General features: G+C 67.3%; 60 protein-coding genes and 4 tRNA genes (2 of these 64 only partly in view). 23 read left to right on the top strand and 41 right to left on the bottom strand.

The features are described from left to right. From nusG to ACFWO8_RS03730, 8 genes are all read right to left on the bottom strand, one after another. A protein-coding gene (nusG, locus tag ACFWO8_RS03695) for a transcription termination/antitermination protein NusG (RefSeq protein WP_378943140.1) crosses the window boundary here: on the bottom strand, window positions 1-444 show its 5' portion. Its footprint begins 375 nt before the window's first position; the window shows 444 of its 819 coding nt (coding positions 1-444); it begins with the start codon at window positions 442-444; its stop codon lies beyond the left edge, outside the window. Between the two features lie 109 nt (window positions 445-553). After that, a complete protein-coding gene (gene secE, locus ACFWO8_RS03700; RefSeq protein WP_378941122.1) occupies window positions 554-928 on the bottom strand; it encodes a preprotein translocase subunit SecE in 375 nt (124 codons plus the stop codon). Between the two features lie 31 nt (window positions 929-959). Further along, window positions 960-1,032: transfer RNA gene (locus ACFWO8_RS03705), tRNA-Trp, on the bottom strand. A 194-nt stretch (window positions 1,033-1,226) separates the two neighbouring features. Next, complete coding sequence (locus ACFWO8_RS03710) at window positions 1,227-2,300, bottom strand: fused (3R)-hydroxyacyl-ACP dehydratase subunits HadA/HadB (RefSeq protein ID WP_378943146.1); 1,074 nt, start codon at window positions 2,298-2,300, stop codon at window positions 1,227-1,229. A 163-nt stretch (window positions 2,301-2,463) separates the two neighbouring features. Further along, window positions 2,464-2,634, bottom strand: a complete 171-nt coding sequence (rpmG, locus tag ACFWO8_RS03715; protein ID WP_056814348.1) for a 50S ribosomal protein L33 — start codon at window positions 2,632-2,634, stop codon at window positions 2,464-2,466. Window positions 2,635-2,670: 36 nt separating this feature from the next. Next, window positions 2,671-2,746: transfer RNA gene (locus tag ACFWO8_RS03720), tRNA-Met, on the bottom strand. Between the two features lie 59 nt (window positions 2,747-2,805). Beyond that, window positions 2,806-2,878: transfer RNA gene (locus ACFWO8_RS03725), tRNA-Thr, on the bottom strand. 243 nt (window positions 2,879-3,121) lie between these two features. Beyond that, window positions 3,122-3,204, bottom strand: a tRNA-Tyr gene (locus tag ACFWO8_RS03730). 177 nt (window positions 3,205-3,381) lie between these two features. Here ACFWO8_RS03730 and ACFWO8_RS03735 point away from each other — a divergent pair. Next, a complete protein-coding gene (locus ACFWO8_RS03735) occupies window positions 3,382-3,873 on the top strand; it encodes a YajQ family cyclic di-GMP-binding protein (protein WP_056814350.1) in 492 nt (163 codons plus the stop codon). A 78-nt stretch (window positions 3,874-3,951) separates the two neighbouring features. On the opposite strand, the gene htpX is transcribed toward ACFWO8_RS03735, so the two are convergent. Next, window positions 3,952-4,815: a zinc metalloprotease HtpX gene (gene htpX / locus ACFWO8_RS03740; protein ID WP_378941124.1), complete on the bottom strand. Its 864-nt coding sequence runs from the start codon at window positions 4,813-4,815 to the stop codon at window positions 3,952-3,954. 61 nt (window positions 4,816-4,876) lie between these two features. Then, on the bottom strand, window positions 4,877-5,899 hold the full coding sequence (locus ACFWO8_RS03745) for a polyprenyl synthetase family protein (protein WP_378941126.1): 1,023 nt from the start codon (window positions 5,897-5,899) through the stop codon (window positions 4,877-4,879). Between the two features lie 145 nt (window positions 5,900-6,044). On the opposite strand from ACFWO8_RS03745, the gene ACFWO8_RS03750 reads away from it, so the two are divergent. The 3 genes from ACFWO8_RS03750 to ACFWO8_RS03760 all read left to right on the top strand — a co-directional run bounded on the left by ACFWO8_RS03750 (window position 6,045) and on the right by ACFWO8_RS03760 (window position 8,343). Continuing rightward, complete coding sequence (locus ACFWO8_RS03750; RefSeq protein WP_378941128.1) at window positions 6,045-7,322, top strand: geranylgeranyl reductase family protein; 1,278 nt, start codon at window positions 6,045-6,047, stop codon at window positions 7,320-7,322. Window positions 7,323-7,455: 133 nt separating this feature from the next. Further along, a complete protein-coding gene (locus tag ACFWO8_RS03755) occupies window positions 7,456-7,917 on the top strand; it encodes a helix-turn-helix domain-containing protein (RefSeq protein WP_378941130.1) in 462 nt (153 codons plus the stop codon). A gap of 9 nt (window positions 7,918-7,926) precedes the next feature. Continuing rightward, entirely contained in the window at window positions 7,927-8,343 is a 417-nt protein-coding gene (locus tag ACFWO8_RS03760) for a VOC family protein (RefSeq protein WP_378941132.1), read from the top strand. 42 nt (window positions 8,344-8,385) lie between these two features. Here the strand turns inward: ACFWO8_RS03760 and ACFWO8_RS03765 are convergent, their stop codons facing one another. Continuing rightward, window positions 8,386-8,883 (bottom strand): DUF2505 domain-containing protein, encoded by a 498-nt coding sequence (locus tag ACFWO8_RS03765; RefSeq protein WP_378941134.1) that lies wholly within the window; start codon window positions 8,881-8,883, stop codon window positions 8,386-8,388. Window positions 8,884-8,976: 93 nt separating this feature from the next. Here ACFWO8_RS03765 and ACFWO8_RS03770 point away from each other — a divergent pair, with 93 nt between their 5' ends. The 4 genes from ACFWO8_RS03770 (at window position 8,977) to ACFWO8_RS03785 (ending at window position 15,876) form a co-directional block, all read left to right on the top strand. Then, window positions 8,977-9,417, top strand: a complete 441-nt coding sequence (locus tag ACFWO8_RS03770; protein ID WP_378941136.1) for a DUF3592 domain-containing protein — start codon at window positions 8,977-8,979, stop codon at window positions 9,415-9,417. A 72-nt stretch (window positions 9,418-9,489) separates the two neighbouring features. Then, window positions 9,490-10,632, top strand: coding sequence for a glycosyltransferase family 4 protein (locus tag ACFWO8_RS03775; RefSeq protein WP_378941138.1), 1,143 nt, complete (start codon window positions 9,490-9,492; stop codon window positions 10,630-10,632). 51 nt (window positions 10,633-10,683) lie between these two features. Further along, window positions 10,684-11,397 (top strand): demethylmenaquinone methyltransferase, encoded by a 714-nt coding sequence (locus ACFWO8_RS03780; protein ID WP_378941140.1) that lies wholly within the window; start codon window positions 10,684-10,686, stop codon window positions 11,395-11,397. A 198-nt stretch (window positions 11,398-11,595) separates the two neighbouring features. Then, window positions 11,596-15,876, top strand: a complete 4,281-nt coding sequence (locus tag ACFWO8_RS03785; protein WP_378941142.1) for a molybdopterin-dependent oxidoreductase — start codon at window positions 11,596-11,598, stop codon at window positions 15,874-15,876. Window positions 15,877-15,885: 9 nt separating this feature from the next. On the opposite strand, the gene ACFWO8_RS03790 is transcribed toward ACFWO8_RS03785, so the two are convergent. Further along, window positions 15,886-16,929 carry an aldo/keto reductase gene (locus ACFWO8_RS03790; RefSeq protein ID WP_378941144.1) on the bottom strand — a complete coding sequence of 348 codons (1,044 nt, stop codon included), beginning with the start codon at window positions 16,927-16,929 and terminating at the stop codon, window positions 15,886-15,888. An 82-nt stretch (window positions 16,930-17,011) separates the two neighbouring features. Here ACFWO8_RS03790 and ACFWO8_RS03795 point away from each other — a divergent pair, with 82 nt between their 5' ends. Then, window positions 17,012-17,653: a TetR/AcrR family transcriptional regulator C-terminal ligand-binding domain-containing protein gene (locus ACFWO8_RS03795; protein ID WP_378941146.1), complete on the top strand. Its 642-nt coding sequence runs from the start codon at window positions 17,012-17,014 to the stop codon at window positions 17,651-17,653. Window positions 17,654-17,708: 55 nt separating this feature from the next. Here ACFWO8_RS03795 and ACFWO8_RS03800 read toward each other — a convergent pair whose 3' ends face one another. Then, window positions 17,709-18,314 (bottom strand): TIGR03086 family metal-binding protein, encoded by a 606-nt coding sequence (locus tag ACFWO8_RS03800; RefSeq protein ID WP_378941148.1) that lies wholly within the window; start codon window positions 18,312-18,314, stop codon window positions 17,709-17,711. Window positions 18,315-18,496: 182 nt separating this feature from the next. Here ACFWO8_RS03800 and ACFWO8_RS03805 point away from each other — a divergent pair, with 182 nt between their 5' ends. Then, window positions 18,497-18,745: a hypothetical protein gene (locus ACFWO8_RS03805; RefSeq protein WP_378941150.1), complete on the top strand. Its 249-nt coding sequence runs from the start codon at window positions 18,497-18,499 to the stop codon at window positions 18,743-18,745. A gap of 24 nt (window positions 18,746-18,769) precedes the next feature. On the opposite strand, the gene menD is transcribed toward ACFWO8_RS03805, so the two are convergent. From menD to ACFWO8_RS03820, 3 genes are all read right to left on the bottom strand, one after another. After that, complete coding sequence (gene menD, locus ACFWO8_RS03810) at window positions 18,770-20,401, bottom strand: 2-succinyl-5-enolpyruvyl-6-hydroxy-3-cyclohexene-1-carboxylic-acid synthase (RefSeq protein WP_378941152.1); 1,632 nt, start codon at window positions 20,399-20,401, stop codon at window positions 18,770-18,772. Window positions 20,402-20,669: 268 nt separating this feature from the next. Beyond that, complete coding sequence (locus ACFWO8_RS03815; RefSeq protein ID WP_378941154.1) at window positions 20,670-20,930, bottom strand: hypothetical protein; 261 nt, start codon at window positions 20,928-20,930, stop codon at window positions 20,670-20,672. Between the two features lie 365 nt (window positions 20,931-21,295). Then, complete coding sequence (locus ACFWO8_RS03820) at window positions 21,296-21,742, bottom strand: DUF6918 family protein (protein WP_378941156.1); 447 nt, start codon at window positions 21,740-21,742, stop codon at window positions 21,296-21,298. Between the two features lie 141 nt (window positions 21,743-21,883). Here ACFWO8_RS03820 and ACFWO8_RS03825 point away from each other — a divergent pair, with 141 nt between their 5' ends. From ACFWO8_RS03825 to ACFWO8_RS03845, 5 genes are all read left to right on the top strand, one after another. Further along, window positions 21,884-22,777, top strand: coding sequence for a 1,4-dihydroxy-2-naphthoyl-CoA synthase (locus ACFWO8_RS03825; RefSeq protein ID WP_056816187.1), 894 nt, complete (start codon window positions 21,884-21,886; stop codon window positions 22,775-22,777). A gap of 13 nt (window positions 22,778-22,790) precedes the next feature. Then, a complete protein-coding gene (locus tag ACFWO8_RS03830) occupies window positions 22,791-23,183 on the top strand; it encodes a VOC family protein (RefSeq protein WP_378941158.1) in 393 nt (130 codons plus the stop codon). A gap of 352 nt (window positions 23,184-23,535) precedes the next feature. Beyond that, entirely contained in the window at window positions 23,536-24,660 is a 1,125-nt protein-coding gene (gene menE / locus ACFWO8_RS03835) for an o-succinylbenzoate--CoA ligase (RefSeq protein ID WP_378943149.1), read from the top strand. Window positions 24,661-24,879: 219 nt separating this feature from the next. Then, on the top strand, window positions 24,880-25,866 hold the full coding sequence (locus ACFWO8_RS03840; protein ID WP_378941160.1) for an ATP-binding cassette domain-containing protein: 987 nt from the start codon (window positions 24,880-24,882) through the stop codon (window positions 25,864-25,866). After that, window positions 25,863-26,687 (top strand): ABC transporter permease, encoded by an 825-nt coding sequence (locus tag ACFWO8_RS03845; protein WP_378941162.1) that lies wholly within the window; start codon window positions 25,863-25,865, stop codon window positions 26,685-26,687. Before ACFWO8_RS03840 ends, ACFWO8_RS03845 begins: the two co-directional genes overlap by 4 nt. A gap of 54 nt (window positions 26,688-26,741) precedes the next feature. Here ACFWO8_RS03845 and ACFWO8_RS03850 read toward each other — a convergent pair whose 3' ends face one another. Beyond that, window positions 26,742-30,392: a BTAD domain-containing putative transcriptional regulator gene (locus ACFWO8_RS03850; protein ID WP_378941164.1), complete on the bottom strand. Its 3,651-nt coding sequence runs from the start codon at window positions 30,390-30,392 to the stop codon at window positions 26,742-26,744. 120 nt (window positions 30,393-30,512) lie between these two features. Between ACFWO8_RS03850 and ACFWO8_RS03855 the strand changes: the two genes are divergently transcribed. Together ACFWO8_RS03855 and ACFWO8_RS03860 are read left to right on the top strand one after the other, a co-directional pair. Next, window positions 30,513-30,977 carry an SRPBCC family protein gene (locus ACFWO8_RS03855; protein WP_378941166.1) on the top strand — a complete coding sequence of 155 codons (465 nt, stop codon included), beginning with the start codon at window positions 30,513-30,515 and terminating at the stop codon, window positions 30,975-30,977. Between the two features lie 89 nt (window positions 30,978-31,066). Beyond that, the gene (locus ACFWO8_RS03860; protein WP_378941168.1) at window positions 31,067-31,936 is read left to right on the top strand and encodes a 1,4-dihydroxy-2-naphthoate polyprenyltransferase; all 870 of its coding nucleotides are present in this window, start codon (window positions 31,067-31,069) and stop codon (window positions 31,934-31,936) included. Between the two features lie 43 nt (window positions 31,937-31,979). Here the strand turns inward: ACFWO8_RS03860 and ACFWO8_RS03865 are convergent, their stop codons facing one another. The 5 genes from ACFWO8_RS03865 to ACFWO8_RS03885 form a co-directional block, all read right to left on the bottom strand. Next, window positions 31,980-32,375 (bottom strand): phage holin family protein, encoded by a 396-nt coding sequence (locus ACFWO8_RS03865; RefSeq protein ID WP_378941170.1) that lies wholly within the window; start codon window positions 32,373-32,375, stop codon window positions 31,980-31,982. 63 nt (window positions 32,376-32,438) lie between these two features. After that, window positions 32,439-33,014: a Clp protease N-terminal domain-containing protein gene (locus ACFWO8_RS03870; protein WP_378941172.1), complete on the bottom strand. Its 576-nt coding sequence runs from the start codon at window positions 33,012-33,014 to the stop codon at window positions 32,439-32,441. Continuing rightward, window positions 33,014-33,235, bottom strand: coding sequence for a hypothetical protein (locus ACFWO8_RS03875; RefSeq protein WP_019049431.1), 222 nt, complete (start codon window positions 33,233-33,235; stop codon window positions 33,014-33,016). The genes ACFWO8_RS03870 and ACFWO8_RS03875 overlap by 1 nt, the downstream gene beginning before the upstream one ends. 90 nt (window positions 33,236-33,325) lie before the next feature. Continuing rightward, complete coding sequence (locus tag ACFWO8_RS03880; RefSeq protein WP_378941174.1) at window positions 33,326-34,411, bottom strand: PLP-dependent cysteine synthase family protein; 1,086 nt, start codon at window positions 34,409-34,411, stop codon at window positions 33,326-33,328. Beyond that, window positions 34,408-34,734 (bottom strand): DUF4229 domain-containing protein, encoded by a 327-nt coding sequence (locus ACFWO8_RS03885; protein ID WP_378941176.1) that lies wholly within the window; start codon window positions 34,732-34,734, stop codon window positions 34,408-34,410. Before ACFWO8_RS03885 ends, ACFWO8_RS03880 begins: the two co-directional genes overlap by 4 nt. A gap of 228 nt (window positions 34,735-34,962) precedes the next feature. Here ACFWO8_RS03885 and ACFWO8_RS03890 point away from each other — a divergent pair, with 228 nt between their 5' ends. The 3 genes from ACFWO8_RS03890 to ACFWO8_RS03900 all read left to right on the top strand — a co-directional run bounded on the left by ACFWO8_RS03890 (window position 34,963) and on the right by ACFWO8_RS03900 (window position 36,205). After that, the gene (locus ACFWO8_RS03890; protein WP_056814442.1) at window positions 34,963-35,172 is read left to right on the top strand and encodes a BldC family transcriptional regulator; all 210 of its coding nucleotides are present in this window, start codon (window positions 34,963-34,965) and stop codon (window positions 35,170-35,172) included. A 63-nt stretch (window positions 35,173-35,235) separates the two neighbouring features. Next, window positions 35,236-35,478 carry a hypothetical protein gene (locus ACFWO8_RS03895; protein ID WP_378941178.1) on the top strand — a complete coding sequence of 81 codons (243 nt, stop codon included), beginning with the start codon at window positions 35,236-35,238 and terminating at the stop codon, window positions 35,476-35,478. Between the two features lie 79 nt (window positions 35,479-35,557). Further along, window positions 35,558-36,205: a hypothetical protein gene (locus ACFWO8_RS03900; protein ID WP_378941180.1), complete on the top strand. Its 648-nt coding sequence runs from the start codon at window positions 35,558-35,560 to the stop codon at window positions 36,203-36,205. Window positions 36,206-36,302: 97 nt separating this feature from the next. Here ACFWO8_RS03900 and ccsB read toward each other — a convergent pair whose 3' ends face one another. From ccsB to hemL, 7 genes are all read right to left on the bottom strand, one after another. Further along, window positions 36,303-37,259 carry a c-type cytochrome biogenesis protein CcsB gene (gene ccsB, locus ACFWO8_RS03905; protein WP_378941182.1) on the bottom strand — a complete coding sequence of 319 codons (957 nt, stop codon included), beginning with the start codon at window positions 37,257-37,259 and terminating at the stop codon, window positions 36,303-36,305. A 31-nt stretch (window positions 37,260-37,290) separates the two neighbouring features. Next, window positions 37,291-38,919, bottom strand: coding sequence for a cytochrome c biogenesis protein ResB (locus tag ACFWO8_RS03910; protein WP_378941184.1), 1,629 nt, complete (start codon window positions 38,917-38,919; stop codon window positions 37,291-37,293). Further along, window positions 38,919-39,728, bottom strand: coding sequence for a cytochrome c biogenesis CcdA family protein (locus tag ACFWO8_RS03915; protein WP_378943156.1), 810 nt, complete (start codon window positions 39,726-39,728; stop codon window positions 38,919-38,921). The genes ACFWO8_RS03910 and ACFWO8_RS03915 overlap by 1 nt, the downstream gene beginning before the upstream one ends. Continuing rightward, entirely contained in the window at window positions 39,728-39,955 is a 228-nt protein-coding gene (locus ACFWO8_RS03920; RefSeq protein ID WP_378941193.1) for a hypothetical protein, read from the bottom strand. The genes ACFWO8_RS03915 and ACFWO8_RS03920 overlap by 1 nt, the downstream gene beginning before the upstream one ends. Further along, on the bottom strand, window positions 39,952-40,593 hold the full coding sequence (locus ACFWO8_RS03925) for a TlpA disulfide reductase family protein (RefSeq protein WP_378941204.1): 642 nt from the start codon (window positions 40,591-40,593) through the stop codon (window positions 39,952-39,954). Before ACFWO8_RS03925 ends, ACFWO8_RS03920 begins: the two co-directional genes overlap by 4 nt. Then, window positions 40,590-41,207, bottom strand: a complete 618-nt coding sequence (locus ACFWO8_RS03930; RefSeq protein WP_378943160.1) for a histidine phosphatase family protein — start codon at window positions 41,205-41,207, stop codon at window positions 40,590-40,592. The genes ACFWO8_RS03925 and ACFWO8_RS03930 overlap by 4 nt, the downstream gene beginning before the upstream one ends. Window positions 41,208-41,326: 119 nt before the next feature. After that, on the bottom strand, window positions 41,327-42,646 hold the full coding sequence (gene hemL, locus ACFWO8_RS03935; protein ID WP_378941223.1) for a glutamate-1-semialdehyde 2,1-aminomutase: 1,320 nt from the start codon (window positions 42,644-42,646) through the stop codon (window positions 41,327-41,329). A 207-nt stretch (window positions 42,647-42,853) separates the two neighbouring features. Between hemL and ACFWO8_RS03940 the strand changes: the two genes are divergently transcribed. Then, window positions 42,854-43,240 carry a hypothetical protein gene (locus tag ACFWO8_RS03940; protein ID WP_378941228.1) on the top strand — a complete coding sequence of 129 codons (387 nt, stop codon included), beginning with the start codon at window positions 42,854-42,856 and terminating at the stop codon, window positions 43,238-43,240. Between the two features lies 1 nt (window position 43,241). Here ACFWO8_RS03940 and ACFWO8_RS03945 read toward each other — a convergent pair whose 3' ends face one another. The 6 genes from ACFWO8_RS03945 to ACFWO8_RS03970 form a co-directional block, all read right to left on the bottom strand. Continuing rightward, complete coding sequence (locus tag ACFWO8_RS03945) at window positions 43,242-43,466, bottom strand: hypothetical protein (RefSeq protein WP_378941231.1); 225 nt, start codon at window positions 43,464-43,466, stop codon at window positions 43,242-43,244. A 76-nt stretch (window positions 43,467-43,542) separates the two neighbouring features. Beyond that, window positions 43,543-43,806 (bottom strand): hypothetical protein, encoded by a 264-nt coding sequence (locus tag ACFWO8_RS03950; protein WP_378941234.1) that lies wholly within the window; start codon window positions 43,804-43,806, stop codon window positions 43,543-43,545. Window positions 43,807-43,836: 30 nt separating this feature from the next. After that, a complete protein-coding gene (locus tag ACFWO8_RS03955) occupies window positions 43,837-43,959 on the bottom strand; it encodes a hypothetical protein (RefSeq protein WP_378941239.1) in 123 nt (40 codons plus the stop codon). A 59-nt stretch (window positions 43,960-44,018) separates the two neighbouring features. Further along, window positions 44,019-44,531 carry a hypothetical protein gene (locus ACFWO8_RS03960; protein ID WP_378941242.1) on the bottom strand — a complete coding sequence of 171 codons (513 nt, stop codon included), beginning with the start codon at window positions 44,529-44,531 and terminating at the stop codon, window positions 44,019-44,021. Then, complete coding sequence (gene hemB, locus ACFWO8_RS03965) at window positions 44,528-45,505, bottom strand: porphobilinogen synthase (RefSeq protein ID WP_378941246.1); 978 nt, start codon at window positions 45,503-45,505, stop codon at window positions 44,528-44,530. The genes ACFWO8_RS03960 and hemB overlap by 4 nt, the downstream gene beginning before the upstream one ends. 186 nt (window positions 45,506-45,691) lie before the next feature. After that, a complete protein-coding gene (locus ACFWO8_RS03970) occupies window positions 45,692-46,837 on the bottom strand; it encodes an RNA-guided endonuclease InsQ/TnpB family protein (RefSeq protein WP_378941252.1) in 1,146 nt (381 codons plus the stop codon). Between the two features lie 480 nt (window positions 46,838-47,317). On the opposite strand from ACFWO8_RS03970, the gene ACFWO8_RS03975 reads away from it, so the two are divergent. After that, window positions 47,318-47,596, top strand: a complete 279-nt coding sequence (locus ACFWO8_RS03975) for a hypothetical protein (RefSeq protein ID WP_062988789.1) — start codon at window positions 47,318-47,320, stop codon at window positions 47,594-47,596. 56 nt (window positions 47,597-47,652) lie between these two features. Here ACFWO8_RS03975 and ACFWO8_RS03980 read toward each other — a convergent pair whose 3' ends face one another. The 5 genes from ACFWO8_RS03980 to ACFWO8_RS04000 all read right to left on the bottom strand — a co-directional run bounded on the left by ACFWO8_RS03980 (window position 47,653) and on the right by ACFWO8_RS04000 (window position 53,147). After that, entirely contained in the window at window positions 47,653-49,227 is a 1,575-nt protein-coding gene (locus tag ACFWO8_RS03980) for a uroporphyrinogen-III synthase (RefSeq protein WP_378941256.1), read from the bottom strand. Beyond that, entirely contained in the window at window positions 49,224-50,255 is a 1,032-nt protein-coding gene (hemC, locus tag ACFWO8_RS03985) for a hydroxymethylbilane synthase (RefSeq protein ID WP_378941265.1), read from the bottom strand. The genes ACFWO8_RS03980 and hemC overlap by 4 nt, the downstream gene beginning before the upstream one ends. After that, entirely contained in the window at window positions 50,252-51,724 is a 1,473-nt protein-coding gene (locus ACFWO8_RS03990) for a glutamyl-tRNA reductase (protein ID WP_378941271.1), read from the bottom strand. Before ACFWO8_RS03990 ends, hemC begins: the two co-directional genes overlap by 4 nt. Window positions 51,725-51,800: 76 nt before the next feature. Continuing rightward, entirely contained in the window at window positions 51,801-52,658 is an 858-nt protein-coding gene (locus ACFWO8_RS03995; protein WP_378941275.1) for a redox-sensing transcriptional repressor Rex, read from the bottom strand. 207 nt (window positions 52,659-52,865) lie between these two features. Beyond that, complete coding sequence (locus ACFWO8_RS04000; RefSeq protein WP_378941280.1) at window positions 52,866-53,147, bottom strand: glutaredoxin family protein; 282 nt, start codon at window positions 53,145-53,147, stop codon at window positions 52,866-52,868. An 88-nt stretch (window positions 53,148-53,235) separates the two neighbouring features. Here ACFWO8_RS04000 and ACFWO8_RS04005 point away from each other — a divergent pair, with 88 nt between their 5' ends. Continuing rightward, entirely contained in the window at window positions 53,236-54,261 is a 1,026-nt protein-coding gene (locus ACFWO8_RS04005; RefSeq protein WP_378941283.1) for an HAD family hydrolase, read from the top strand. 320 nt (window positions 54,262-54,581) lie between these two features. On the opposite strand, the gene ACFWO8_RS04010 is transcribed toward ACFWO8_RS04005, so the two are convergent. Then, window positions 54,582-55,130, bottom strand: partial view of a lysophospholipid acyltransferase family protein gene (locus ACFWO8_RS04010; protein ID WP_378941286.1) — the 3' portion only. The gene runs 468 nt beyond the window's last position; 549 of the gene's 1,017 nt are visible here — the last part of the coding sequence; its start codon lies beyond the right edge, outside the window; the stop codon is at window positions 54,582-54,584.

Consider the following 55,130-nt stretch of genomic DNA (forward strand, 5'->3'; position numbering starts at 1 on the left):
CCACGACTCGTTGTTCAGTTCCATCCGGACCAGGATGTAGCCCGGCAGCACCTTGCGGTTGACGTTCTTCTTCTGGCCGTTCTTGATCTCGGTGACCTCTTCGGTCGGTACCTCGACCTGGAAGATGTAGTCCTCGAGGCCGAGGTTCTGCACGCGGGTCTCGAGGTTGGTCTTGACCTTGTTCTCGTAGCCCGCGTAGGAGTGCACGACGTACCAGTCGCCGGGCACGCGGCGCAGCTTGGTCTTCATCGACTCGATCGGGTCGGCCTCGGGGTCTTCCTCGGTGGCGACTTCTTCGATCACGGCTTCGTCGACGACAACCTCTTCGGCAGCGGCTTCGTCGCCATCGGCGAGCTCGGCCTCGACCTCGTCGGTGGCGGTTTCCGCCACGACGGTGTCGTCAACCGGGAACTCGTCGTTGGTGTCGTTCTCCGGGGTGCTCACTGAGGCACTCGCTTCCTGTGTCGTCACGTACATCCTCTGGGCCGGGTGGGCGCGCGGAACGCACTCCGCCGTTCCGCCCGGGATCGGCTACCGGCGTCGGTGTCGGCGATCAGCCGAACAGCCAGTCGACACCCTTGACGAACGCCACGTCGATCCCGGCGATGAACGCGACCATGAAGACCACGAACACCAGAACGACGGCCGTATAGGTGACCATCTGCTTCCGGTTGGGCCAGATCACCTTGCGCAGTTCCGCGATGACCTCTCGCAGGAACTTGAGCAGCCGCTTGAACGGGTTGCCCGTGGCCTTGCCGGCAGTCTTGTCTGCCTTGCGCGATGCCGACGGCCGATCGAGCGTGGCCACCGATCCGTTATCTGTCGGAGCATCCGACGCGCGCACACGACGAGCAGACCGCTTGCCACTCGGTCGAGTGGCAGCGGCGGTGTCCTCGCCGTCTTCGCGAGTGTCCCGCTCGTCGCTCACGTCGATCCTCTCTCGTCGCTGGCATTCAGGGCAGGGGCGACAGGACTTGAACCTGCAACCTGCGGTTTTGGAGACCGCTGCTCTGCCAATTGAGCTACGCCCCTTCGGTTGGACCAGCCTGAGCTGTAATCTCCAACCACATTCGATATTCAGTTATCCCCAGTGTCACACAACACGCGCGCCGCTTCCATGAGGAGGTAACCCCTCGGGAAGATCAGCGCGCAGCATCTCATGACCCCAGAGTCCCGACTATACGTCACCGCGCGCGGTTATCGCCAATCCGGGACACTCGACCAGGTCAGGACAGCGCAACGGTTGCCGTGGCGCGGCCGAAGATCTTTTTGCCCGCCGACTTCGCCGTGATGGCGACAACGGCGGTGCGCGTCTGCGGGTCGACCGATTTCACCTTGCCGGTGTATTCGACCTCGGCCGGGACGTCGGAACCGACGTAGACCGGGCTGGTGAAGCGGACGTTGTACTCCTTCACCGCGCCGGGATCGCCCAGCCACGAGGTAACGAAACCGCCGCCGAGACCCATCGTGAGCATGCCGTGCGCGACCACGTCGTCCAGGCCGACCAGCTTCACGACCTCGTCGCTCCAGTGGATCGGGTTCGCGTCGCCGGACACGCCCGCGTAGTTGACCAGATCGCCGCGGGTGAGTCGCGCCACGCGCGCGGGCAGCTCGTCGCCGACCGACACGCTGTCGAAGGACAGGGCATGCGCGCTGACGGTCGGTTCGGGCTGTTTGGTGATCGGGTCGGGGGCGATCCCGTCGGAGAGCTCCGACGGCGCGTGGTGGGCAGGCTCTTCCTCGCCGAGTCCGTGCATGAGCACGTTGCGCACTGCGTCCGACATGCGTGGATCGATGTCGCCGCCGCTGCGGCCGATCAGGGTGGTGTAGGTGGTGAGCACCAATTCATCGTCCTGGGCGGTGACGATGTTCTTGGTCACGATGATGTCGCCGCCGAAGGCCTGGCGGAAAGAATGCAGATACACATCACAGGTCAACTGGTCGCCGACCCGGATCGGGCGGTGGAATTCCAGGATCTGATCGGTCTGCATGATCTGACTCAGGTCGTACCCGGTCACGATCTGTTCGAACAGCTTGCGCTGGGCGAGGATGCCGACCAGGGAAATGAAGGTGAGTGGGGCGACCAGGCCCTGGTGACCGTACTCGCGAGCGATGTCTTCTTCCCAGTGCACCGGGTGGTAATCCTGCACCGCACGGGCGTATTCGCGCACCTTCTCGCGGCCGACCTCGTAGTAGTCGTCGACGCGGTAGTGGTGGCCGACCATCGATGCCGCATGGGCGGCGGGATCGAATGATTCGGCGGCTGCGGCAGGGACCGCTTCGTGAGTTCCGGTGTTCACTGTCACAACGTGGACCTTACTCACTCGTAAGGCAGCACTGAAGTCGGCCGGAGTAAAACGTGATGCGTCCGGGTACTGCAACGGCCCCGAACTTCGCATGAACTTCCTGGGAAAAGCACAAAGGCCGGACTCTCGTCCGGCCTTCGGCAGATGCTGTTGAAAACTAGCGCGACTCGCGGTGCGCCCGGTGAGTTCCGCAGTTCGGGCAGAACTTCTTCAGCTCGAGGCGATCCGGGTCGTTACGCCGGTTCTTCTTGGTGATGTAGTTGCGGTGCTTGCACTCGTCGCAGGCCAAGGTGATCTTTGGCCGGACATCGGTGGACTTCGCGGCCACGATTTGCCTTCTTTCCGGTCTGGGCTGAGTTGAAATTGGTAGCGATGGCCGGACTTGAACCGGCGACACAACGATTATGAGTCGTTTGCTCTACCAACTGAGCTACACCGCCACGGCGGACTAATATCCCGGTGGTGCCGCGGTAAGCCGCTCACCACCGGCAATCCGGCGAGCCCCCTAACGGAATCGAACCGTTGACCTTTTCCTTACCATGGAAACGCTCTACCGACTGAGCTAAGGGGGCATGACAACGTGGCACAGAGTCTGAACCGGCAAGCCGATCAGCGTGACCCCGTGCTCCGGCGTCCTGAACGAGATTACACACTCGCACCCGACACCACCAAATCGCCAGCTCAAGGCCCATTTTCACGGCACCGGAACTGGTCCGAAACGCATGGTTCCTGACGAGGCTACCTCGAATGCGAGCTGGGCAACCTCTCAAACCAAGGAACCCCCGCCGATCTTCATGATCGACGGGGGTTCGATGTGGCAGATGTAGGATTCGAACCTACGTAGGCATAAGCCGACGGATTTACAGTCCGCTCCCATTGGCCGCTCGGGCAATCTGCCGTGTGCGCCGTTTCCGGTGCGCTGAGCAGCTTACAACGTACCCACCCGGACTATCAAAACGCCTGCACAGACCCCCTGCGAGCACCGGTTGTCCACCCATGCGGGTACAACTGTCTCGGTGGCCGGTAGAAATCCCGGCCCGGAGTTCGCCGGACCTTCACAGGACAGGAGCGCAGTGTGGCTGATTCGTCATTCGACGTCGTGAGCAAGGTCGATCGTCAGGAGGTCGACAATGCTCTGCATCAGGCGGAGAAGGAGCTGAACTCGCGCTACGACTTCAAGGGCACCGACGCGTCCATCGCGTGGTCGGGCGAGGAAGCCATCGTGCTGACCGCCAACGCCGAGGAGCGGGTGCAGGCGGCGCTCGACGTTTTCAAGGAGAAGCTGATCCGTCGCGATATCTCGCTGAAGGCGTTCGATGCCGGCGAGGCGCAGCCCTCGGGCAAGGTGTTCAAGATCACCGGCACGCTGGTGCAGGGCATCGATACCGAGAAGGCGAAGAAGATCTCGAAGAAGATCCGCGACGAAGGCCCCAAGGGTGTGAAAGCCCAGATCCAAGGCGAGGAGCTGCGGGTCAGCAGCAAGAAGCGTGATGATCTGCAGGAAGTGATCTCGCTGCTCAAGGGCGAGGATTTCGGCATCGCCCTGCAGTTCGTCAACTACCGGTAGCTCGGGTGTGGCGGGGGCGGCGCTCAGTCAGTATTGAGGGTTGTCCCCGGGAATGATGCGAATGGCGGGGGGCCGCGCTCAGTACTGAGGGTTGTCCCCGGCCATTTCCTCTAGACGCTTGATTCGTTCGTCCATCGGGGGGTGGGTGGAGTACCAGCGGGCGACTCGGTCCCCCGCGCGGAACGGGTTGGCGATCATCAGGTGCGATTCGCTGGTGATCTTGGGGTCCGGCGGAAGTGGGGCCGCCTGGACACCGCGTTCGATCTTGCGCAGGGCCGAGGCCAGGGCCAGCGGGTCACCGGTGAGTTCGGCGCCGGACTGATCGGCCTGGTACTCCCGCGATCGGGAGACCGCCATTTTGATCAGGCCCGCCGCGATCGGGCCGAGCAACGAGACCAGCAGCACACCGATGATGTTCGGGCCGTTTCCGTCTCTGCTGCCGAACGAGCTCGCGAAGAACGCCATGTTCGCCAAGCCGGTGATGATCGAGGCCATCGCGCCCGCCACCGACGAGATCAGGATGTCGCGGTTGTAGACATGGGACAGCTCGTGGCCGAGCACCGCCCGCAGCTCCCGTTCATCGAGTAGTTGCAGGATGCCGCTGGTGCAGCAGACCGCGGCGTGACGCGGATTGCGGCCGGTCGCGAACGCGTTGGGGGCGCTGGTCGGACTGATGTAGAGCCGCGGCATCGGCTGACGCGCCGCCGTGGCGAGCTCGCGCACGATCCGGTACATGACCGGCGCTTCCAGTTCGCTCACCGGTTGCGCGTGCATCGCCTTCAACGCCAGCTTGTCGCTGTTGAAGTAGGCATAGGCATTCATGCCGACGGCCAGCACGATCGAGATGATGAGGATCGTCGGGCTGCGGAACATCGCCCCGATGGCGACGATCAGCGCCGACATGCCAACCATCAAACCGAAGGTTTTGATCCCATTGGGCATGAATGAGCAACGCCGATCGTGGATCGAAAGTTCCGACTGGTTGACGCTTCGATCTTCCGGCTCAGCCCACGCGTTCGATGGTGTAGCGGACCAGGCGGGTGAGGGCGTCGTTGGCCGGGCCTGCCGGGAGGGCAGCGAGTTCGGTGTCGGCGAGGTCGGCGTATTCGGCGAGCTTTTCCTTGGCCAGCGCCATGCCGGGTGAGCGGCGCAGCAGTTCCAGTGCCTCGTCGACCTCGGCGTCGGTTTCCAGCGGGCGGGCCAGCAGGGTGCGCAGGCGGTCGCCGTCGGCGCCGGTCTCGCGCAGGGCGTAGAGCACCGGCAGGGTGTGCACGCCTTCGCGCAGGTCGGTGCCGGGCGTCTTGCCGGACTGTTCGGCCGAGGACGAGATGTCGATGATGTCGTCGGAGATCTGGAAGGCCGTGCCGACGGCGTCGCCGAGGCGGGCCAGACGTTCGACGTGCTCCGGGCCCGCGCCGGAGAAGGTGCCGCCGAAGCGGCCCGCGGCGGCGATGAGCGAGCCGGTCTTCTCCCACACCACGCGCAGGTAGTGCTCGACGGGATCCTGGGTCTGCTTGGCGCCCATGGTTTCCCGCATCTGGCCGGTGACCAGTTCGGCGAAGGTCTCGGCGATGATGCGGACCGCGTCGGGTCCGAGGGTGGAGGTCAGGCGCGAGGCGTGGGCGAACAGGTAGTCGCCTGCCAGGATCGCGATGTTGTTGCCCCAGCGCGAGTTGACGCTCTCCGCACCGCGCCGCTGGGTCGCCTCGTCCATGACGTCGTCGTGATAGAGCGTCGCGAGGTGCACCAGTTCCACGACCGTGCCCGCGGTGACCAGCGCCGGATCGGTGGGGTTCGGTCCGAGCTGGCCGGTGAGCACGGTGAACAGCGGCCGGAACCGCTTGCCGCCGGCCCTGGCCAGGTGCAGGGCCGCCTCCTGGAGGAATTCCGCACCGTCGGAGAGTTCGTCGACGAGCAGTTTCTCGACCGCGACCAGCCCGTCGCGCACGGTGACGGCGAGTTCGGGATCGACGAGATCCACCCCGGCAACCACGGTGCTTTCGTCGCTCACAGCCGATGTGCTCATTATCTTCTCCCAGCGATGCGTCCGACCCCGACGGGTAGCAACCTAGCGTGTTCCGGCACGATGGCCGATGAACCCCGTCACACAGTGACAATTCCCGGTGTACCCGACACTCTCGCACAGCGGCCGACAGTGCCAGTATTGAGCCATGGGTTCACCGGATCTCACCCCCGCCGACCGTGCTCTGCTGCCTGCCTCCGTCGAGGTATTGGTGGTCGGGGCAGGGCCCGCCGGATCGGCGTCGGCGGCGTGGGCCGCGCGCGCCGGACGTGATGTGCTGCTGCTCGATTCGGCGGTTTTCCCGCGCGACAAGACCTGCGGTGACGGGCTCACGCCGCGCGCCACCGCCGAGCTGGAGCAGCTGGGTCTCGGCGAATGGTTGCGCGCGCACACGGTGAACCACGGCCTGCGGATGGCGGGCTTCGGCAAGGAGGCGCTGCTGCCCTGGCCGGGCGGGTCGTTCCCGACGTACGGAAGTGCGGTTCCACGAACCGAACTCGACGACAAGCTGCGTGAGACCGCGATCAAGTCCGGTGCGCGGATGGTCGACGGGGCGAAGGTCACCGAGGTGCTGCGCGAAGGCGAGCGGGTCACCGGGGTGGCGGTGCGCATCGGCGAGAACACCCACACGGTGCGCTGCCGGGTGCTGGTGGTGGCCGACGGCGTGCGCTCCCCCATCGGAAAACAGCTGGGCCGCACCTGGCATCGCCGCTACGCCTACGGCACCGCGGCCCGCGCCTACATCAAGTCCGGCCGGAGCGACGACCAATGGATCTCCTCGCACCTGGAACTGCGCAATGCCGCCGACGAGCTGGTCCCCGGCTACGGCTGGATCTTCCCGCTCGGCAACGGCGAGGTGAACATCGGCGTCGGCTCGCTGGCCACCGAGGCGCGGCCCTCGCACATCGCGCTCAAGCCGCTGCTCGAGCACTACACCCGGCAACGTCGCGAGGAATGGGAACTCGAGGGCGAACTGCGTGCGGTGGCCTCGGCGCTGCTGCCGATGGGCGGCGCGGTCTCGAACGTGGCGGGTCCGAACTGGGTGCTGGTCGGTGACGCCGCGGGCTGTGTGAACCCGTTGAACGGCGAAGGCATCGACTACGGGCTGGAAGGCGGGCACATGCTCGCTGACCTGCTCGACGAGCCGGATCTGAGCCGGGCGTGGCCGCAGCTGCTGCGTGACCACTACGGACGCACTTTCTCGGTGGCGCGCAGGCTCGCCGGACTGGCCACCCAGCCCAGGATGGTCCCGCTCGGTGGCCCGCCGGTGATGCGCTCGAAGTATCTGCAGCGCACGGCGGTTCGGGTGATGGGCAATCTGGTGACCGACGAGGATCTCGACCTCACCGCCCGGGCGTGGCGCGCGGCGGGACGAGCCTCGCTCCGCGCCGACGAACTCCCACCATTCTCTTCCGCCTCCCCGTGACTCATAGCCGGACTCAGGTTCGGGCCGGGTCGCGTCGGCGGCCTGCGGATAGTGCGCGGCTGAGTTTGCTGTGGCTGGGGAGTTACCCCTGTGCGAGCGGTGCTCGGGGAAACAGCCGCAGGAAGGGGTTGCTGTGAGTGCGACAGGGCGTCGTCCGGTGCTGGCCCTGCTGCCGCATCTGCGCAAGGCGCGCGACCTTGTCGATCGGCGTTACGCCGATCCGCTCGACTTGGACGAACTGGCACGTTCCGCCGGTGTGTCCAAATATCACTTCCTGCGCGCGTTCGCCGCCGTCTACGGGCGCACGCCGGCGGTGTATCTGGCCGAGCGGCGGATCGAGCGGGCGCAGGATCTGCTGCGGTCGACCAACCTGACCGTCACCGAGGTGTGCATGCTGGTCGGCTATTCGAGCCTCGGCTCGTTCAGCGCCAAGTTCCGACAACTCGTGGGGGTGACGCCGAGCGAGTATCAGTCGAAATTCGCCGACGGGGCACCGCGCATTCCGGGCTGCTATGTCTTCATGCACGGGCTCTCGGACCGCGTCCGCCGCGACACCGCAATTTCGGAGAAGCCGGATGACACCGCGCGGCCATAGCCTGCAACCATGACAACGATCACGAACGTTTCCCTGGTCACCGTGTACGTCACCGATCAGGATGCCGCCAAACAGTGGTACGTCGACAAGCTCGGTTTCGTCGAGACCGCGGATGTGAGCATGGGCGACAACGGGTTCCGCTGGGTCAGCATCGCTCACCCCGATCATCGCGAGCTAGAGGTGACGCTGATGGTCCCGGGACCGCCGCTCACCGACGACCTCGCCGACGCGATCCGGCGGGCATTGGCGGACGGCACCCACGGCGCACTCGGGCTGCGCACCGCCGACTGCCAGAAGACCTACGAGGAACTCACGGCGAAGGGGGTCGAGTTCATCCAGCCACCGTCCGAACGCCCGTACGGCACCGAGGCGATCATTCGCGACAACTCGGGCAACTGGCTGGTTCTGGTCGAGAATCGCGGCTGAGACGAGGGTGCCGCTCGGTGGAGCGGCACCCATCGCCGCGGCTCAGAGCTTGGCGAACCAGTTCTCGATGAACTTGCGTTCGCTGGTGAGAACGCGCTGAAGCAGCTGCTCGGCCAGTGGCTCGATGGCGCCGCCGACCAGGGGAACCTTCACCTTCACGGTGCCGACGACCTCGATTTCGCTGCCTTCGGCGGTGGGGCGCAGTTCGTAGGTGCCCGACATCTCGGTGGTGATGCCGCTGGTGTTGCCGGTGAAACCGCCCTTGGCGATCTCGCCCTGCAGTGGCTGCCAGTTGTCGCTGCGTGCCAGCACGAGATCGCTCTTGAGCACCTTGCGTACGAGGGCGGGAACCTTGTCTTTACCTGGGGTTTCAGTCATATGGATGGTAATCGAGCCGGGGCCGTCGGGATGGGAGAGTTCGATGGTCGCGGTCTCGGCTGCGGCGAAACGCGCCTGCCAGACGGCATCGTCGACAAGTGCCCGGTGAAGCTCTTCGACCGGGACGGTATAGGGCACGGTGAAGCTGAATTTGCGGGACATGCCGGGAATGCTAGGCGTATTCGCTCTGCCCGGCTGCGGCAGTCCGAGAACACGGCACCAGCCGCCGAGATAACAGCCGGTACTGTGTGGCGGGTGTCGGAAACCAGCCTGTCGGAGCGGCGGGACAAGCGCCTGCGACGAGTCCGGGCATGGGTGATCGGTACAGCGACCGTGATCAGCGTGCTGATGGTGTTGCTGGTACTCGCGGCCTGGCGCAACGATTTCGAGATCGAGCGGCATCGCGGTGTGACCTCCGGCGAAGTGCTTTCCGCGGGCCGGCTGCGTTCAGCGGTGATCTATGTGACGCCCGACAGCGTGACCCACAATCCGAAGGTCGGCATCCTGTATCCGACGAACCTGACCGCTGGTCAGCGGATCAACGTGGAGTACAGCACGCGCGATCCCGACCTGGTCCGGGTGGCAGGCCGCGACGCACGGGTGGCGATCATCCCGGCGGCGTCGGTGATCTTCGTGGCATGGGCCATTGCGCTACCGGCGCTGTGGATCGTGCGCCGCAAGCGGCGCGAGTCGTAACTTCGTTTGCTGTTCGTCCCGGCTTCATGTCGGCGTGGGGGTGTCGCGCGGTCTGGCGGTCACCCTGAGAGAGTGCGCGTAGCCATCGTCTCGGAGTCTTTCCTGCCGAACATGAACGGCGTCGTCAACTCCGTGCTGCGGGTGTTGGACCACCTGGACCAGCACGGACACGACGCGATGATCGTGGCGCCCGATTCCCTGCGTGGCGCCACACCCGCACCACGTTTTCACGGCCGCTTCCCGGTGCACCGGGTGCCCGCGATGATGGTGCCGAAGGTGAGTTCGCTGCCGGTGGGTCTGCCGCAACCGGGAATCACCGCCGCCATCGCCGATTTCGATCCCGATGTGGTGCATCTGGCCTCGCCGTTCCTGCTCGGCGCCGGCGGGCTCGCCGCGGCGACGCGGTTGGATCTGCCGACCGTCGCGGTGTACCAGACCGATGTGGCCGGGTTCGCCAAGAGCTACGGCCTCGGGTTGGCCGCACGGGCTGCGTGGGCATGGACGCGCCGGATCCACGAGGGCGCTACCCGCACGCTGGCGCCGTCGTCGGCGGCCGCGCACGACCTCGACGAGCACGGGATCCCGCGAGTGCATCGCTGGGGTCGTGGGGTGGATATCGCCCGGTTCAACCCGGCGGCACGCAGCGGCGAGTTGCGGGCGAGCTGGCTGGGGTCGGGTGACCGGCTCGTCGTCGGGTTCGTCGGCAGGCTCGCGCCGGAAAAGCACGTGGAGCGGCTGGCCGCGCTGGCCGGTGACCCGTCGATCCAGCTCGTCGTGGTCGGCGACGGACCGGAACGAGCCCGGCTGCGCAGATTGATGCCGGACGCGGTGTTCACCGGCGAGCTGGGTGGCACCGAGCTGGCAACGCACTACGCCAGCCTGGACGTGATGGTGCATCCCGGCGAGCACGAGACGTTCTGCCAGGGCGTGCAGGAAGCGCTGTCCTCGGGTGTGCCGGTGATCGGGCCCGATGCCGGCGGGCCGCGGGATCTGATCTCCCACTGCCGCAACGGGTACCTGCTGCCGGTCGACCGGTTCGCGGAATTGCTGCCGAGCGCCGTGTCGGCCCTGCGTGATGCGAGGCAGCGCGGGTTGTTCGCCGCGGCGGCGCGCAAGTCGGTGCTGCACCGCACCTGGCCCGCGGTCTGCACCGAGCTGATGGGCCACTACGCCGACGTCACCGGGATGCGCGCGCGATTGCCACGTACGGCCTGAGTGGTGAAACCCACTCGCGCTATCGCGGCGAAAAAACTCTAAGCTCGGTTCGTGGCGACAACAGAGCAGCGAGAACCGATTCGGGCTTCGCTGGACAAGCAACCCCACGAGGTCGCGTCGATGTTCGACGGTGTGGCGAAGCGCTACGACCTCACCAATACGGTCATCTCCGGTGGCCAGGATCGGTACTGGCGGTGGGCGACGCGACGTGCTCTCGGGCTGCGTCCCGGCGAGCGGGTCCTCGACCTCGCCGCGGGTACCGGCGTCTCGACCGTAGAGCTCGGCAAGTCCGGCGCTTGGTGCGTGGCCGCCGACTTCTCCCAGGGCATGCTCGCGGCGGGCCGGTTCCGGCAGGTGCCGATGGTGGCGGGCGATGCGATGGCACTGCCGTTCGCCGACGATTCGTTCGACGCGGTGACCATCTCGTTCGGGCTGCGCAATGTCGCCGATATCGATCTGGCACTGCGCGAGATGCTGCGGGTGACCAAACCGGGCGGACGGGTCGTGGTCTGCGAGTTCTCCACACCGGTGTTCGGACCGTTCCGCACCGTGTACATGGAGTACCTGATGAAGGCGCTGCCCCGGGTGGCGCGCGCCGTGAGCTCCAACCCGGACGCGTACGTGTACCTGGCCGAGTCGATCCGCGCCTGGCCTAACCAGCGCAGGCTGGCCCGCCGGATCGCGGACGCCGGCTGGGACTCGGTGCAGTGGCGTGACCTCACCGGCGGGGTGGTGGCACTGCACCGCGGCTACAAATTGGGCTGAAACGCTCTCGATAGCCAGGGTGAGTCCGGTCACCCCGGCCGTTGCGCGGTTGCGTGCCCGCGGCCCGGAATGCGCCCTGATCAGGGGTGATATTCGGGCCGTTTCCTCACCGTCGAAATTTTGACTTGTGAGGTCGATTGTCACCTGGACATAACGTTCGGTAAATCGCGCGCAACGACAAATGCGGATGATCGAGTCATGGCAGGGGAAGCGGACGGCCGCGACACGGACACTGTGCGTACGCAGTGCTCGTACTGTGGCGTCGGCTGCGGCATAAACGTCCAGACCAAGACTGATCAGTCTGGCGCCCGGTTGATCGCCAAGGTCAGCGGCGACAAACTGCACCCGGCGAACGCGGGCAGGCTGTGCACCAAGGGCGCCACCCACGCGGAGATGATGGCCGCACCCGGCCGGATGGACACCGCCTACCGACGCCCCGAACGCGGCCAGGTCCCGGTTCCGCTGCCGGTCGACGAGGCCGTGCACGAAACCGCCACCCGCCTGCGCGCGATCCTCGACGAGCACGGCCCCGACGCGATCGCCCTCTACGTCTCCGGACAGATGTCGCTGGAAGCCCAGTACCTGGCCACCAAGCTGGCCAAGGGCTATCTGCGGACACAGCACATCGAAGCCAACTCGCGCCTGTGCATGGCCAGCGCGGGCACCGGCTACAAGCAGTCGCTCGGCGCGGACGGGCCGCCCGGTTCCTACGACGACTTCGAACACGCCGACCTGTTCCTGGTCAGCGGCGCGAACATGGCCGACTGCCACCCGATCCTGTATCTGCGGATGGCCGACCGGCTCAAGGCGGGCGCCAAGCTGATCGTGGTCGACCCACGCCGCACCGATACCGCCGCCCGCGCCGACCTGTTCCTGCAGATCGCACCGGGCACCGACCTCGCCCTGCTCAATGGACTGCTGCACCTGCTGGTCGCCGACGGTGCGATCGACACCGCGTTCATCGCCGAGCACACCGAGGGCTGGGATGCGATGCCCGAGTTCCTCGCCGACTATCCGCCTGCCCGCGTCGCCGAGCTGACCGGCCTGGCCGAGGCCGATATCCGCACCGCGGCCACGATGATCGCCGAGGCGGGCGAGTGGATGTCGCTGTGGACGATGGGGCTCAACCAGTCCACGCACGGCACCTGGAACACCAATGCCCTGGTCAACCTGCACCTGGCGACCGGCACCATCTGCAGGCCGGGCAGCGGGCCCTTCTCGCTCACCGGCCAGCCCAACGCCATGGGTGGCCGCGAGATGGGCTACATGGGCCCCGGCCTGCCCGGCCAGCGCAGCCTGCTCTCCCCCGCCGATCGCACCTTCGTCGAAACCGCCTGGGATCTGCCGGACGGCACCCTGCGCACCGAGTCGGGCCCCGGCACTATCGACATGTTCCGCGGGCTGGCCGACGGCGAGATCAAGGCCGCGTGGATTATCTGCACCAATCCCGTCGCCACCGTCGCCAATCGCAAAACCGTGATCGCGGGTCTCGAAGCGGCCGAGCTGGTCGTGGTGCAGGATGCCTACGCCGAGACCGCGACCAACGCCTACGCCGATCTGCTGCTGCCCGCCGCGCTGTGGGCCGAAGCCGATGCGGTGATGGTGAATTCGGAGCGCAACGTCACCCTGCTCCAGCAGTCGGTCGACCCGATCGGCGACGCGCGACCGGACTGGCTGCTGATCGCCCAGGTCGCCACCGCCATGGGTTTCCCCGGCTTCGACTTCACCTCCAGCGCCGAGGTGTTCGCCGAGCTGCGGCAGTTCACCAACCCGGCCACCGGCTACGACCTGAGCGGCATGAGCTACGAGCGCTTGGCGGAAGGATCGATGCAGTGGCCGTGCAAGGACGCCGATACGCCGCGCAACCCGATCCGCTACGTCAACGACGGCACCCATCAGCCGCTGCACGTGGCGGCCGACGGCACCACTCCGCGGCTCGCCTTCGCCACCCCGAGCAGGCGTGCGGTGTTCTTCCCCCGTCCGCACATGCCCGCCGCCGAACTGCCCGATGACGACTACCCGTTCCTGCTCAATACCGGTCGGCTGCAACATCAGTGGCACACGATGACCAAGACCGGCAAGGTCGCCAAGTTGACCAAGCTGACCGGGGCACCGTTCGTCGAAGTGCATCCCACCGATGCCGAGCGACTCGATCTGAAGCCGGGCGATCAGCTCGAGATCGCGTCGCGCCGTGGCCGTGCTGTGCTGCCGGTGCGGATCAGCGACCGGGTGCGACCTGGTGATTGTTTTGCTCCTTTCCACTGGAATGACGAACAGGGCGAATATCTGACGATCAACGCGGTCACCAATGACGCGGTGGATCCGGCCTCGTTGCAGCCGGAGTTCAAGGCATGCGCGGTGGCACTGCGCCGGGTCGGCCCCGTCGCCACCCCCGCGCAGGCGCCTTCACAACCCGCGCAACCGGCCGCGCATCCACTGGCCGGGATACTCGGCCTCGACGCCGGTACCTCGCCCACGCTCAGCGAGACCGAGCGCATCTATCTCGGCGGCTACCTCGCCGCCCTGCAGTCGCTGCCGGTGACCGGCCAGCCGGTGCTGCCGGTGAGCGCACCGCTGTCGACGCAGTCACGCCTGTGGGTCGACGGCCTGCTGGCCGGCATGTACTCCCGCAACGCGGGCGCCACCGCCGAAGCCACCGACAGCCCTATCCCCCACCCCGTCACCGTGCTGTGGGCATCCCAGACCGGTAATGCCGAAGAACTGGCCGCCACCGTCGCGGCCCGTCTCTCGGAAGCGGGCTTCATGCCGTCGGTGCTCGATATGGATTCGTGCGAGCTGACCTCGATTGCCGGTGACGTCCTCATCGTCACCAGCACGTTCGGTGATGGTGGCCCGCCGGATAACGGTGCCGACTTCTGGACCAGGCTCGAAGACAGCATTATTCGCCTCAACGGTGTTCGCTACGCGGTGTTCGCGCTCGGTGACTCCTCCTACGACGATTTCTGCGGCCACGGCCGCAAGCTCGATACGCTGTTCGCCGAACGTGGCGCGAAACGGCTGCTGCCGCGGGTGGACAGCGAACCCGATTTCGCCGACACCGCCGATCAGTGGCTCGATGATGTCCTGGCCGTGATCACCAGCGGATCACCCGACGACGGCGGCTCGACAGGTGGCATCCCACCGGGTCGCGACGCCGCACCGGCCGGCACAGCGCGCGGCCGCACCGGTTCGCTCGCTGGCGCATCGAATGGACGCGACTCGCTGTTCACCAATGGCGTTGCCCTGCAAGCACATTTGCCCCGTGCGATGCCGTCACCGGCCGGTCGCGGTGGCGCAACCGTGCTCGACCGGCAACTCGCGTCGACTCCCTCCCGGGCGCCGCGCGCCACCGCCGCTCCGTTCACCCGCCAGTCTCCGGTCCGCGCCACCCTGATGCGCAACGAGATCCTGAGCGCGCCCGGATCGCCGAAAGAGGTGCGGCGCTTCGGTTTCGACCTGCACGATCTCGATGCCGGGTACGAAGTGGGCGATTCGCTGGGCGTGCTGCCCGCCAACTGTCCCGACCTGGTCGACGAATGGCTCGCCTGCACCGGCCTCGACGGTCGGCGCACGATCGAGGTCGACGACCGCGAACTCACGCTCACCGATGCCCTGCGCACGCACTACGACATCACCAAGGTGAGTCAGGATCTGCTCGGCTTCATCGGCGAGCGCAACCCACACCCGCAGCTGGCCAAGCTGCTGCGCCGCGACAACCGCAATGAGCTCGCCTCCTACCTCTGGGATCGCCAGGCCGTCGATGTGCTGCGCGACTTCCCGGTGCGCACCGATCTCGTCGACTGGCTGGGGGCACTGAAAAAGCTGCAACCCCGCCAGTATTCGATCTCTTCGAGCCCGTTGACCACTCCCGACGAGGTGCAACTGACAGTCGGTGTCGTCCGCTACGGCGACCCGGTGGGCACCTCGGCACGTCGTGGTGGGGTGTGCTCGACGTTCCTGGCCGACCGGGGTACTACCGAGGTGCCGATCTTTCTGCAGCGGGCACCGCATTTCCGTCCGCCGTTGGATCCGAATGCCCCGATGATCATGGTGGGGCCGGGTACCGGTATCGCTCCTTTCCGCGGTTTCCTGCACGAGCGACGGGCCATCGGCGCGACCGGCCGCAACTGGTTGTTCTTCGGCGACCAGCACGCCGCCCAGAACTTCTACTACCGCGCCGAGCTCGAGGACATGTTCCGCTCCGGTTTCCTCACCCGCCTCGACCTTGCCTTCTCGCGCGATCAGCGCGAGCGGGTGTATGTCCAGCACCGGATGATCGAGCACGGCGCCGAGCTCTGGTCGTGGTTGCGCGACGGCGGCCACTTCTACGTCTGCGGTGACGCCGCCCGAATGGCCAAGGATGTCGACGACACCCTGCTGCGGATCGCCCAGATCCACGGGAAGCTGGACGAGGCGGGCGCGCTGGCCTTCAAGAAGCAGCTCGTAGCCGAGAAGCGGTACGTGCGCGACGTGTACTGACCTGCTCGATCAGGCCGCGCGGATCGCCGGCGGGTTGAGCCGGGCGAAGTCGGGCAGCCGGTGGTATGGGTAGTAGGGGTACGGCGGTGTGGTCGCGCTCGCGGCATCGAGAGCGGCCACATGTTCGGGGTCGAGTTGCCAGCCGACGGCGCCCAGGTTCTGGCGTAACTGCTCCTCGTTGCGGGCGCCGATCAAGACGGTGGCAACAGTGGGCCGGGTGAGCAGCCAGTTCAGGGAGATCTGCGGGACGCTGCGGCCCGTGTCGGCGGCGATACGATCGAGCACATCGACAACGTCGTAGAGTCGTTCATCGTCGACGGGCGGGCCTGCCTGCGCCGTCTCGTGCAGTCGACTGCCCGCGGGAAGCGGTTGTCCGCGAAGGACTTTGCCGGTGAGCCTGCCCCAGCCGAGCGGGCTCCAGATGATGGAGCCGACACCCTGATCGGCACCGAGCGGCATCAGCTCCCATTCGTAGTCGCGACCGACCAGCGAGTAATAGACCTGGTGCGCCACCGGCTTTTCCAGGCCGAGCGCCTCGGCGGTGGCGAGCGTTTTCATCAACTCCCAGCCGGCGAAGTTGGAGACGCCGAGGTAGCGGATCTTGCCTGCCCGCACGAGATCGTTCAGGGCCGTGAGGGTTTCCGCCAGTGGGGTGCCCGCATCGAAGGCGTGTAGCTGGAACAGGTCGAGGTAGTCCGTGCCGAGACGGCGCAGCGAGGCGTCGACGGCACGGATCAGCCTGGCGCGGCTAGAGCCCGCCTCGTGCGGACCGGGGCCGGTGGGGAGCGCCGATTTCGTCGACAGCAGCACCTGCTCGCGCCTGCCCTTGATCGCCGCGCCGAGTACCTCCTCCGACGCGCCGTCGGAATAGACATCAGCCGTGTCGAACAGCGTGACACCGGCCTCCAGGCTGATGTCGATCAAGCGCCTGGCCTGCGCGGCATCGGTATCGCCCCATGCGCTGAACAGCGCACCACGGCCGCCGAAGGTACCTGCGCCGAAGCCGAGTGCCGGAACGAGAAGACCAGATGCGCCGAGCCGCCGGTATTCCATGAGAGCTCCTAAAGGGTCTATAGTTTCGTTAACATGGCCGACAGTACACCCGATCCGCGCTAAATGAAACAGGAGTTCCGTTATGGATCACGATATCGCTTGGCCTGGCTCTGTTCGCCCTGGTGGGCGCACCGCCCGGGTACGCGAGTCCGTTCTGGAAGTGGCCGGTGATCTGCTGGCGGACCGCGGATTCGCGCATCTCGATCTGACCGAGGTCGCCACCGGTGCCGGGGTCGGTAAAACCACCGTCTACCGCCGCTGGCGCACCCCAGCCGGCTTGGTCGCCGACCTGCTCGTCGACATGGCCGAACAGTCGCTGCCCCGCGCCGACACCGGCTCACTGCTCGACGACCTGACAGCCAACGCCCGCCTGGTCGCGAAGACTCTCGCCGACGGTCGCCAGAGCAACCTCTTCCGCGCCGTCATCGCCGCCGCCACCTGCGACGATGCCACCGCCGCAGCGCTGCATACCTTCTACGACACCCGCCTCAACGAATGGGCACCATGTGTGGAAGAGGCCGTCATCCGTGGCGAGGCGCCCGTCGGCACCGACCCGCGCGCCGTCCTCTCCGCCGTCTCCGCACCGCTCTACTACCGATTACTGGCCAGCGGCGATCCCATCGACGACGACATCGCCGACCGCTCGGCCAGAGCCGCCACCATCGCCACCGCCGCGGGAACGTTCGTCATCACACGCACCGACGTCAGCGGCGTGACCACCTGACGAGTTCGCCCGCACGGGGCCGCACCGGCTCAGCGCCCGGTATCGGAAGTCGGCGTCACGCCCGAGGGTTCGACGCGACCGCGGCGGAGCGCCAGGCGGGGTCGCGACCGGTGAGACCGAGCAGTCGATCCAATGCCGGTGCGTCAGCCGGGATCTCGACGACCGGGCCGAACAAGCCGGGTGTGCCCGCGGGGTCGGTTTCGCGCAGGAACTCGTGCAGGATCGCCAGGTCCGCGGGGGCGACGGTCAACTGCTGTCCCGTCGCGACGGCGAGATCCCACGCGTGGATGGTGATCTCGTCGAGCGCGACGATCGCCATGACCGCGGCGGGCAGTTCGACCCCACCGGCCTCGGTATCGCCGTCCCATGCCTCGGCCACCCGCCACACCGACGTCAACGTCTCGAGTTGCGCGGCGATGCGGGTGCGCCAGTCATCGGGCAGCGGGCTGTCGGAACCGGTCGGCGGCGGCGCGGATCGACCGACCGACTCCTTGGTCGCGGCCTGCCGGAAAGCCTCGGTCAGCCCGACCACGTGGGCGAGCAGATCGCGCACCGTGGACTCGGCACACGGCGTCGGGTCGGCGAGCTGATCGTCGGTGATGCCGTCGACGACCGCGGCAAGTGACCGAGCGGCGGGTTCGAAATCGAACTGCGGTTCCATGAGAGCTCCTCGTCGATGGCAGGTGGCTGCACTCATGCAGACGATCCCGTCGCCGGAAAGTCATCGGTGCTGGTTGCCGCGCGCACCGGATCGGCGCACGCTGGACAGCGCAGGACCCGATCAGCGTCCACATCACGTCTGAGGCTCAACCGATCGAGCAGGCCGACGAACGAGGAGCACCGATGATCGACAAAGAAATGGCTCGAACACGGGACGAGGTCCCCGAGGCCGATCGCGTAGAGCAGGAACAGTCCGCCTTCCGCGATGACGACCCCGACGATCCGGCCTACTTCGACGCCGTCGAGTACACCGACGAGATGGCGGCCAAGATCGCCCGAGACGCCGACACCGCGAATCCGGCGGACGTGATCGAACAGACCATCCCCGTGCCCTTCGACGAGGGCAGCGAGGGGTTCACCAACGCGGAGTAGGCCGGGGCGAAGGCGGAGGTACGCCTATCCGGCGATCTTCGCCCGCAGACCCGCGTGCAGTTCACGCAGGCTGGAACGCTCGGTCGCGACCTCGAGCACCCGCAGACCGTGCGCGTCGGCGACCAGTTCCACGGCCAATTCGTCGGGATCGACCTGACGGTGCGGGATCCGGTAGGCGGCACACAGCGCGGCCAGATCCATGCCGTGCGGTGTCCCGAACACCCGCTCGAACACGCCCGCGTACTGCGGATCGCCCTGTTCGAGCAGCTCGAAGATGCCACCGCCGTCGTCGTTGGCGACCACGATCGTGAGGTTGTCCGGACGTGGTTCGCCACGCCCGATCAGCAGGCCGGACGCGTCGTGCAGGAAGGTGAGGTCACCCATCATCGCCACGGTGCGGCCCGGATGCGCCAGGGCGGCACCCACGGCACCGGAGACGGTGCCGTCGATACCGGCGACACCGCGGTTGGACAGCACCCGGATGCCCGGCCGCGGATGCGACACCAGAGCGGCGTCACGCACCGGGTTAGACGCGCCGAGCAGCAGTTGATCGCCGTCACGCAACGCGTCCATGACCACGGCCGCCACGTGCAGACCGGTCGCCTTCGGATGCGCGGCCAGCTCGGCCCGCACCACCGATTCGGCCTGGTGGTTCAGTTCTGCGCAGCGCGCCAGCCAGGCGGGACCGGGTGCGCCGGTGGTCACCGCGCGAGTGCCGGTGCCGACGACATTGCCGGAGACATCGGGCCAGCGCGGACCGGTGGTGAGCGCGAACACGGTGACGTCCGGATCGGCCAGCACCCGCGAAACCTGCCGGTGCAGGGTCGGGCGGCCGGTGATGATCGCCTGGGTCGGCTTCAGCAGCGAGAGCGCGAGCGGATGCAGGGCGGGCCCGTGCATCGGTGCGGTCGGCTCGGCCACCGTCGGCAGCGCGGCGAGTTCGGGCAGCAGCCGCGCGCCGTGGCCGGAAATGACGACGGTGTCGGGCGTGAGGTCGATGTCGAGCGGCACGTCGAGAGTGGCGTACTGGGTTGCCGTCCACGGTCGTTCACCCTCGCGACCGACGGGCAGCGGATCGTCGGACAGCTCGGGGACCAGCGGTTCACGCAGCGGGATGTCGAACTGCACAGGACCCGCGTTGCCGGAACGGGTTCCGCGCGCGGCGGCGAGCACCCGGCATACCGACGAACGCCACACACTGTTCTGTCGCGGGTAGGCCGACTCTCCCGCCTCGGCTTCGGCCAGCCCGAGGCTGATCGTGGCGCGCACCTGAGAACCGAACAGCCCGAGCTGTTCGACCGTCTGATTGGCGCCGGTGCCGAGCATCTCGTAGGGCCGGTTCGCGCTGACGACGATCAGCGGCACCCGCGCGTAGTTGGCCTCCAGCACAGCCGGACCCAGATTCGCCACCGCGGTACCGGAGGTCATCACGACCGGGACCGGCCGCCCCGACGACACCGCGAGACCGATCGCCAGAAATCCCGCGGTGCGCTCGTCGACGCGCATATGCAGCCGAAGCTCCCCGGCCGCGTCCGCCGCCTGCAGCGCGAAGGCCAGTGGCGCGTTACGCGATCCGGGACACAGCACCACCTCGCGGACGCCGCCGCGGACGAGCTCGTCGACGACCACTCGTGCCTGCGCAGTAGACGGATTCACAATCACAGCCTGTCAGACCGGCACGCACCCGTCTGCCCCCGGCCCGCGTTGCCTACGTCACCGAGTGCGCGCAACGCACCGGAATTCGGCCATACGACCAATTACCGCAGAGCCGAGGACGAGATGAACAGCAATTCATAGACGGGGGCGGCCGATATTCATGAAATCGCAAAGAGAACAACAAAAGAAAGAAATCCGGCGACGAGCCGCTGGCTCGCCGCCGGAATTTCAACCGACCCGGCAAAGGCTGGTCGAACGAATATTCAGCTCACTCCGCGGGCGCGGTGAGATCCTTGATACCCGTGACAGACTCGATGATGTTGAGGACGGCGGAGGTAGCGCTGTCGACCGCGGCACTGCCCGACTCGAGCACACCCGAACCCGCGGACGAGCCGGTCAGCACGTCAGCCGAGCCCGTGGCGGCGTCGGCGGAGCCGGTGTCGGCGCCCGCGATGGCGACGGGACCGAAGAACATGACAGCGGCGGCAGCGGCAGCACCGGTGGCGGCGAGGGTCTTGCGAGACATCATGTGAGCAAACTTCCTTTCGACCTGTGCAATGCAGTCATTCAAAACAATTCGTATTCCGAATCGCTTGATCGGCAACGTAACCTATGAGGCAGGGCACTTGTCAATCGCACAGATTATTCGCGCGCTCTTGTCGAATTCGTGGCAACCCGCAATTATCCTGGAGTTCATCCGGGCGGTAATATTTCTCACACAGACCGTCGCGGAATATGCCGCCGACCGGGAATCGATGTGTCCGCCGCCACCGCATACCCCCGTTACGTGAGGGTGGTCACCCGTGAACGTGAAAAGGCCGGTGCGGTTCGGTTACCCGAACTCGCACCGGCCTCGATCACACGATCGCGGCGGGGGCTACCCCGCCATACCGCTCAGCCCGCGTGCTTCTGCACCAGATCGCCCACGCGCGGCAGTGCCTCGATGACGTGCTTCTTGGCAGAGCCACGCATCGACGAATACACCTTCTTCAGTGCCGGCCGGGTGGACGACTCGGCGCGGGCGTCGGTGACGGCCAGCAGCGACTCGGCGACCTGATCGGACTTCGCAGCCAGCAGATCGGCGAAGGTGCCGGTGCCGGAGGTGGTGAACTCCGCCCAGTACGGCTGGAGCTGATCGAGCAGTTTCGGCGCCAGCGACGTGAGGCCGTCGGGAACGATGGTCGGGCTGATCTTCTTGACCGCCGCGTAGCCACCCTTCACGGCCAGGCCGGACGCACCACCTTTGTCCGAGACCTCGGCGTCGAGCACCTCGACGGCGTCAGCAAGGAAAGCCGGACGCTTGGCGTCGTCGAGCAGGGATTCAGACAGTGCTGCAACCACTTTCAGGTTCCTCCGGATCGGTTCGATGTACGAGCAGGCGCAACTATACGCATCGGGTGCTCAGAGTATGCGGCGACCGCTCGAGCTGCGGTGTTACGACCTTGTACCGAGCTGCCGTCCAGTAGGGCAATAATCGTGTTCGTGACTTTCGATCCGAAGCTGTGGCAGCCCGTCCCCGGGTTCGAGGACCTGACCGACATCACCTATCACCGGCATATCGAGCAGGGCACGGTGCGGGTCGCGTTCGACCGGCCCGAGGTCCGCAACGCGTTCCGCCCGCACACCGTCGACGAGCTGTACCGCGCGCTCGATCACGCGCGGATGAGCCCCGATGTGGGCGCGGTACTGCTCACCGGCAACGGTCCGAGCGAGAAGGACGGTGGCTGGGCGTTCTGTTCCGGTGGTGATCAGCGCATTCGCGGCCGCAACGGCTACCAGTACGCCGATGGCGAGACCGCCGACACGGTCGACGCGGCGCGCGCGGGCCGACTGCACATCCTCGAGGTGCAGCGGCTGATCCGCTTCATGCCCAAGGTGGTGATCGCGCTGGTCAACGGCTGGGCGGCGGGTGGTGGGCACAGTCTGCACGTGGTCTGCGATCTGACGCTCGCCTCGCGCGAGCACGCGCGGTTCAAGCAGACCGATGCCGACGTCGGCTCGTTCGACGGCGGTTACGGCAGCGCGTATCTGGCGAAGATGGTGGGCCAGAAGTTCGCGCGCGAGATCTTCTTCCTCGGCAGGCCGTACACGGCCGAGGAGATGCACCAGATGGGTGCGGTGAACAAGGTCGTCGACCATGACGAGCTGGAGAACGTCGCGCTGGAGTGGACCGCCGACATCAACGGCAAATCGCCGCAGGCGCAGCGCATGCTGAAGTACGCGTTCAACCTGCTCGACGATGGTCTGGTCGGTCAGCAGCTGTTCGCGGGCGAGGCGACCCGCCTGGCGTACATGACCGACGAAGCGGTCGAGGGGCGAGACTCGTTCTTGGAGAAGCGCAAGCCCGATTGGACGCCCTACCCCTGGTACTTCTGAGAACGGACACCCCATGGAAATTCTCAACAGCCGGATTATCGTGCGTCCCAGCGACTACGGGCGCACGCTGGCGTTCTACCGCGACGGCCTCGGCTTGGCGATCGCACGGGAGTACCCGGGCGGCACGGTGTTCTTCGCCGGGCAGTCGCTGCTGGAGGTCGCCGCGCACGGTGGCAGCGGGCACTCCGGCAGCTTCGACGGCGCGATCTGGTTGCAGGTTCGCGATGTCGAGGACGCGGCGGCGGAGTTGTCGCTGAAGGGAATTGCGATCGAGCGCCAGCCCGTGCTCGAACCATGGGGTCTGTGGGAGATGTGGGTGCGCGACCCGGACGGGGTCGCGATCGTGCTGGTTCAGGTTCCCGCCGAACATCCGATCCGGCGGGATTCGCGCTGGTCGCCGGAGTGAGAGAGCAGTGCCCGCGGCCGAGCCGAGTTGCCGATGGCGGCTCGGCCGCGCACGATAGCTGCGAGCAAGCGCCCGACCGACGCCGTCCGGAACGCAGTACGAGTGTCCTTCTACTGAATCGCAGTCGCTATGTTTGGCTTTCCCGACCCGTTTCCCGGCAAACCGACCCGTTGGCTGGGTCTTGCCGGTCGCATGACACGATCGAAGCCGTGAGGGCGCGCGGCGAGCTGTTTGGCGGAGGTGGTGGCATGAGGGAGCGCAGCGAGCGAATCATGTGCCAGCGTGCGAGGCGCACGCCGCAGCTGAGCGCCAGCGAGGCCACGGCGTGAGTCGAACACTGCGGACGCTGCAGATGCCGACCGGTTCCGGGGTCAGCGAAGTGATGCCCCACCTGCGCCAAGCGCTCGATGGCAGCGGACCGGCGTGGTTACCGATCCCGACCACCGATCGGCGGGAGGCGCGCAGGCTTTCGGACGCGCTCAAGCCGGGTGATCCGATCGATGACGATGTCGCACTGGTCGTGACGACCTCGGGCACCACCGGTATCCCCAAGGGCGCGCTCCTCGGCGCCGAGGCTCTGCGCGCCAGCGGCAATGCCACCCACGACCGCCTCGGCGGGCCGGGTAGCTGGCTGCTGGCTCTGCCGACCCATCACATCGCCGGTATCCAGGTGTTGCTGCGCAGCATCCTCGCAGGTACCGAGCCGACCGTGCTCGACGTGTCGGGCGGGTTCCTGCCCGAGGCACTGGCCGGGGCCGTCGGCGCGATGCGTGGGCCGCGCCGCTACACCGCGCTGGTCCCGACGCAGCTGATCAAGTCGCTGGATTCGCCGGTGGCGGCCAAGGCACTGGCCGAACTCGACGGTGTGCTGGTCGGCGGTGCTGCCACGCCCGCGCCCGTCCTCGACCGGGCGCGTGACCTCGGTATCACCGTTGTGCGGACGTACGGGATGAGCGAGACCTGCGGTGGGTGCGTCTACGAGGGTGTGCCGCTCGATGGCACCGAGGTGCGGATCGAGGACGGTCGCGTCATCCTCGGCGGTGCGATGATCGCGCGCGGCTACCGCAATCTGCCCGACCATCCGGCCTTCGCCGAGCCCGGCTGGTTCCGGACCGAGGACGCCGGCTCCTTCGAAGACGGTGTGCTCTCGATTTCAGGGCGTCTCGACGAGGCGATCATGACCGGCGGGCTGCTGGTGATTCCGCAGGTGGTGGAGGCGGTGCTGGCCAACCACCCCGGTATCCGCGAATGCATCGTGCTCGGCCTGCCCGACGAACGGCTGGGTCAGCGGGTCGCGGTCGCGATCGTGCCGACCCCGGGCACGGCGCCCACGCTGGACGAACTGCGTGCCCACGTGGTGGCCGAACTCGACTCGATCGCCGCACCACGTGAGCTGGCCGTCCTGTCCGAAATCCCGCTCCGCGGCCCCGGCAAGCCCGACCGCACCGCCCTGCGCAAGCTCCTGCTGGCTGAGTAGTCGGCGCGCTGGCGCGCGCGTGTTCTCGGCCCTGAGGCCTCGATCTTCCCTCCCTGCGGGTGCTCCTTCGTCACACCCTCCGGTCAGTCCAGATCGAGGCGGCCGAGAACGGAAAAGACAGCCCGGTGCAAGGGGTGTCGCGGCCGCGTTCGCCGAGATCCCGAGCGCCGACAGCGCGGTGCAAGGGGCGTGCAAGTGGGGGTGGGCACGGTAGTGCTCATGACTTACACACCCACTTCATCCCTCGCCGTCGAGGCGGACGGGCTGGTCAAGGTGTTCGGGAAACAGCGGGCGGTCGATGGCGTGAGCCTGGCGGTGCCGCGCGGCGCTGTGTACGGCGTGCTCGGGCCGAACGGCGCGGGCAAGACCACGACCATCAAGATGCTGGCCACCCTGCTCCGTCCCGACGGCGGTAGCGCCCGGATCTTCGGCCGCGACGTAGTGGCCGAACCGAACGCGGTGCGCTCGCTGATCGGTGTCACCGGCCAGTACGCCTCGGTCGACGAGATGCTCAGTGCCACCGAGAACCTGATCATCTTCGCCCGGCTGCTCGGTCTGAGCCGCCCTGACGCCCGCCGCAAGGCCGTCGAACTGCTCGAGGAGTTCGACCTCACCGAGGCGGCGAACAAGCCGCTCAAGAATTTCTCCGGCGGCATGCGCAGGCGCCTGGACCTGGCCGCCAGCCTCATCTCCACCCCGCCACTGCTTTTCCTCGACGAACCGACCACGGGCCTGGATCCGCGCACCCGCGCGCAGATGTGGGAAACCATCCGCAGGCTGGTCCGCGACGGCGCGACGGTGCTGCTCACCACCCAGTACCTCGACGAGGCCGACCAGCTGGCCGACCGGATCGCGGTGATCGACCACGGCAAGGTGATCGCCGACGGCACCGCGGATCAGCTCAAAGCCTCCATCGGCGGCGCATCGGTCCACCTCACGCTGGTCGATCCCGAGCAGCTCGACGAGGCCCGCCGCATCGTCGGCGACTTCCTCGGTGTGAGCGCGCAGATCAGCCCCGAGGCGGGCAGGCTCACCGCGCCGCTGCCCGACCCGAATCTCACCGCCGAGCTGCTGATCCGGTTGCGCGACTGGGAGATCGGGGTCGAGGAGATCACGGTGAGCAAGCCGACGCTGGATGAAGTCTTCCTCACCATCACCGGCCACCCGGCCGACGAATCCGACGACACCGAACGGAGCGCGGCATGACCGCAGTACTCACCGCTCCCGAAACCATCGACGACATCCCCCAGGCCAGTGACCGAATCGGCCTGCGCGAGACGATTTCCACCTCGTTCACCATGGCCTATCGCGGCCTGCTCAAGATCAAACACAATCCCGAACAGCTCTTCGACGTGACAGTGCAGCCGATCCTGTTCACTGCCCTGTTCACCTACATCTTCGGTGGCGCGATCTCCGGTGGCGTATCCGATTATCTGCCGGTGATCATCCCGGGCATCCTCGTCCAAACCGTCGTGCTGACCTCGGTAGTAACCGGCACCCAGCTGCGCGAGGACATGGACAAAGGCGTGTTCGACCGCTTCAAATCGCTGCCCATCGCGCGGATCTCGGCGCTGGCCGGCGCGCTGCTCGCCGATATGGTGCGCTACGCCATCGCCTCGACGCTGACCGTGCTGGTCGGACTGTGCCTCGGCTACCGGCCGGGCGGCGGTCTGGTCGGCGTGGTCGCGGCCTGCCTGGTGGTCGTGGTGTGCTCGTTCGCGGTCAGCTGGATCTGGGCGCTGGTCGGTGTCACCGGTAAGAGCGCGGCGTCCGTGCAGGGCATCTCGATGATGGTGATGTTCCCGCTGACGTTCATGTCCGGCGCCTTCGCCCCGGTGAGCACCATGCCGGGCTGGATGCAGGCGCTCAACCACGCCAACCCGGTGTACTACATGGTCAACGCCTGCCGGGAACTGATGAACGCCAACAGTTATGGCGCCGATCTCGTCTGGTCGCTGGTCGGATCGCTCGTGGTGATCGCGATATTCGCGCCACTGGCGGTGCGGGCCTACATGCGCCGCGCCTGAACACCGCTCTGCCACAACGGCATCCGATCCACTGGGTCGGGTGCCGTTGTCGTGTCAGTGCCGTCCGGCGATGATCTCGATGATGCGCATCGCGGCGTCGAGACGACGCGTACCCGCCGCCCGATGCAGCGCGGCATCCATCGCGGCATCACCCACCACGCTCCGATGCAGGGCGAGGTGAGCGGCCACTTCCATCGACGGACTGTCCTGCCTGGCCATCGATGTCCTTGCCAGAGTGAGCAGTTCGAGACCGTCGGCCCGCCCGTTCTCGGTAGCGAGCAGGTAGGAACCGAGCGCGCACGCGACCGCGCCGATCTGCGGCAGGTCTAGGTACTGTGCCAGCCGTTGATCGGCGGTCTCGATCATCTCGGTCACCAGGCCGGTGGCAACGGACGCCCGGCCGTGCAGCACGTGGGCGCTCACGGTGCCCGCCGCGACCATCATCGAACCGGGACCGGGCGTCGGTTCGAAATCGGGCCACCCGAGTAGCTCCAACCCGCGCCGGTAATGGCCGAGGCCGGCGTCGATATCGCCCTCGGCGAGTTCGAGTTCGGCGAGGGCGGTGGCGGCGTTCGCCAGCCGGTGGTTGCGGCGGACGGTGGGGTCGTCGACCGGGCTGACGCCGGAATCATCCGGGCGCACAGCGAAGTCGAGTTCGGCGCGCGCCTGCTCGAGTCGGCCGCTGCCAACCAAGGCGGCGGCCAGGTAGCAGCGACTCTCCATGATCTCTTCGTGTACGCGGAGCTTGCCCATCAGCTCCAGCGCGCGGCGGTAATAATCGACGGCGTCGTCATAGTGCGCGGACTGGCCGGACAGCTGGGCCAGGTGCTGGCACACCGTCGCCATGCCCCAGACCTCCGCCGGATCCATGTTGTCGAGCGCGCGTAAGGAGTCGCGGGTCGAGCCTGCGACGTTGCCGCCGTTCTCCCAGAAGTTGGCGCGCGCTATCAGCGCGGCGATCTGGACTTGCCGATGACGTGAGCGCGCGCCCCGGGCGAACAGCCTGCCCAACCGGAACTCCTTGGGCTGCACGGTGATCACGGCACCGAGGAACGAAAGGCCCGGATCGAGATCCGGGTTCGCCATCAGCCGCCGCGCGCGCGAGCGCACGATCGCCGTCGCACGGACACCACCGTCCTTGAGGAACAGCATGTGCAGGCAGGTCAGCAGATGCGCGATCATCTGCAGGTCGACAGCCTCGCCCGACGACGGTGGCGGCGGCGCCAGGGCGACCAATCGCACTGCCCACCCGGTGAATTCCAGATGCGCGCCACGCATCACCCAGATCATGGCGACAACGGGGAAAACCGAGTACGCGGTGTGCGCGTCGGCGCGATCGACGGCGGTGCGCAGCACGGCGACCAGGTTGTCCAGGTCGGCGGTCACCGCGAGCACGGATGTCACCTGCTCGCCGCTGCGGTAGCGGCGAAACGAATCCAGCGCGAATTCCCTCGCCCAGCAGAACATCCTGTCGAGCACCAACGCGGATTCGGCGCCGTCGGTCACCGCGTCGACGGCGGCGATCTGTTCGACACCGAACTCACGGACCGTTTCGAGCATGCGATAGCGAATGCCCGCGCCGTCCGGGTCGTCGAGGACGGTGAGCAGAGACTGGCCGACCAGCCCGTCGACCGCGGCGGCCACATCCGGACCCGCGGCGACGATCTCGGCCGCGGACAAGGTGAACCCGGCCGCGAAGCGACTCAGCCTGCGCAGCGTCACCTGCTGCTCGGGGTCGAGGAGGTTCCAGCTCCAGGCGATCACCGCGTGCAGTGTGCGATGCCGGTGCGGCGCGGACCGATCACCGCTGCGCAACAGGGCGAAACGATGTTCGAGCCTGGTCTCGATCTCGGCGACGCTCATCGTGCGCACCCGGGCGGCGGCGAGCTCGATCGCCAACGGAAGACCGTCGAGGGTGCGGCACAATCGTGCCACGGTGTCCGGGTCGAGCCGCACGCCAGGGCGCACGGCCCGAGCGCGGGCCGAGAACAGTTCTGTGGCAGGCGAACCGGCGGCGTCGATCGCCAAAGGGGCGAGAGGATAGACGGATTCGGCGGTGATCGCGAGCGGGGAGCGACTGGTGGTGAGCACGGTCAGCTGGGCGCAACTGCCGACGAGATCGGCGACCACCTCGGCCGCCGCATCGATCACGTGTTCGCAATTGTCCAGAATCAGCACCATCGGCCGCGCCGCGAGCGCCTCACGCAGACGGGTGCTCGGGTCGATGTGCCTGCCCGGTCGGAGGGCGCCCGGTTCACGCACCTCGCCCAGACCCATCACCTGCCCGATCGCGACCTCGATGCCGGTGCGTGATTCGGCACCCGCCTCCGATTCGGCTTGTACCGAGGCCAATTCGACGAGCACCACCGGCACCGAAAGGGCGAGCCGCTCCCCCACCGCATTGGCGACCCTGGTCTTGCCGGTACCGCCGGGCCCGAGGACGGTGGTCACCCTGGAGCGGTGCGCCAGGTCGGTGATCGCCTCGAGATCTGCTGTACGCCCTAATAATTCGTTGGGCGCGGCGCGCAGGCCGACGGCAGTGCGGGGTATCGGGCTGTGACTTGTCGGCACTCGTACGTTCGAATGGTCCCATCCACTCGCCTGCGCATCGTCGGAGTTCGGTGTGCCTGTCGCCCGCGCAACGGTGTTCTCGGCGGTACTCGCAGGTGGGCTGACCAGGTCCGCCTCGGCGGCATACGCACTGCGTGCGACTCCCGGATGGTGCCCATCGGCGAGCGCCGATCCCCGCACGCCGTTGCCACCGCCGACGACGAACCCGGAAGCGGCGGTCGCACCGGAATTGTTCCCGGTGACGCGTCCCGACCAACCCGGCTGGTCGTCCCCTGTCCTGCCGTCAGCCGTCCCGCTGGCGTCATTCCTGGTGGCGATGTGCTGTCGTGCGCGGCCGCCGGGCAGCTCGATCGGTTCTCCGCGCAGGACGGCGGTGTTGAGGGCGAGGAGGGTGGGCCCTGGGTCGGCGCCGAGTTCTTCGATCAGGCGCAGGCGGTAGCCGGCGAAGACTTCGAGGGCTTCGCTCGTGCGGCCCGCGGTGGCGAGCAGGCGGATCAGGGTGGTGTGGGCGGGTTCGTCGAATGGGTTGGCCGCGGCGGCCGCGCGAGCGAGCGGGATCGCGGCGGTGAAGTCGCCCTGGGTGGTGTGGGCGGTGAGTTCGATGTGATCGAGGCGGCGACGAAGGTCGTCGGCGGCCGTGCGCAGGTCGTCGGCGGGGGCGGAGTCCGGTAGATCGGCGCCCGGTTCGCCACGCCATAGGGTGCGGGCCAGTGTGATCGCGGCGAGGCTGTCGGCGGTGTTTCCCGCGGCCAGGTGTTCGTCGGCGTGGCGGGCGAGCGCGGTGACCGCGGTGAGGTCGACGGTGTCGGGCGGCAGTGTCAGCCGGTAGCCGGCGGGGCCGATTTCCAGCGCACCGTCGGGTAGCAGGGCTCGCAGCCGCGAGACCTGGGTGTGCAGCGCGTTCATCGGCGCTCGGGGCGGCTGGTCGCCCCACACCTCGGCGATCAGCGTTTGCGCACTGCGAGCCCGGCCGGGGTGCACCGCGAGGGCGGCGAGCAGCAGTCTGGCGCGGGCGCCCGGTAGCGCGATCATGGCGTCGTCGCGGCGGATCGCGATCACGCCGAGCACCCCCACGACAACGCCGGAGAGTGCCTCGGATGGCGGCCCTTCGGGGCCGCGGTGCTGTGCAGACATGCCGGAAGTCATCGTAGGCGAGCACAGCGACACCCATCTCGTTCGCGCCACGCCCGACTGGCGACACCACGGTCCACGCGTCCCGGGAAATTGTCCCCACCTCGGCCTAAGCTCACGCACATGGGCAATTTCGAGGTGTCGCGGCACACTGTCATCGCCGCCGAACCGGCACGAATCCACGCACTGATCGACAACTTCCACCAGTGGCGGCAGTGGTCGCCGTGGGAAGATGCCGACCCGCAGCTCGCGCGTACCTACACCGGCCCGGAATCCGGCATCGGCGCCCGCTACGCCTGGCGTGGCAACCGCAAAGCCGGTGCGGGCGTGATGGAGATCAAAGCCGACGCCGAACGCGAGATCGGGGTGGAGCTCAGCTTCGAGAAGCCGTTCAAAGCCACCAATTTCGTCACCTTCACCCTCGCTCCGGTTGCCGGTGGTACCGAGGTGGCCTGGCGGATGACCGGCACCCACTCCGGCCTGATGGGCGTGCTCGGCAAGGTGTTCCCGATCGACAATCTCATCGGCAAGGACTTCGACAAGGGTCTGGCCCGACTCAAGACGATCGCCGAATCCGCCCCGGCCTGACGCCGCCAGTCGCACCGCCGCCCGCGTTCCGGCCGTGTGCGAGGGACTCCAGGAGCGCGGAGCACCGGTGTCGGATTAGGCTTCGATCCATGGCTACAGCAGCGGAATGGATCGAGGGCGCCCGGCCGCGGACGCTGCCCAACGCGATCGCGCCGGTACTCGCGGGCACCGGCGCCGCCGCGTCTATCGACGGGGCCGTCTGGTGGAAAGCGATTCTGGCGCTGCTGGTTTCGCTGGCACTGATCGTCGGGGTGAACTACGCCAATGACTACTCCGACGGTATTCGCGGCACCGACGACGTGCGCGTCGGGCCGCTGCGGCTGGTCGGCTCGAAGCTGGCTTCCCCCAAGGCCGTTCGCACCGCCGCGGTGCTCAGCCTGGCGATCGGCGCGGTCGCCGGACTGGTGCTGGCCGTGACCACCGCGTGGTGGTTGGTGCTGATCGGAGCACTGTGCCTGGCGGGTGCCTGGTTCTACACCGGTGGCAGCAAGCCCTACGGCTACAGCGGTTTCGGTGAGATCGCGGTGTTCGTGTTCTTCGGGTTGATCGCGGTGCTCGGTACCCAATACGTGCAGGCCCTGCGGGTCGACTGGGTCGGCCTGTTGCTCGCGGTCGGTGTCGGTGCGTTCTCCAGCGCGGTGCTGGTGGCCAACAACCTGCGTGACATTCCCACCGATACCGAGTCCGGCAAGGTCACGCTCGCGGTGAAACTCGGCGACGCGCGCACCCGCACCCTGCACGTGGTGCTGCTCGCGGCGCCGTTCCTGATCAGCCTCGCACTGATCGCGCGCACGCCGTGGGCGCTGGCCGGACTGCTCGCGTTGCCGCTGGCGATCCGGGCCAACGCCCCCGTGCGCACCGGCAAGGGCGGGCTGGAACTGATTCCCGCCCTCCGCGATTCGGGGCTGGCCCTGCTGGCATGGTCGGCGTTGAGCGCGCTGGCTGTATGGCTCGGCTGAGCCCCACGTCAGCGGTGCTGGAGACGATGCGTAAGCCGGCTGGCTAGTCGCCGTCCGGCACCAGGATGCCGAGCACCCAGTTGACCAGCGTGATGATCACGCCGCCCCAGAGAGCTGCCCAGAAGCCGTCGACGCGCAGACCGTAGTCGGTGATCTCGGTGATCTTGGCGGTGAGCCAGAGCATTCCCGCGTTCACCACCAGCAGGAACAGGCCGAGCGTGAGGATCACGAACGGCAGCGACAGGAGTTTCACGATCGGCTTGATCACGGCATTGACCGCCGTGAATACGAGCGCGACGATGAGCAGGACCAGAGCCTTGCCCCAGTTGCCCCACTCCGATTGCCACTCGGGCGGCACGATGACATCGATCTTGTCGATCCACGCGACCGCAGCCCAAATGGCTATGGCGTTGATGACCAACCGGATTGCTAGTTGCATACACGCAATGCTAGGCCCGGAAACGGACATTGCGGCGGGTCTGACACACACCCGAAGGGGAATTCACGCGGCGCGGTCGAGCATCGCGTAGAGATCTGTGCGTAAACCCGACACCGCATCGCCCCCGCCGAGCAGGTCGATGGTGGCTCGGTCCGCTCCGCGCAGAATTCCGAGCAGCAGGTAGGTCGAGGTGATCTCGCGATCCTTGCGGTGGATCGCCTCACGCAGAGCGAGTTCGAGCGTCTTCTTGGCCGTGCCGGTGAACGGGATGTGCCCGGAGCCGAGCAGCCGGCCGAGCATGCCACGTTTGACCTCCGGTTCGGCCTGGTCCCAGGCCTGCGGTCCGAAGTTCTCGGCGATGCTGGCCTGGACCGCGTCCAGGTCGATGCCGATCGAGCGCAGGGCCTGCGCGTCATCGGCGCCCAGCGGCGGTTCGCCCGTGCGGGCGGCGAGGGCGGTGCGCACACCGTCGGCGGTGATGGCACGCGCGTCGAGCACTGTCCGGAGGGCGGGTTCGGCGTTGGACAGGGTGCCGAGCAGCACATGCTCCGGTCCGATCCGATTCGCGCCGAGCTCCTTGGCGTCGTCCTGGGCACTGACCACCGCGGCCCTGGCCTCGCGGCTGAATTTCTCGAACATCAGCGGGTTCCACCTTTCCGATTGTGTTTCTGATGGACCGCCTGCTTGCTCACCTCGAGCGCCTCGGCGATGGCCTGCCACGACCATCCGTTGGCTCTGGCGTTGGCCACCTGGATCGTTTCGAGGCGGTCAGCCAATCTGCGCAGTGCGAGCACAGCGCGCAGCCCGACCGCGGGGTCGGGATTGCCTGCCGCTGAGGCGAGGGTTGTTGCATCGGTCATGTCGTCAATTTTGATTGACGATCACGAGTTTGTCAACAAAAATTGACACCGGTGGGCGTGGAAGAACCCTGAGGAGTGGTGCGGGTGATGTCAGCCGTTCCAGCGACCCGTGGTCGCGAATTCGGCGAGGATCTCGGCCGGACCGGTGAGATCGATGTTCTGGGCCGCCACCCAGTCGTCGTTGAAGTAGGTGCCCGCGTACCGGTCGCCGCCATCGCAGAGCAGGGTGACCACGCTGCCGCTGCGGCCCGCCGCGACCAGTTCTGCGACGAGGTGGAAGGCGCCCCAGAGGTTCGTGCCGGTCGAGCCGCCGACGCGGCGGCCGAGCGCGGTGCTCGCGTGGCGGGCGGTGGCGATCGAGGCCGCGTCGGGCACCACGATCATCCGGTCGACCACCTGGCCGACGAATGACGGTTCCACGCGGGGACGGCCGATACCCTCGATGCGCGAAGGCATTCCGGTCTCATAGCCCGCGTCGCCGGTCTCGTAGCCGCCGTAGAACGCCGAGTGCTCCGGGTCGACCACGGCCAGGCGCGTCGCGTGCCTGCGATAGCGGATGTAGCGCCCGATCGTCGCGCTGGTGCCGCCGGTACCCGCGCCGACCACGATCCACTCCGGCACCGGGTGGTTCTCCAGCGCCAGCTGTTCGAAGATGGATTCGGCGATGTTGTTGTTGCCGCGCCAGTCGGTGGCCCGCTCGGCGTGGGTGAACTGATCCATGAAATGCCCGCCGGATTCGGCGGCGAGACGCTTGGCCTCGGTGTACATGTCCGGTGCTCGATCGACGAAATGACATCGGCCGCCCTGCGCTTCGATGAGCGCGACCTTCTGCGGCGAGGTGCTGGCCGGCATCACCGCGACGAAGTCCAGGCCGAGCAGCTTGGCGAAATAGGCCTCGCTCACCGCCGTCGAACCCGACGACGCCTCGACCACGGTCGTACCCTCGGCCACCCAGCCGTTGCAGATCGCGTACAGGAACAGCGATCGCGCCAGCCGGTGCTTGAGGCTGCCGGTGATGTGGGTGGATTCGTCCTTGAGGTAGAGCTGCACCGGCCAATCGGCGGGCAGTGGATACCGCAGCAGATGGGTGTCGGCGGAGCGCTGGGTGTCGGCGTCGATCAGCCGGACGGCATTGTCGACCCAGTCACGTGGGGCGCTGCGGTCGAGGTACTTCACGCCGATTTGCTGTCGTCGTCACCCCGCAGGCGGGCCCGCAACTGCGCCTTGTCCTGGCGGCGGCGCGAGTCGACGACGGCGATATCCTCGTTCACCTTCACGCGCAGCTTCTTGAACAGCGTCAGCGACAGCGGCATCGCGACGAGCAACGCGAACAGCGCCGCGACGATGACCGGCACATCGACTCCGACCAGCTTGGCGATGCCCACGATCAGCGCGGCGATCGCCACCACCAGCCCGAGACGAGCCAGCGTGTAGAGCGCGAGATTGCGTACCAGTCGCTTCCCCGCGCCAGAGCCCTGCTGACCTGTTGCTTCACTCACGAGTACAGCCTAGTGGGCGCCGAAGCGACTTCGTTCATCAGCCGCGCACCGGCCGGAGCGAAGGCGGAGATACGCCCGGCCACGGCCCGTATCCCTTCGATGCGGCCCCGTTCGCGGCTTTTGTCTATTACTTCCCCTTTACCAACTGTAGGTGGTTCGACTACATGGGGGTCGCAGTGCGACGATGACGCCACTGATGAGGGAACTGTCGAAACGGAGAGGTTAGCTATGACTGCGATCACCGTCGGCCTTCAGGACACTCTGCTGACACCAGGCCAAGTGGCCGCCATGTTCCACGTAGACCCCAAGACCGTCACCAGGTGGGCTCATGCCGGCAGGCTCGGCTCGCTGCGCACACCGGGCGGACATCGCCGTTTCCGCGAGTCCGAGGTCCTGCAGTTGCTCAGATCACTCACCACCGAGGCAGCACCCCGCTGACTCGCCGGCCGACGCGAGCCCAGCGCGGGCTCGCGTTTGCCAAAAATTTCCCTCCCGTTGCGGATGTGCACACGGTGCGGACACGGCTACCCTCGAAGGCAGGAGGTGAGCGACGTGACGTACCTATTGGCACTCATCGCGATCGTGGCCATTGCGGTGTTGTGCTGGAAGGCGTTCGGCCCCGAAATGCCCCGCCCGAATTCCGGCCCATCCACGCGCAGACCGGTTCTCGGCCCTGACGACGATCCGGAATTCCTCTGGCGCCTCGGCAAACAACGACGCGACGACTCCGGCCCCACCGAGTGACCTCGCGATGCGCGTCGCCGTGAGCTGACGCACATACCCCCGTTGTGCGGCGAAAGAGCTGGGTAGATAACGTATTCCGGTGATTGATGTGCAGCAGGGTTCTGTCCCGACCACTTGGCGCGCGGCCGACGGCAGCGCCGTGACGTTCACCGAGGCACGGTTGGAGTGGACTCGCGCCGCACACGAAGTGCTGGCCGACACCGCCACCAGGTTCAACAACTTCATCGTCAACACCGAGCTGGCCGAGCTGGTGCAGGAAGAGTCCGGCATCCGCACCGCGGTGAAGTGGCAGCACTGGCTGCCGGTGGTGCTGGACAAGGTCGCCGAGCACTGTCACACGAACAACGAGCCACCGCTGAGCGCGCTGTGTGTACGCAAGAACCAGACCGTCGGCACCGGCTACCGCTACATCCTCGAACTCGCGGGCCTGCCGATCCCCGACGACCTCGAAATGCACGCCGCCGCTGCCCGCTGGCAGTGCTACCAGCACTACGCCACCGACCTCCCCGCTGACGGCGGCCTGCCCACCCTCCCCCCGAAGGTCGCCGCCATCCGCCAGTCCACCTCCCAGGATCTGGCCACCGCCGAAGCCGCCGAGGCAGCCGTCAAACGCCCCTCCGCCGCACGCCGCACCGCGGCCATCCCCAAGCCCGAACCGCTCCGCAAACCGGTCTGCCTGAACTGCCACGTAGAACTTCCCGCCAACAAGATCTGCTACTACTGCTGATCAGGCGGCACAGAACACCGAAGGCCCAGAAGCTCTTGGCGAGCTCTGGGCCTTACGTATGTCCGCGATCCAGGCAGGACCGCCTGGGCACAATCGGTCAGTTCAATCCGGCATAGCTGTGCAGGCCGCTGATCACCATGTTGATGATAAAGAGATTGAAGAGCATGGCGACGAAGCCGGCGATGTTGATCCAGGCGGCTTTGGTGTCTCGCCAGCCGGAAGTGGCTCGGGCGTGGAGGTAGGCGGCGTAGAGGACCCAGGCGATGAAGGAACAGGTTTCCTTGGGGTCCCAGCCCCAGAAGCGGCCCCAGGCGGCTTCGGCCCAGATGGCGCCGAGGATGACGCCCGCGCCGAAGAGCGGGAAGCCGATGATGGTGGTTTTGTAGGCCAGTTGGTCGAGGGTGCGCGCGTCGGGGAGGCGGCGGGCGATGGTGCCGAGGATGTTGGTGGATTCCTCGCCCGCGGGCTGACGCATGCGGAACAGGTAGAGCAGGCTGGCTACGCCGGAGACCAGGAAGACGCCGCTGCCGATGCTGACGATGGTGACGTGGATCGGCAGCCAGAACGAGCGCAGCGCGGGGACCACGGGTGCGGCGTCGGCGTAGAGGATCGTGCCTGCCAGGAACATCAGGATCAGCACGGGGACCAGCAGGAACGCCCACATGGCGCGGTAGCGCTGGTCGCGCAGGAAGATCAGGCCGATCACCACGGCGGCCGCGGTGGCCATGGTGGTGAACTCGTACATGTTGCCCAGCGGGAAGCGGTGGGTAGCGAAACCGCGCAGCACGATCGAGGTGATGTGCAGGACCGCGCCGACCGAGAGCACCGAGAACGCCATGTCACCGAAGCGCTCCGCCCGCGATTTTCCGGCGGGGCTCTCGATCCGGCCCGGCAACGACGGGTCGATCGTGGTTCCCTGTTCACGGCCGACGACCGCCTTCGCCCGCGCCGAGGCGTACTGCACGATGAGCAGCACCGTCGCCAGGGTGTAGATGGCGATGGCCGACATGAAGGCGAAGTCGCTATAGCGTGCCAGCGTTTCGTCGATCTGCATCAGGCTTCCATCTCCATGTCGAGTGCGCGCATCACTTCTCCGCTCCCAGCAGCCGTGTCCGCAGCCGGTCGAACTCGGCGCCCCAGCCTGCTTGATCGCTTCTGGCCAGGCCGCCCATCTCTACTACGGTGCGTCGTTGACCCACGGTACCTGCCGTGTCCTCGACCGGGTACGCCCGGATCCAGATCCGCCGCCGTTTCAGCAACAGCGATACCAGCAGGCCTGCCATCATCGTCAGCGCGCTCACCAGCACCCACTGCTGGGCCGGGTCGTGCGAGACCTGCAGGTTGACGAATTCCTCGGCACCGTCGAAGGTGACCTTCACCCCGCTCGGCAACGTGGTCGACTCGCCGGGACGCAGGTTGACCCGCGCTTCCTTGGTCAACCGACCCTGCTTGATCATCTCCGGGTCCAGCGAGAACAGCGACTGCGAGCGACCGGTGTCGAGGCCGGTATTGCCGCGATAGACGTCGATCGCCACCGCCGGGTCATCCATCCGGGGGAACGCCGAGGTGAGCAGGCTGCCGTGGAACATCGCGGTCGGCGCGAACAGGCCTTCGATGGCGATCTGGTTCTGCCTGCGTTCCTCGTCGGTGGCGTACATGCCGCCGGGCGGGTCGATGCGCAGTACACCGCTGGACAGGAAGGTCTGGGCGTCGTCGGGGCGCCACTGGATGGTCTCGGTGCGGGTCTGCCCGTCGGGGAAGGTGACCGTGAACGTGGGCGCGAAGCCATGGCCCTGCAGGTAGACGCGGTCACCGGCGACGCGCAACGGGTGGTTCACCTGGAGCTCGGTGCTGCGCCACGTGTCGGTGGCCAGATCTGCGCCTGCCTGATATTCGATGTTCGAGTGGAACATCTCGGCCTGGCCGGTGGGCAGATAGTCGGCCTTGAAGTCCTTCACCTTGACGCACAGCGGCGTCAAGCCGGTGCCGTCGTTGGTGTTGCCCGTGCGGAAGGAGTCGAATACCGCGGGCGAGGTGGTGCAGAAGCCGGGACCGTTGTTGGCGATCACGATGACATTGCCCTCGTAGCCGAGCAGCTTGCCCAGCGCGATCGCGACCAGCAGGCCGACCAGCGACAGGTGGAATACCAGGTTGCCGAACTCGCGCAGATAGCCCTTCTCCGCGGACAGCGTCACCTCACCGTCGCGATGACCGGGGCGAACCTCGGTCCGCCACCCGCGCATGTGCGCTGTGGCGGCCTCGATCACCTCGTCGGGAGTGCGGTCGTCGGTCTCGCTGAAGTGGTGCGGCAACCGGCCGAGGTTGCGCGGCGCAGGCACCGGCGGGGTGCGCAGCGCCCGGTAGTGGTCCCAGCAGCGCGGCAGGATGCAACCCACCAGCGAGATGAACAGCAACACGTAGATGGCGGTGAACCAGAAGCTGCCGAACACGTCGAACAGCTCGAACCGGTCCATCCACGGACCCAGCGTCGGGCGGTCGGCGATGTACTGCTCGACCTTCTGCGTGTTCAGACTGCGTTGTGGCAGCAGCGCGCCGGGAATGGCGGCGAGTGCGAGCAGGAACAGCAGCACCAGTGCGGTGCGCATGCTGGTCAGGCCGCGCCAGGAATTCCGGACCAGGGCCCAGGCCCGGCCCAGCAGCGACTGCCGGACGGGCGGGGTGGGGGTGGTCGGAGTGGTCAGCGTGTCAGTCATCAGATCGGAAGAGTCACCTCGGAGACGAACCCGTCACGCACCCAGCTGACGAACTGATCCCATGCCCCCGTGATCAGTGCGACGCCGACGGCGACGAGCAGAACACCCCCTACTACCTGAATGGTGCGCGAATTGCGCCGCAGCCAGCCGACTCCACGCAACGCACCGGCCGACCCGAAGGCCAGCACCACGAAGGGCAGCCCGAGGCCGAGGCAGTAAGCGACGATCAACGTCACTCCGCGCACAGCGGTGGTGCCCTCGGTACCCGCGGACACCGCCATCACACCCGACAGCGTCGGCCCCAGACACGGCGTCCAGCCGAGCGCGAACACCCCGCCGAGCAGCGGCGCGCCGAGGATGCTGGTGATCCTGCGCGGCTCCATCCGCGTGTCGCGCTGCAGGGCCGGGACCAGGCCGATGAACACCAGACCCATCAGGATCGTCACCACACCGCCGATGCGCTGCAGTAGTTCCCGATTCACGTTGAGGGTCTGGATGACGCCGAAAACAGTGGCTGTGGCCAGCACGAACACCACCGTGAACCCGGCGACGAACAGTCCGGCGGCACCGGCCACCCGCATCTTCGCGCTACGACGTTGCGCGGTGAGCGTTGCCTGCGTGCTGGTGGCAGGCGGCGCCTCGGCACCGACCAGCCCGGCCAGATACGACAGATAGCCGGGGACGAGCGGCACGACACACGGTGAAGCGAACGACACCAGGCCCGCGAGCAGGCAGGCTCCCAGCGCCAGCAATAGCGGACCCGATGCCGCCGTCTGCTGGAAGGAATCCCCGACTGCGGCGAGCACCATCACTCGGTGGTGTCCTCGTCATGCTGCTCGTCGCGCGGCAACGACAGAGTTCGCTCGGTCTCGGCCGGTTCAGCGGGGCCGAAATCGAACAGACCGGCACCGGCGACACTGCGCGGGACGGTCGCGATGCCGGCCCAACGGTCATCGACCGTCCAGCCCGCACCCATGCGGCGAGCGCCCTGACGGGGGCGACACGCGGTCAGATTTCCAGGACGACGACGGCTCACTGCTTCTCCTCGGCGGCGATGCGCTCGACCACGGGCTGTAGGTCTTCTGCCAATAGCGAGCGAAGGAAGACCGCGGCGACCCGGTGCTGACGATCCAGGATCAACGTGGTCGGAATAACACTGGTGGGAAAGTTTCCGCCGAGGGCGAGCAAGGTTCGCATCGACGGGTCGTAGATGGACGGGTATTCGATCTTGTTGTCCACTACGAAGTCCTGGGCTTTGTCGCGCTGATGGTCGCGGACGTTGATCCCCAGGAACGCGACGCCTTGATCTTTGGTCGCCGCGAAGACTTTTTCCAGCGCGGGTGACTCGGCGCGGCACGGGCCACACCACTGTCCCCACAGGTTCACGACCACGATCTGGTTCGGGAAATCGTCGACCGAAACGGTCTTTCCCTCGTTCATCAGATCGGGCCCCGAGAGCGTGCCGATCGTCCCGCGCGTCGCGGGCGGATCGTAATAGATCTCCGTTTTACCACCGGGTGAGACGAATTCGAAGGTCCCGCCACCGGTGGCAACCGCATCGGTACCCGTCGAACAGCCCGCCGCGGCGGTGATCACCAGCAGGGCGGACAGCACGGCGGTCAGCGCCCGCGGCCGAGAGCCACGGGCGGATCCCGATGAGGACAAGCGAGTCATGCGCCGTGCACCGACGGATCCGACGCGCCCGCGGGCTCGGAATAGACGATGTCGACGAGCGTGTCGCCGTGGTACACCAGCGAGGTCAGCGACGCGAGCGAGCACTGCCGGTTACGCGGGTCGTGCCATAACCGCTGGCCCTGCAGGAATCGGCGCAGTGTCCACACCGGCAGCTGATGCGAGACCAGCACCACCTCGTGACCGGCGGCCTCGACGCGGGCCTTGTTCACCGCGGCCAGCATGCGATGCGCGATCTGCAGGTACGGCTCGCCCCACGACGGGGTGAACGGGTCGCGCAGCTTCCACCAGTGTCGCGGCTTGCGCAGAGCGCCGTCACCGACGGAGACGCGCAGGCCCTCGAAGGTGTTACCCGCTTCGATCAGGTTCTCGTCGGTGCGCACGATCAGGTCGTGCGCGGCCGCGATCGGCGCCGCGGTTTCCTGAGCGCGCTGCAGCGGGGAGGCGATCACCATCGCGATGTCGTGATCGGCCAGCGAGCGCGCGACCGCACCGGCCTGCGAGCGACCCGCCACCGAGAGACTGAAGCCGGGCAGGCGGCCGTACAGGATGCCGTTCGGGTTGTGTACCTCGCCGTGGCGCAGCACGTGCACGATGGTTTCGACGCTCGACGGGTCGTCGTCGAGGGTGGGCGGTGCGGCGGCGGGGGCGGGATGGGGCGCCTCGTCGCTATCCGCCGGGACTGGGGCGAATTCTGCGTCGGGCTGGTCGGAGCTCACGCTGGGGATCCTTCGGGGGTTGCGGCCGCGGCCGCGAGGGCGGCGGCGGGCAGAGCGGCGGCGATACGGTCGAACGCGTCCTCGTCGAGTGCCGCGGAGACGAACCATGCCTCGAACGCGCTCGGCGGCGCGTACACGCCCGCGTCGAGCAGGGCGTGGAAGAAGGCAGGGTAGCGCCAGGTCTGGCTCGCTTTGGCGGCGGCGTAATCGGTCACCGGGCGCTCGGCGAAGAACACGCTCACCATATTGCCTGCGAACTGGACTTGATGCTCGACACCGGCCTCTGTCAGGGCTTTCGCGAACAGCGAGCCGAGACGATCGGCGTTTCGGTCCAGTGCCGCGTACACCTGGTCGTCGGCCGCGCGCAGCGTCGCCAGGCCTGCCGCGACGGCGACGGGGTTACCGGACAGCGTGCCCGCCTGATAGACCGGGCCGAGCGGGGCGAGGTTGTTCATGATCTCGGCGCGACCGCCGAACGCGGCGGCGGGCAGGCCACCGCTCATCACCTTGCCGAAGGTGTAGAGGTCACCGGCGACGCCTTCGCGGCCGTACCACCCCGAGGCGCTGACGCGGAAACCGGTCATCACCTCGTCCATGATCAGCAGCGCACCGTTGTCGTGAGCGAGGGTGCGCAGGCCCTCGTTGAAGCCGGGCAGCGGCGCGACCGCGCCCATATTGCCCGCGGCGGCCTCGGTGATGACGCACGCGATCTGACCGGGGTGCGCTTCGAAGGCGGCGGCGACGGCGACGAGGTCGTTGTAGGGCAGCACGATGGTGTCGGCGGCTTGCGCACCGGTGACGCCGGGCGAGGTGGGCAGACCCAGTGTCGCCACGCCGGAGCCCGCGTCGGCCAGCAGCGCGTCGACGTGGCCGTGGTAGCAACCGGAGAATTTGATGATCTTGGATCGACCGGTGAAGCCGCGGGCCAAGCGGACCGCGCTCATCGTGGCCTCGGTACCGGAGTTCACCAGGCGGACCCGCTCGACGGGTTCGACGCGGGCGGCGATGGCCTCGGCCAGCTCGATCTCGGCCTCGGTCGGCGCACCGAACGACAGTCCGCTCGTCGCGGCCTTCTGCACGGCCTCGACGACAGCTGGGTGGGCGTGACCGAGGATCATCGGCCCCCATGAGCACACCAGATCGACGTAGTCGTTGCCGTCGGCGTCGGTGAGCGTGTAGCCGCTCGCGGAGGTGATGAACCGTGGCGTACCGCCCACCGAGTTGAACGCACGAACCGGGGAATTGACGCCACCCGGGATCACGGCGGCCGCCCGCTCGAAGAGCTGGGCCGAAACCGGTACCTGCGTAAGACTCACGGATTCCAGTGTCTCAGTTCGCCTCGGCACGCCGGACGACAGGGTGGAGCACAGTGACCCAGACCGCAGCGACCCACCGACGACACGCCCGACACGCCGCCCCTATCGGCAAAAGAATTCGATCTAGGCCCATTGGCCTGCGACTACGCTCCGGGCGGCTCAGCACCTGAGCCACCGGGAAATCAGCTATCAGCGAGAGGGTATTTCATGCGTTTCGGCGTCACCAGCACTGCCCTTGGCACGGGGTTCGTCATGGCGGGAGTGCTACTCGGCGCGGGTTCGGCCACCGCCTTCGCACCACAGGTCCAGCCCGATCGGATCGGTGCCCAGCTCAACCACGAGGAAACCGTGGCACTCGGGTCGGGGCCGATTCCCGCGATCACCGCGATGTTGGTGCCCGCCAATCGGATCGGCGCGGGTCTACACACCGATACCGATCTGTACCGTGACGCCGACGGCGGCATCCGTGCCACCTTGCGTCAGGTGGTGACGGAGGCCGCGGCTCATCCCGACGGCACCGTCACCGTTTTCCTGAACGTGCCAGGCACGCGCGGCGGCCGCGTCGTCGACGTCTATCAGCAGTGGACCGGCTGACTCACGTGTACATGCAGGGCACTTCGGCGGAGATCGTGTGCAGCTGGCACATGATGCCGTTGTAGATCCCGCTCGAGCCGGTCTCCGGGGCGAAACCGTCGGCGGCCGGCTCGGCGATCATCGGGGTGAGCGGCAGGCCGGGGGCCGCCTGAGCGGGCGCCACGGCCAGCGCGATCGTCGCCACGGCGGCGGCGACGGTACAGATTCCTGCGGTCAGTCTGGTCATCGATTCCTCCTCGAGGGAGCCCGCGGTGCGAACTCGTGTCCCGAACCCCCACGCGCACATCGGAATTCGGCTTCCTCTAGATCATCGGTTCGATGCCGCGCCGTGCTACAGATCTGCGGTAGATCCTGGTGACGGCATCGATCACCAGGACCCCACTCACAGTCACCAGCGCGCAGGCGAGCAACAGCAACGGCGGCACATAGCGCACCGCCGCGAACCCGGGGTGCTCATCGGTGCCCGCGAATTCTGTCGTGCGCCGTGCGGCACGCCAGCTGACGACCGCGCAAGCCAGGAAGAGCACGGCGAAGCCGAGTTCGAACAGCGCGATCCAGCGTCTCATTCCTGAGATCCTGCCAGGGGCGAGAGGGAATCAGCCGACCAGGCTCGGTGCCAGAAGCAGCGCGATGACCGCGATGGTGAGCACAACCATCAACCCGATGACCAACAGGTCGCGTCGCAGGCTGTGTGGTTGCTCGATCACCACGCGCATCATTGCCTCCGCTCCCCCGGCGTTCAGCCGGTGTGATAATCCTCACCATACACTGCGCAGTGTCACTTCCGGTTGGACTGGAAGTACTTCGTCGACTCCGGCCGGTAGCTCAGGAACGCGGCACCCGCGGCCAGCACGCCCTGCACGATCGCCGAGCCGCCCGCCACGATCGTCGCGGGATTGGCGACGGCGGAGAAGGTGAACATGGTCGCGATCGCACCGAGTCCGAGCCAGACCGCGACGACCGTGAGCACCGTGCGCGCCCAGCTCTTGCCGCGGCCGAGCTGATGCGCGATGGCCACGGTGACCCCGGCCAGGAGCACGCCGACCAGCGCGGTCAGCCCGAACGCCACCAGCACCATCACGTCGACGGTCGACGCCGGGAAGTTCGGATCCGACTTGTGCATCTCGTCGAGGAACTGCTTGCTGAGCTTGTCGCGCTCCCCGGTCATAGTGAAGACGCTGGCCAGGGTGTAGACGACACCGAGGCCTGCGATTGCCCACCACAATTGACGGGCGGTGCCGACGTCTTCGGGCATGGGAAGGGTTTCGGGTTTGTTCGGCGGAACGATCACGACAGCCAGTGTGCCGCCTCGGTCGCCCAGTAGGTGAGCACGATGTCCGCGCCTGCCCGCCGGATGCCGATCAGCGACTCCAGGATCGAGGCCCTGCGGTCGATCCAGCCACGCTCGGCGGCGGCGGTGATCATCGCGTACTCGCCGGAGATCTGATAGGCCGCGACGGGGACCGTCGAGCGGTCGGCCACGTCGCGCAGGATGTCGAGGTAGGACATCGCGGGCTTCACCATCACGATGTCGGCGCCCTCGGCGAGGTCGAGGTCGAGTTCGCGCAGCGATTCGCGGCGGTTGGCCGGATCCTGCTGATAGGTGCGGCGATCGCCGTCCAGCGACGAGCCGACGGCCTCGCGGAACGGGCCGTAGAAAGCCGAGGCGTACTTGGCCGCGTAGGCGAGGATGGCGGTGTCGGTGCGCCCGACCGCGTCCAGGCCGCGCCGGATGGCGCCGACCTGGCCGTCCATCATGCCGCTGGTGCCGAGCAGATCGGCGCCCGCGTCGGCCTGTGCCAGCGCCATCTCCACGTAGCGGTGCAGGGTGGCGTCGTTGTCGACCGCGCCGTCGGCGCCGATCACCCCACAGTGGCCGTGATCGGTGAATTCGTCGAGACAGGTGTCGGCCATGATGACCGTCGCGTCGCCGACCTCTTCGGCCAGCGCGCGCAGGCCACGATTCAGGATTCCGTTCGGATCACTGGCCTGCGAACCGGTCGCGTCCTTGTCCTCCGGCAGCGGCACCCCGAACAACATCAGCCCGCCGACCCCGGCGGCCACCGACTCCACGGCGGCCTTGCGCAGGGAGTCGAGTGAGTGCTGATACACCCCCGGCATCGAGCTGATCTCCCGCGGCTCGTCGAGGCCATCGGCCACGAACATCGGCAGCACGAGCTGACGCGGCTGCAGCGTGGTTTCGGCGACGAGTCGACGCAATGCGGGTGTCCTGCGCAACCGCCGCGGGCGGTCGAAAGCGGTCATAGCCCGCAGAATACGCCTGTGCCCTGATGCTCGCCGCAGCGCCTACAGCGGCTCGGACCCACGGGCCCGTTCGCCCAGAATCTGCTCGAAGTTGACGTCCTCCCCGGCCTGAAGACCCGGGGTTTCCTACCAGCGCCCTGACGAGCACTCTCGGTGGGTTCCTGCTTCACAGGGACTCGCCTACCGCTACGCGGCAGGACTTACCGTCCCTCCGCAAGCGTTTAACCACTCCGCACGTCCTGCGGCGTGAATATTCATCGCGGCATTGAGATCCCGGTCGTGGACAGTGCCACACACGCACATCCACTCGCGCACATGCAACGGCTTCTTGCCACTGACCACCCCGCACACCGAACACAACTGAGACGACGGGAAGAACCGGTCCACCTTCGAGAAAACCCGACCGTACCGGGCCGCTTTCTCCTCGAGCATGCGAGTGAACATGCCCCACCCAGCATCATGGACCGACTTCGCCAACCGGGTACGCGCGAGACCTTTCACACACAAATCCTCGACGAACACCGCTTGGTTGTCGCGGATGATCATCGTGGACTGCTTATGCGCCCAATCCCTGCGCGTATCAGCCACTCTCGCATGCGCCCGAGCGACCTCGACACGCGCCTTTGCCCGGTTCTTGCCACCCTTCTCCTTGCGGGACAACATTCGTTGTGCCTTGCCGAGCTTGCGTTCCGCGCGGCGCAAGAACCTCGGGTTGTCGATCGTCTTGCCGTTCGACAACACCGCGAACGTCGTCAAACCCAGATCGATACCAACCTCGGAATCCGACACAGGCAATGGCTGCTCGTCCACCTCCACCACGAACGACGCGAAATACCGGCCTGCCGCGTCCTTCACGAGGGTCACACTCGACGGATCCGACGGCAGATCCCGCGACCAGCGAACCGCGACGTCCCCGATCTTCGGCAAACGCAACTTTCGGCCGGCCGTGACCGCGAATCGGGCGTTCTTCGTGAACCGGATAGCCTGCCGATTGTCCTTGCGAGACCGGAAACGCGGTGGCGCGACCTTGCCGCCCTTCCGTGCGCCGGTGACCGAGCCGAAGAAGTTCCGGTACGCGGTATTCAGATCAGCCAGGGCCTGCTGCAGCACCACCGCCGACACTTCTGCCAGCCACAATCGTTGCGGGGTCTTCTTCGACTCCGTCAACAACTTCGACAGCTCCGCATCACTAACCCGGCGCCCCTCCCGGAACGCCTGCTGCCGGATGGCCAGGGCGTCGTTGAACACGACCCGGGAACAGCCGAATGCTTGCGCCAACGACCGTTGCTGCCCCACCGTGGGGTAGACGCGGAAGTTATATCGCAACTGCATAACCCACAGTGTCGCACCGAGGTACGACAACAAACCAGCCACCGGGAATCACCTGGTCGCGAAAGCTATGCAGGACCATCGCGTTCAGAGCACACCCGGCCTTGGCGGGCCTCCCGCGTGGGCATTCACCACCCCCCTGAAGGCGGCGCACTGGCCCACACCCGGTAGCGAAGATCGGGACGGACCGGCGGAACTCCAACCCTGGTTGTCGATCTCCGCCACCGTCATCGCCTCCACCTCGGGTTGTGTTGCCACTGACCACAGCGGTCCGACAGCTACTGGTGAATCGCCACCGGCGGCGCTTCACCGAGGTCGGCGACCGGTCCCGGCGAACCTGTGGATAACATCGAAACCCACTGGAGCTCAATGGCTTCCGCGCGAGACCGACGAAACCTGTCGGTACCTCTCGCTATAATCGAAAGCGTGTTCGAGGGTTCCGACGATCGGGGGCGGGACCCAAACGCAACGGGAGGACGCCGAATGAATGCCATTGCCGCTCAGACCACTTTCATCACCGCGCCGTATGTACCGCTCGAGAAGAAGCGGCTGCCCGCGGGCCGTCCGCGCCGCTGGTATGTGGCGCACAATCGTCGGCTCAAGGCCATGCGGTTGACGATCGCGCTGCTGGATTCCGGTGTGTACCTACCCAATCAGGCCACCAACGAGACGATTCGGCGCACCGCCGAGAAGATCGACATCCGCCCGCCGTCGGATGCCACCTGTCGGCTGGTGCGCACGCTGCTGCGCTACAGCCGATGACCCTGATACGCCGAAAGCCCGCCGTCGCGGGCGGGCTTTCGGGGTATCTGCGCAGATCAGCGGCTGCTGCTGCGGCGACTCTTCTTGCGCGGCGGCGGCAGCAGGCCCTCGGCGCGCAGGCGCGACGCGTGCTCGGCCAGTGCCTCCACCAGTGGGCCGACCTGAGCCGACTCGGGCTGCACGTCCACGCGCAGACCGAACTCGATCGCGGTCTCGGCGGTCTTCGGGCCGATGCAGGCCACGATGGTGCGGGCGTGCGGCTTGCCCGCGATGCCGACCAGGTTGCGGACCGTGGAGGACGAGGTGAACAGCACCGCGTCGAAACCGCCGGTCTTGATCATCTCGCGGGTCTCCGCGGGCGGCGGCGAGGCGCGCACCGTGCGGTAGGCGGTGACGTCGTCGATCTCCCAGCCGCGCTCACGCAGGCCCTCGGCCAGCGTCTCGGTGGCGATGTCGGCGCGGGGCAACAGCACCCGGTTCACCGGGTCGAACACGTCGTCGTAGGGCGGGAAGTCGGCGAGCAGGCCCTCGGAGGACTGTTCGCCACTCGGCACCAGTTCGGGGTTGATGCCGAAGGAGCGCACCTTCTCCGCGGTGGCCTCACCGACGCAGGCGATCTTCACACCGGAGAACGCGCGAGCGTCGAGACCGAACTCGGCGAACTTCTCCCACACCGCGCGTACGGCGTTGGTGGAGGTGAACACCACCCACTGGTAGCGGCCGTCGACCAGGCCCTTGACCGCCCGTTCCATCTGGGCGGGGCTGCGCGGCGGCTCCACCGCGATCGTCGGCACCTCGATCGGGATGGCGCCGTGGGTGACGAGCCGCTCGCTCATCTCGCCCGCCTGATCCTTGGTGCGCGGCACGAGAACGGTCCAGCCGTAGAGGGCACGCGATTCCCACCACGACATCTTGGCGCGCTTGTCGACTTCCTTGCCGACCGTGACGACCAGCGGGCCGACCAGTTCGGAAGCGGCGTTGTTCAGCGAGGCCAGGGTGGCCTCGATGGTGCGCTGCTGACGGGTGGTGCCGCGCACGGTCACCGCGACCGGAGTCTGCGGCGCCATGCCGTGTTCCACCAGCGCGCTGGCGGTCTCGGCCAGGTGCCCGGAGGTGGCGTGCAGCACCAGCGGGCCGGGGGCGGCGGCCAGCGCCGACCAGTCGACCTCACCGCGCACATCGGCCTCGGTGTGCCCGGAGCCGAGCGCGATGCCCGCGTAGCTGGGCACGGCCGAGCCGTTGGGCAGGCCGGGCAGCACCTCGAACACCATGTGCGAACGGGTGACGGCGTTGACCTCGTTGATCACCGAATCGGTGGTCAACGGGTCGCCGGTGACGATGCGGACCACGTCGTGACCGTTGCGCGCCTCGGCGATCAGCGTCTTGGCCACCTCGGCGGGTTCGCCGAGGGCGGGCCGCACGTCGACCGGGCTCACGCCGTCCTCGCCCACCTCGTGGGCGATGCCGATCAGGGCGAGCACGCCCTTGTCGACATCGGGGTCGGTGAACGCCAGCATCGCCCGCTCGAGCACGTCACGGGCACGCACGGTCAGCAGGGCCGGGTCGCCGGGGCCGGATCCGACGAAAAGGATCCGCCCTGGTTGCTTCTTGGTAGCTCGGCTGCTGCTCATCGGTTGTTCTCCATCGGGCTGGAATTAGTGAAGTCGGTGGGCGCCGGTTCGTCTGTGACGCTCAGCAATGCGCGAGCACCCAGGTCCAGCAGTTCGCGCGCCAGCGTGCGACCGAGTTCGGCCGCGTCTTTCGGCGCGCCGACGATCGAGGCGCGAAGGACATCGGAGCCGTCGATCGCGGCAGCACAGGCGCGCAGCGAGAGTTCGTCGAAGATCCGGCCGTCCTCGTCGATCGACTCGACGATCTCGGCGAGCGCTCCGATCGGTGCGGTGCAGCCTGCCTCGAGCTCACCGAGCAGCGAACGCTCGGCGAGCACCGCGGCTCTGGTCGCGGCATCGTCCAGACCGGCGAGTATCTCGATCAATTGCGGGTCGTCACTGCGGCATTCGACCGCGAGGGCGCCCTGCGAGGGTGCGGGCAGCATCTGCACCGGTTCGAGCGATTCGGTGATCTCGTCGGTGCGCCCGATCCGGCACAGGCCGGCGCGGGCGATGACGATGGCATCGAGTTCGCCCTCGCTCACCTTGCGCAGGCGGGAGTCGATATTGCCGCGCAGCGGAAGGATGTCGAGGCCGAGACCGAGTGCGCGCAGCTGCGCGGCACGGCGCGGGGCCGAGGTTCCCACGCGGGCACCGGCCGGCAACTCGCCGAGGACCATGCCGTCGCGAGCCACCAGCGCGTCGCGCGGGTCCTCGCGGGGTGGGATCGCGGCGATGGTGAAGCGCGGGTCCTGCGCGGTGGGGAGGTCTTTATAGGAATGCACCGCGATGTCGATGCCGCCGGCGGCGAGCTCGTCGCGCAGCGCGGAGGTGAACACCCCGACACCGATCTTCTGTACCGGATCCGACGACAGATCGCCCGGTGTCTTGATGACCACCAGTTCGGCGGGCTGCCCCGCCGCGATCAGCGCATCACGGATGGTGCCCGCCTGTGTCAGCGCGAGCAGGCTGCCGCGCGTGCCGATCCGCCACGGCGCACTGGTGCTGCCTGCGGTCACGGTGTCCTCTTCCTGCACTGTCGTGGTCATGCGGTTTCCTCCTGCGCATGCCCGAGCGGCGCTGCGTGGTTTCGCATGCTGCCTGTGTCGGGTCTTGACTCGGTCAAGCGTGACGGCCCATCGTCGAGGTGGCCTGCGGTGAAGTCGTCGGCCAGCGCGGACTCGCCCGCGGCGACCTCCATCGGAGCGGCAACCGCTTGTACCGCACCGGGTTTCAGTTCGAACAGCTCACGCAATGCTTCGGCGTAGCTGTCGCCGCCCGGCGTCGATGCCAGCTGTTTCACGCGCACGGTCGGCGCGTGCAGCAGCTTGTCGACAACGCGGCGCACGGTGCGTGCCACCTCGTCGCGGGCCGGGTCGGCCAGGTCGGGCAGCCGCGAATCGAGGCGGAGCAGTTCGGCCTCCACCACATCGGCGGCACGCTGACGCAGTGCGGCCACCGTGGGGGTGACCTCCGCCATGCGTTGCCCGGCAAGGTATTTGGCGAGTTCGTCGGCGACGATGAGGCGCGCGGCGGCGGTGTCGTCGGCCGCGGCACCCGCGGCCGGATCGCGCTGCAGCGATTCGATGTCGATCACGGCGACGCCGGGCAGCCCTGCCACGGCGTGCTCCACATCGCGGGGCAGGCCGAGGTCGCAGAAGACCAGCGGGCGCTCGGCGGCGTCGGTGCGGGCCCGGTCCGCGAGCGCGCGATGGGTGTCGGCCAGGGTCACCACGGACCCGACCGCGCCGGTACAGGTGACCACGACATCGGTGCCGGCCATGGCCTCGGTGAGCCGCGACATCTCGACCGCTTCGGCATCGACACCGTGCATGGTGCGCCCGGTTTCGGCGAGGCGCTGCGCGCGTTCGAGGGTCCGGTTGACGACGATGATGCGCCCGATCCCGGCCCGCGACAGATGCGCGACAGCCAGTCCGCCCATCGCGCCCGCACCGACCACCACCGCGGTCCGCCCGGCGAGATCGCCGACGACACCGCGCGCCCGGTCCAGCGCCACCGACACCACCGAGGCTCCGGCCCGGTCGATCCCGGTCTCCGAATGCACCCGCTTACCGACTCGCAATCCGTGCTGGGCCAGCTCGTGCAGTGTGCGCCCGACCGCCTGCTGCCCATCGGCGCTGGCATAGGCACTGCGAATCTGGCTGAGCACCTGCTGCTCGCCGACGACCATCGAGTCGAGGCCGCTGGCGACAGCGAACAGATGCTCGGCCGCGGCCTCGCTGTAGCGCACGTACGCGTGCCTGGTCAGGTCGCCGAGCGGCAGCCCTGAATGCTTGGTGAGCAGCTCACTCACCTCACCGAGGCCGCCGTGGAAGGCGTCGACCACCGCGTAGACCTCGACCCGGTTACAGGTGGAGACGATCATCGCCTCGGACACATGGCTCGAGGCGAGCAGCCGATCCACCAGCTTCGGCCGATCGGAGTCACTGATGGCGACCTTCTCCAGCACCGAGACCGGGGCACTCCGATGCGAAATACCGACCAGAAGAACACTCATGACCGCACCTCGCCGCCGCCCGGGTTCGTCATGCGCGTCCGCACGCGGTGTTGCTGATTCGCTCGCTGGCGCTCGCTCATGGCGTGATCACCGATCCCTTGGTGCTTGGCTCCGTTGCCGAGTGGGGGGTGGCCGAGTGCGGCGCGGTGCGACGCGCTGGCCTGCCGCGGGCCGGTTCGACCGGTGCGGCGTGCGTGAGATGGCTTGGCGGCGGTACCCGGCGCGCGACACGGCCGGAGCCGACCTCGGCGATCTCGGGCAGGGCGTCGTTGCGGGCGGCGTCGAAGGACAGCATCTGCAGTTCCATCGCCAGGTCGACGCGGCGAACCTGCACATGGGCGGGCGCGCGCAGTTCCAGCGGCGCGAAGCTCAGAATCGACGGCAGTCCGGCGGCTACGAGCCGGTCACACACGTCCTGGGCGGCCTCGTCGGGCACGGCCACCACGGCGATCGTCGGCGCCAGCGCCGGAATCTGGCCGGTCAGCTGCTCGACATCGCGCACGACGAGACCGGCGTACGACTGGCCGATCACCGAAGGGTCGTTGTCGAAGATCCCGACCACGGTGAAGCCTCGTACCCCGAATCCGCCGTAACCGACCAGAGCGCGGCCCAGATTGCCCGCGCCGATCAGCACTACCCGATGTCCCTGCGACAGTCCGAGCACATCTTCGATCCTGGTGCGCAACTTGGCTACGTCATAGCCGACACCCCGCACACCGTTGGGTCCGAGGAAGGAAAGATCCTTGCGCAGCTTCGCCGAATTGACACCCGCCGCGACAGCGAGTTCCTCACTCGATACGATGACTACACCCTCGTCGGCCAACCCGGCGAGAACCCGGAGATAGGTAGCAAGACGAGTCACCGTGGCCTGCGGAATATCCCGCACAAGAGCCTTGCCGGAGACGCCACTCGGCGTCTCGTGCTGCTCTGTCACGTCGTCGGCTCCTCGTTCCGGGCCTGATCGCGGTCCGGTTCCTCTGTTTCGTTCACCGGTGTGGGTCGCTGCGATTACGAGAGCGCGACCGGTGCCATAGGGGCGGTACAAACCCGGCCACCGCCGCTGCGTGCCAGGGGCGGTGCGGATTGCGTGTCACCACCGTAACCGCTTGTGCAGGCGTTCACAAAGTCGGTGAATTCGGCCTCATTTTCCGTCGCGACCAGCGATCCGGCTCAGGTCGGCCCGCAAACGGGGCTCATCGACGTCGAAATAGCTGTGTTCACGGCCGTTCAACAGGACCACCGGCAGGCGATCACCGTATTCGGCGCGCAGTTGCGGGTCGCTGACCGCGGCTTCGTCGACGTCTATGGTGACGACCGGGAGACCGAAATCACCACAGATCGTCTGCAATTGCGCCAGTGCGGTGCTGCACATGCCGCAACCAGCGCGAGTCAACAGGGTCACCGTCGATGTGGGATTAGTCATGAGCCCTATTTAATCCTCGAGCCCGCAGCGGGTTGTCGGTGCCGCCGGTTACTGTGGACATGGTTCGCGCGACTAGCGGAGGGTACTGGTGCCGGAACGTTCGAAGGTGACTAGGGCCGGATTCGTCGCAGGGCGATTCGGGGAGTTCCCTGCGCGGTGGCAGCCCAGCCGCCTCGGTCAGGAACTGCAGGAACAGTTCGCACGGCTGCCACGCAGCCCGTTCGGGCCGAGTGAAGAAGAGCTACGCGCCAACCTGGCCGGTGAGGCAAGCGCCGACGCCGCGCTCGAACTGCACGACGCCGAGCTCGCCGAGCAAGGCGCCGACGCGGGCCCCGAGGCCCCTCGCGACCTCACCGCCGCGGCGTTCTTCGACGTCGACAACACCCTGGTGCAGGGTGCCTCGATCGTCCACTTCGCCCGAGGATTGGCCGCGCGCAAGTACTTCAAGACCTCCGACCTGGTCGATGTCGCCTGGAAACAGGTGAAGTTCCGGGTCACCGGCAAGGAGAACTCCTCCGACATGGTCTCGGGCCGGGAGAAGGCACTCAGCTTCATCGCGGGCCGCCCCACCGCCGAACTCGCCGCGCTGGGCGAGGAGATCTACGACGAGATCATCGCCGACAAGATCTGGCCAGGCACCCGCGCGCTCGCCCAGATGCACCTCGACGCGGGCCAGCAGGTCTGGCTGGTGACGGCCACCCCCGTCGAACTGGCCAACGTGATCGCCAAACGCCTCGGCCTGACCGGCGCCCTCGGCACGGTCGCCGAAAGTGTCGACGGCAAATTCACCGGCCGCCTGGTCGGCGACATCCTGCACGGGCTGGGCAAAGCACACGCGGTGCGCACCCTCGCCATCCGCGAAGGCCTCAACCTCAAGCGCTGCACCGCCTACTCCGACAGCCACAACGACGTCCCCATGCTGTCGCTGGTCGGCACCGCGGTCGCCATCAACCCCGACTCCGACCTACGCGAGGTCGCGAAGAACCGAGGTTGGGAAATCCGCGACTTCCGCACCGGCCGCAAAGCAGCCAAAATCGGCGTCCCCACCGCCCTGGCCTTGGGCGCCGCGGGTGGCGCGGTAGCAGCGGTAGTAGCCCGCCACCGCGAACACTGAGGACCACCTTCCGCAATTCCCTCGCCACACCGCAATCCCCGCGTCAGCCATGACCGCACTCCCAACCACACCCTGCACCCCAGCTCCGCCATGACCGCACTCCCAACCCCGCACCCGCGACCCCTGGGGAGCGGCGGCCACGAAGTGGCCGGTCCGCGGCCGGGTCGCCGGTTAGCGCTCGAAAGCGCTGAGCCGAAGGCTCTAGTCTCGAGCGCTAACCGGCGGCCCTCAGGGCCGCGGACACGCGCGCGCCAGCGCGCCAATAAACACAGCGTCAAACCTGCCTGGGACTAGCGAAACATCGACCCCGACCGAACGTCCTACCCCATAACGACGTTTCGGCGCTTGGCCAGCAGTTTGTACAGGGTCTGCTGGATGGTCTCGCGGACCTGGTCGGTGACCTCGAACATCGTCATCGGGTCATCGGCCTCCTCCGGCTCGAATGCCGTGGTCGCGATCGGCTCACCGAACTCGATGTACCACTTCGACGGCATCGGCACCGCGCCCAGCAGCCCCAGATGCGGGAACAGCGGCGTCACCGGGAAATACGGCAGACCGAGCAGGCGCGCCAGCGGCTTGACGTCGGCCAGCTTCGGGTAGATCTCCTCGGAGCCGACGATCGACACGGGAATGATCGGCACCCCGGCCCGCACCGCCGCCGCCACGAAACCGCCGCGCCCGAACCGCTGCAGCTTGTACCGGTCGGCGTAGTTCTTGCCGATGCCCTTGAACCCTTCCGGGAACACCCCCGCGATGTGTCCGGAGCGCAGCAGCCGCTCGGCGTCGGGATGGCAGGCCAGTGTGTGCCCGGCCTTGCGCGCGAGCGCGCCGAGCAGCGGCATCTCGAAGATGAGATCGGCGGCCAGCAG

It is taken from the genome of Nocardia sp. NPDC058480, from assembly GCF_042720495.1.
Taxonomy (GTDB): Bacteria; Actinomycetota; Actinomycetes; order Mycobacteriales; family Mycobacteriaceae; genus Nocardia.

Bases quoted from the DNA above. Each gene is read 5' to 3' on its own strand.
- ACFWO8_RS03945 (WP_378941231.1), bottom strand. From the start codon at position 43,466: ATGACCAGACTGACCGCAGGAATCTGTACCGTCGCCGCCGCCGTGGCG.
- ACFWO8_RS03790 (WP_378941144.1), bottom strand. From the start codon at position 16,929: ATGGAATACCGGCGGCTCGGCGCATCTGGTCTTCTCGTTCCGGCACTC.
- ACFWO8_RS03765 (WP_378941134.1), bottom strand. From the start codon at position 8,883: ATGTCCCGCAAATTCAGCTTCACCGTGCCCTATACCGTCCCGGTCGAA.
- ACFWO8_RS03800 (WP_378941148.1), bottom strand. From the start codon at position 18,314: ATGGAACCGCAGTTCGATTTCGAACCCGCCGCTCGGTCACTTGCCGCG.
- ACFWO8_RS03850 (WP_378941164.1), bottom strand. From the start codon at position 30,392: ATGTCTGCACAGCACCGCGGCCCCGAAGGGCCGCCATCCGAGGCACTC.
- ACFWO8_RS03870 (WP_378941172.1), bottom strand. From the start codon at position 33,014: ATGTTCGAGAAATTCAGCCGCGAGGCCAGGGCCGCGGTGGTCAGTGCC.
- hemC (WP_378941265.1), bottom strand. From the start codon at position 50,255: ATGACCACGACAGTGCAGGAAGAGGACACCGTGACCGCAGGCAGCACC.
- ACFWO8_RS03955 (WP_378941239.1), bottom strand. From the start codon at position 43,959: ATGATGCGCGTGGTGATCGAGCAACCACACAGCCTGCGACGCGACCTG.
- menE (WP_378943149.1), top strand. From the start codon at position 23,536: ATGCCGACCGGTTCCGGGGTCAGCGAAGTGATGCCCCACCTGCGCCAA.
- ACFWO8_RS03890 (WP_056814442.1), top strand. From the start codon at position 34,963: ATGACTGCGATCACCGTCGGCCTTCAGGACACTCTGCTGACACCAGGC.
- ACFWO8_RS03980 (WP_378941256.1), bottom strand. From the start codon at position 49,227: ATGAGCAGCAGCCGAGCTACCAAGAAGCAACCAGGGCGGATCCTTTTC.
- ACFWO8_RS03815 (WP_378941154.1), bottom strand. From the start codon at position 20,930: ATGATGTCTCGCAAGACCCTCGCCGCCACCGGTGCTGCCGCTGCCGCC.
- ACFWO8_RS03970 (WP_378941252.1), bottom strand. From the start codon at position 46,837: ATGCAGTTGCGATATAACTTCCGCGTCTACCCCACGGTGGGGCAGCAA.
- ACFWO8_RS03915 (WP_378943156.1), bottom strand. From the start codon at position 39,728: ATGGTGCTCGCCGCAGTCGGGGATTCCTTCCAGCAGACGGCGGCATCG.
- ACFWO8_RS03895 (WP_378941178.1), top strand. From the start codon at position 35,236: ATGTGCACACGGTGCGGACACGGCTACCCTCGAAGGCAGGAGGTGAGC.
- ACFWO8_RS03830 (WP_378941158.1), top strand. From the start codon at position 22,791: ATGGAAATTCTCAACAGCCGGATTATCGTGCGTCCCAGCGACTACGGG.
- ACFWO8_RS03795 (WP_378941146.1), top strand. From the start codon at position 17,012: ATGGATCACGATATCGCTTGGCCTGGCTCTGTTCGCCCTGGTGGGCGC.
- ACFWO8_RS03785 (WP_378941142.1), top strand. From the start codon at position 11,596: ATGGCAGGGGAAGCGGACGGCCGCGACACGGACACTGTGCGTACGCAG.
- ACFWO8_RS03745 (WP_378941126.1), bottom strand. From the start codon at position 5,899: ATGAGCACATCGGCTGTGAGCGACGAAAGCACCGTGGTTGCCGGGGTG.
- ACFWO8_RS03840 (WP_378941160.1), top strand. From the start codon at position 24,880: ATGACTTACACACCCACTTCATCCCTCGCCGTCGAGGCGGACGGGCTG.
- ACFWO8_RS03990 (WP_378941271.1), bottom strand. From the start codon at position 51,724: ATGAGTGTTCTTCTGGTCGGTATTTCGCATCGGAGTGCCCCGGTCTCG.
- ACFWO8_RS03845 (WP_378941162.1), top strand. From the start codon at position 25,863: ATGACCGCAGTACTCACCGCTCCCGAAACCATCGACGACATCCCCCAG.
- ACFWO8_RS03975 (WP_062988789.1), top strand. From the start codon at position 47,318: ATGAATGCCATTGCCGCTCAGACCACTTTCATCACCGCGCCGTATGTA.
- ACFWO8_RS03750 (WP_378941128.1), top strand. From the start codon at position 6,045: ATGGGTTCACCGGATCTCACCCCCGCCGACCGTGCTCTGCTGCCTGCC.
- htpX (WP_378941124.1), bottom strand. From the start codon at position 4,815: ATGCCCAATGGGATCAAAACCTTCGGTTTGATGGTTGGCATGTCGGCG.
- ACFWO8_RS03910 (WP_378941184.1), bottom strand. From the start codon at position 38,919: ATGACTGACACGCTGACCACTCCGACCACCCCCACCCCGCCCGTCCGG.
- ACFWO8_RS03805 (WP_378941150.1), top strand. From the start codon at position 18,497: ATGATCGACAAAGAAATGGCTCGAACACGGGACGAGGTCCCCGAGGCC.
- ACFWO8_RS03865 (WP_378941170.1), bottom strand. From the start codon at position 32,375: ATGCAACTAGCAATCCGGTTGGTCATCAACGCCATAGCCATTTGGGCT.
- ACFWO8_RS03940 (WP_378941228.1), top strand. From the start codon at position 42,854: ATGCGTTTCGGCGTCACCAGCACTGCCCTTGGCACGGGGTTCGTCATG.
- ccsB (WP_378941182.1), bottom strand. From the start codon at position 37,259: ATGCAGATCGACGAAACGCTGGCACGCTATAGCGACTTCGCCTTCATG.
- ACFWO8_RS03855 (WP_378941166.1), top strand. From the start codon at position 30,513: ATGGGCAATTTCGAGGTGTCGCGGCACACTGTCATCGCCGCCGAACCG.
- ACFWO8_RS04000 (WP_378941280.1), bottom strand. From the start codon at position 53,147: ATGACTAATCCCACATCGACGGTGACCCTGTTGACTCGCGCTGGTTGC.
- hemB (WP_378941246.1), bottom strand. From the start codon at position 45,505: ATGACCGCTTTCGACCGCCCGCGGCGGTTGCGCAGGACACCCGCATTG.
- ACFWO8_RS03875 (WP_019049431.1), bottom strand. From the start codon at position 33,235: ATGACCGATGCAACAACCCTCGCCTCAGCGGCAGGCAATCCCGACCCC.
- ACFWO8_RS03925 (WP_378941204.1), bottom strand. From the start codon at position 40,593: ATGACTCGCTTGTCCTCATCGGGATCCGCCCGTGGCTCTCGGCCGCGG.
- ACFWO8_RS03760 (WP_378941132.1), top strand. From the start codon at position 7,927: ATGACAACGATCACGAACGTTTCCCTGGTCACCGTGTACGTCACCGAT.
- ACFWO8_RS03860 (WP_378941168.1), top strand. From the start codon at position 31,067: ATGGCTACAGCAGCGGAATGGATCGAGGGCGCCCGGCCGCGGACGCTG.
- ACFWO8_RS03950 (WP_378941234.1), bottom strand. From the start codon at position 43,806: ATGAGACGCTGGATCGCGCTGTTCGAACTCGGCTTCGCCGTGCTCTTC.